At 64.3% G+C, this 57,249-nt stretch carries 50 protein-coding genes, 1 tRNA gene and 1 pseudogene (1 of these 52 only partly in view); 19 read left to right on the forward strand and 33 right to left on the reverse strand.

From position 1 onward, the window contains the following. The 4 genes and pseudogenes from DM872_RS13160 to DM872_RS13175 all read right to left on the reverse strand — a co-directional run. A pseudogene (locus DM872_RS13160) lies at positions 1–397 on the reverse strand (electron transfer flavoprotein subunit alpha/FixB family protein); the annotation flags it as partial. A 1-nt stretch (position 398) separates the two neighbouring features. After that, positions 399–1,148, reverse strand: coding sequence for an electron transfer flavoprotein subunit beta/FixA family protein (locus tag DM872_RS13165; RefSeq protein WP_179059911.1), 750 nt, complete (start codon positions 1,146–1,148; stop codon positions 399–401). A gap of 66 nt (positions 1,149–1,214) precedes the next feature. Then, positions 1,215–2,078: an MBL fold metallo-hydrolase gene (locus DM872_RS13170; protein ID WP_179059912.1), complete on the reverse strand. Its 864-nt coding sequence runs from the start codon at positions 2,076–2,078 to the stop codon at positions 1,215–1,217. 290 nt (positions 2,079–2,368) lie between these two features. Further along, positions 2,369–4,000: a response regulator gene (locus DM872_RS13175; protein ID WP_373273713.1), complete on the reverse strand. Its 1,632-nt coding sequence runs from the start codon at positions 3,998–4,000 to the stop codon at positions 2,369–2,371. Positions 4,001–4,153: 153 nt separating this feature from the next. Between DM872_RS13175 and DM872_RS13180 the strand changes: the two genes are divergently transcribed. Continuing rightward, a complete protein-coding gene (locus DM872_RS13180) occupies positions 4,154–8,893 on the forward strand; it encodes an autotransporter outer membrane beta-barrel domain-containing protein (RefSeq protein WP_179059914.1) in 4,740 nt (1,579 codons plus the stop codon). Between the two features lie 642 nt (positions 8,894–9,535). Beyond that, complete coding sequence (locus tag DM872_RS13185) at positions 9,536–9,979, forward strand: hypothetical protein (RefSeq protein WP_179059915.1); 444 nt, start codon at positions 9,536–9,538, stop codon at positions 9,977–9,979. A gap of 305 nt (positions 9,980–10,284) precedes the next feature. Here DM872_RS13185 and arcD read toward each other — a convergent pair whose 3' ends face one another. Further along, a complete protein-coding gene (gene arcD, locus DM872_RS13190) occupies positions 10,285–11,712 on the reverse strand; it encodes an arginine-ornithine antiporter (RefSeq protein ID WP_179059916.1) in 1,428 nt (475 codons plus the stop codon). A 476-nt stretch (positions 11,713–12,188) separates the two neighbouring features. On the opposite strand from arcD, the gene DM872_RS13195 reads away from it, so the two are divergent. Then, entirely contained in the window at positions 12,189–12,938 is a 750-nt protein-coding gene (locus DM872_RS13195; protein WP_179059917.1) for a hypothetical protein, read from the forward strand. A 190-nt stretch (positions 12,939–13,128) separates the two neighbouring features. On the opposite strand, the gene DM872_RS13200 is transcribed toward DM872_RS13195, so the two are convergent. Further along, positions 13,129–13,440 carry a transposase gene (locus tag DM872_RS13200; RefSeq protein ID WP_256873407.1) on the reverse strand — a complete coding sequence of 104 codons (312 nt, stop codon included), beginning with the start codon at positions 13,438–13,440 and terminating at the stop codon, positions 13,129–13,131. A gap of 55 nt (positions 13,441–13,495) precedes the next feature. Then, a tRNA-Ser gene (locus tag DM872_RS13205) sits at positions 13,496–13,585 on the reverse strand. A gap of 269 nt (positions 13,586–13,854) precedes the next feature. Between DM872_RS13205 and DM872_RS13210 the strand changes: the two genes are divergently transcribed. Both DM872_RS13210 and DM872_RS30710 read left to right on the forward strand, forming a co-directional pair. Then, a complete protein-coding gene (locus DM872_RS13210; protein ID WP_179059918.1) occupies positions 13,855–14,544 on the forward strand; it encodes a crotonase/enoyl-CoA hydratase family protein in 690 nt (229 codons plus the stop codon). Between the two features lie 94 nt (positions 14,545–14,638). Continuing rightward, the gene (locus DM872_RS30710) at positions 14,639–15,073 is read left to right on the forward strand and encodes a hypothetical protein (protein ID WP_179059919.1); all 435 of its coding nucleotides are present in this window, start codon (positions 14,639–14,641) and stop codon (positions 15,071–15,073) included. Between the two features lie 162 nt (positions 15,074–15,235). Here DM872_RS30710 and DM872_RS13220 read toward each other — a convergent pair whose 3' ends face one another. Beyond that, positions 15,236–16,093 (reverse strand): alpha/beta fold hydrolase, encoded by an 858-nt coding sequence (locus DM872_RS13220; RefSeq protein WP_179059920.1) that lies wholly within the window; start codon positions 16,091–16,093, stop codon positions 15,236–15,238. Between the two features lie 150 nt (positions 16,094–16,243). Here DM872_RS13220 and DM872_RS13225 point away from each other — a divergent pair, with 150 nt between their 5' ends. Continuing rightward, on the forward strand, positions 16,244–17,215 hold the full coding sequence (locus DM872_RS13225) for a magnesium and cobalt transport protein CorA (protein WP_179059921.1): 972 nt from the start codon (positions 16,244–16,246) through the stop codon (positions 17,213–17,215). 277 nt (positions 17,216–17,492) lie between these two features. On the opposite strand, the gene DM872_RS13230 is transcribed toward DM872_RS13225, so the two are convergent. Next, positions 17,493–18,212 carry an amidotransferase gene (locus DM872_RS13230; protein ID WP_179059922.1) on the reverse strand — a complete coding sequence of 240 codons (720 nt, stop codon included), beginning with the start codon at positions 18,210–18,212 and terminating at the stop codon, positions 17,493–17,495. A gap of 340 nt (positions 18,213–18,552) precedes the next feature. Here DM872_RS13230 and DM872_RS13235 point away from each other — a divergent pair, with 340 nt between their 5' ends. The 3 genes from DM872_RS13235 (at position 18,553) to DM872_RS13245 (ending at position 19,500) form a co-directional block, all read left to right on the forward strand. Continuing rightward, positions 18,553–18,777: a hypothetical protein gene (locus DM872_RS13235; RefSeq protein ID WP_179059923.1), complete on the forward strand. Its 225-nt coding sequence runs from the start codon at positions 18,553–18,555 to the stop codon at positions 18,775–18,777. 22 nt (positions 18,778–18,799) lie between these two features. Continuing rightward, entirely contained in the window at positions 18,800–19,060 is a 261-nt protein-coding gene (locus DM872_RS13240) for a hypothetical protein (RefSeq protein WP_179059924.1), read from the forward strand. 68 nt (positions 19,061–19,128) lie between these two features. Beyond that, positions 19,129–19,500 carry a glutaredoxin family protein gene (locus tag DM872_RS13245; RefSeq protein WP_179059925.1) on the forward strand — a complete coding sequence of 124 codons (372 nt, stop codon included), beginning with the start codon at positions 19,129–19,131 and terminating at the stop codon, positions 19,498–19,500. A 39-nt stretch (positions 19,501–19,539) separates the two neighbouring features. On the opposite strand, the gene DM872_RS13250 is transcribed toward DM872_RS13245, so the two are convergent. The 3 genes from DM872_RS13250 to DM872_RS13260 form a co-directional block, all read right to left on the reverse strand. Further along, the gene (locus tag DM872_RS13250; RefSeq protein WP_179059926.1) at positions 19,540–19,839 is read right to left on the reverse strand and encodes a hypothetical protein; all 300 of its coding nucleotides are present in this window, start codon (positions 19,837–19,839) and stop codon (positions 19,540–19,542) included. A gap of 158 nt (positions 19,840–19,997) precedes the next feature. After that, positions 19,998–22,142 (reverse strand): 3-hydroxyacyl-CoA dehydrogenase NAD-binding domain-containing protein, encoded by a 2,145-nt coding sequence (locus DM872_RS13255; protein ID WP_179059927.1) that lies wholly within the window; start codon positions 22,140–22,142, stop codon positions 19,998–20,000. A 92-nt stretch (positions 22,143–22,234) separates the two neighbouring features. Further along, the gene (locus DM872_RS13260; RefSeq protein WP_179059928.1) at positions 22,235–23,440 is read right to left on the reverse strand and encodes an acetyl-CoA C-acetyltransferase; all 1,206 of its coding nucleotides are present in this window, start codon (positions 23,438–23,440) and stop codon (positions 22,235–22,237) included. Between the two features lie 762 nt (positions 23,441–24,202). Here DM872_RS13260 and DM872_RS13265 point away from each other — a divergent pair. Next, positions 24,203–24,559, forward strand: a complete 357-nt coding sequence (locus tag DM872_RS13265; protein WP_077524043.1) for a rhodanese-like domain-containing protein — start codon at positions 24,203–24,205, stop codon at positions 24,557–24,559. A gap of 3 nt (positions 24,560–24,562) precedes the next feature. Then, positions 24,563–25,360, forward strand: coding sequence for a c-type cytochrome (locus DM872_RS13270; protein WP_179059929.1), 798 nt, complete (start codon positions 24,563–24,565; stop codon positions 25,358–25,360). 412 nt (positions 25,361–25,772) lie between these two features. Here the strand turns inward: DM872_RS13270 and DM872_RS13275 are convergent, their stop codons facing one another. From DM872_RS13275 to DM872_RS13290, 4 genes are all read right to left on the reverse strand, one after another. After that, on the reverse strand, positions 25,773–26,504 hold the full coding sequence (locus tag DM872_RS13275; protein ID WP_179059930.1) for a proteasome-type protease: 732 nt from the start codon (positions 26,502–26,504) through the stop codon (positions 25,773–25,775). 105 nt (positions 26,505–26,609) lie between these two features. After that, complete coding sequence (locus DM872_RS13280) at positions 26,610–27,404, reverse strand: transglutaminase family protein (RefSeq protein WP_179059931.1); 795 nt, start codon at positions 27,402–27,404, stop codon at positions 26,610–26,612. Next, the gene (locus DM872_RS13285; RefSeq protein WP_179059932.1) at positions 27,401–28,351 is read right to left on the reverse strand and encodes an alpha-E domain-containing protein; all 951 of its coding nucleotides are present in this window, start codon (positions 28,349–28,351) and stop codon (positions 27,401–27,403) included. Before DM872_RS13285 ends, DM872_RS13280 begins: the two co-directional genes overlap by 4 nt. A 2-nt stretch (positions 28,352–28,353) precedes the next feature. Further along, a complete protein-coding gene (locus DM872_RS13290) occupies positions 28,354–29,763 on the reverse strand; it encodes a circularly permuted type 2 ATP-grasp protein (RefSeq protein ID WP_179059933.1) in 1,410 nt (469 codons plus the stop codon). A 437-nt stretch (positions 29,764–30,200) separates the two neighbouring features. On the opposite strand from DM872_RS13290, the gene DM872_RS13295 reads away from it, so the two are divergent. The 6 genes from DM872_RS13295 (at position 30,201) to DM872_RS13320 (ending at position 36,683) form a co-directional block, all read left to right on the forward strand. Next, positions 30,201–30,752, forward strand: coding sequence for a peroxiredoxin (locus DM872_RS13295; RefSeq protein ID WP_179059934.1), 552 nt, complete (start codon positions 30,201–30,203; stop codon positions 30,750–30,752). A 286-nt stretch (positions 30,753–31,038) separates the two neighbouring features. Next, positions 31,039–32,190, forward strand: coding sequence for a putative ABC transporter substrate-binding protein YdcS (gene ydcS / locus DM872_RS13300; protein ID WP_179059935.1), 1,152 nt, complete (start codon positions 31,039–31,041; stop codon positions 32,188–32,190). A gap of 146 nt (positions 32,191–32,336) precedes the next feature. Beyond that, a complete protein-coding gene (locus DM872_RS13305; protein WP_179059936.1) occupies positions 32,337–33,347 on the forward strand; it encodes an ABC transporter ATP-binding protein in 1,011 nt (336 codons plus the stop codon). Between the two features lie 3 nt (positions 33,348–33,350). Beyond that, positions 33,351–34,289, forward strand: a complete 939-nt coding sequence (locus tag DM872_RS13310) for an ABC transporter permease (RefSeq protein ID WP_179059937.1) — start codon at positions 33,351–33,353, stop codon at positions 34,287–34,289. Beyond that, positions 34,279–35,085, forward strand: a complete 807-nt coding sequence (locus DM872_RS13315; RefSeq protein WP_179059938.1) for an ABC transporter permease — start codon at positions 34,279–34,281, stop codon at positions 35,083–35,085. Before DM872_RS13310 ends, DM872_RS13315 begins: the two co-directional genes overlap by 11 nt. A gap of 173 nt (positions 35,086–35,258) precedes the next feature. Further along, the gene (locus DM872_RS13320; RefSeq protein ID WP_179059939.1) at positions 35,259–36,683 is read left to right on the forward strand and encodes a gamma-aminobutyraldehyde dehydrogenase; all 1,425 of its coding nucleotides are present in this window, start codon (positions 35,259–35,261) and stop codon (positions 36,681–36,683) included. Positions 36,684–36,813: 130 nt separating this feature from the next. Here DM872_RS13320 and DM872_RS13325 read toward each other — a convergent pair whose 3' ends face one another. The 6 genes from DM872_RS13325 to DM872_RS13350 all read right to left on the reverse strand — a co-directional run bounded on the left by DM872_RS13325 (position 36,814) and on the right by DM872_RS13350 (position 42,027). Beyond that, positions 36,814–37,521: a type 1 glutamine amidotransferase gene (locus DM872_RS13325; RefSeq protein ID WP_179059940.1), complete on the reverse strand. Its 708-nt coding sequence runs from the start codon at positions 37,519–37,521 to the stop codon at positions 36,814–36,816. Between the two features lie 171 nt (positions 37,522–37,692). Further along, positions 37,693–38,034 (reverse strand): ribonuclease E inhibitor RraB, encoded by a 342-nt coding sequence (locus tag DM872_RS13330; RefSeq protein WP_179059941.1) that lies wholly within the window; start codon positions 38,032–38,034, stop codon positions 37,693–37,695. A 399-nt stretch (positions 38,035–38,433) separates the two neighbouring features. Then, entirely contained in the window at positions 38,434–39,195 is a 762-nt protein-coding gene (locus DM872_RS13335) for an SDR family oxidoreductase (RefSeq protein WP_179059942.1), read from the reverse strand. Between the two features lies 1 nt (position 39,196). Then, positions 39,197–40,135, reverse strand: a complete 939-nt coding sequence (locus DM872_RS13340; protein WP_179059943.1) for an alpha/beta hydrolase — start codon at positions 40,133–40,135, stop codon at positions 39,197–39,199. Next, positions 40,119–41,588, reverse strand: coding sequence for a flavin-containing monooxygenase (locus tag DM872_RS13345; RefSeq protein ID WP_179059944.1), 1,470 nt, complete (start codon positions 41,586–41,588; stop codon positions 40,119–40,121). The genes DM872_RS13340 and DM872_RS13345 overlap by 17 nt, the downstream gene beginning before the upstream one ends. Positions 41,589–41,748: 160 nt before the next feature. Then, entirely contained in the window at positions 41,749–42,027 is a 279-nt protein-coding gene (locus tag DM872_RS13350) for a hypothetical protein (protein WP_179059945.1), read from the reverse strand. A 151-nt stretch (positions 42,028–42,178) separates the two neighbouring features. Between DM872_RS13350 and DM872_RS13355 the strand changes: the two genes are divergently transcribed. After that, positions 42,179–43,204, forward strand: coding sequence for a patatin-like phospholipase family protein (locus DM872_RS13355; RefSeq protein WP_179059946.1), 1,026 nt, complete (start codon positions 42,179–42,181; stop codon positions 43,202–43,204). A 131-nt stretch (positions 43,205–43,335) separates the two neighbouring features. Here DM872_RS13355 and glsB read toward each other — a convergent pair whose 3' ends face one another. From glsB to kdpF, 7 genes are all read right to left on the reverse strand, one after another. Then, on the reverse strand, positions 43,336–44,244 hold the full coding sequence (glsB, locus tag DM872_RS13360; RefSeq protein ID WP_179059947.1) for a glutaminase B: 909 nt from the start codon (positions 44,242–44,244) through the stop codon (positions 43,336–43,338). A gap of 80 nt (positions 44,245–44,324) precedes the next feature. Next, positions 44,325–45,017, reverse strand: coding sequence for a response regulator (locus DM872_RS13365; protein ID WP_179059948.1), 693 nt, complete (start codon positions 45,015–45,017; stop codon positions 44,325–44,327). A gap of 72 nt (positions 45,018–45,089) precedes the next feature. Beyond that, positions 45,090–47,738, reverse strand: coding sequence for a sensor histidine kinase (locus tag DM872_RS13370; protein WP_179059949.1), 2,649 nt, complete (start codon positions 47,736–47,738; stop codon positions 45,090–45,092). Further along, complete coding sequence (gene kdpC / locus DM872_RS13375) at positions 47,735–48,286, reverse strand: potassium-transporting ATPase subunit KdpC (protein ID WP_179059950.1); 552 nt, start codon at positions 48,284–48,286, stop codon at positions 47,735–47,737. The genes DM872_RS13370 and kdpC overlap by 4 nt, the downstream gene beginning before the upstream one ends. 75 nt (positions 48,287–48,361) lie before the next feature. Next, complete coding sequence (gene kdpB / locus DM872_RS13380; protein WP_179059951.1) at positions 48,362–50,416, reverse strand: potassium-transporting ATPase subunit KdpB; 2,055 nt, start codon at positions 50,414–50,416, stop codon at positions 48,362–48,364. A gap of 12 nt (positions 50,417–50,428) precedes the next feature. Further along, positions 50,429–52,129 (reverse strand): potassium-transporting ATPase subunit KdpA, encoded by a 1,701-nt coding sequence (gene kdpA, locus DM872_RS13385; RefSeq protein ID WP_179059952.1) that lies wholly within the window; start codon positions 52,127–52,129, stop codon positions 50,429–50,431. Between the two features lie 8 nt (positions 52,130–52,137). Further along, positions 52,138–52,227: a K(+)-transporting ATPase subunit F gene (kdpF, locus tag DM872_RS13390; RefSeq protein ID WP_036996920.1), complete on the reverse strand. Its 90-nt coding sequence runs from the start codon at positions 52,225–52,227 to the stop codon at positions 52,138–52,140. Between the two features lie 370 nt (positions 52,228–52,597). Here kdpF and DM872_RS13395 point away from each other — a divergent pair, with 370 nt between their 5' ends. Then, entirely contained in the window at positions 52,598–53,800 is a 1,203-nt protein-coding gene (locus tag DM872_RS13395) for a GGDEF domain-containing protein (protein WP_179060130.1), read from the forward strand. A gap of 240 nt (positions 53,801–54,040) precedes the next feature. On the opposite strand, the gene DM872_RS13400 is transcribed toward DM872_RS13395, so the two are convergent. The 4 genes from DM872_RS13400 to DM872_RS13415 form a co-directional block, all read right to left on the reverse strand. After that, positions 54,041–55,126 (reverse strand): AI-2E family transporter, encoded by a 1,086-nt coding sequence (locus DM872_RS13400; protein ID WP_179059953.1) that lies wholly within the window; start codon positions 55,124–55,126, stop codon positions 54,041–54,043. A gap of 90 nt (positions 55,127–55,216) precedes the next feature. Then, positions 55,217–56,020 (reverse strand): DUF4892 domain-containing protein, encoded by an 804-nt coding sequence (locus tag DM872_RS13405; RefSeq protein WP_179059954.1) that lies wholly within the window; start codon positions 56,018–56,020, stop codon positions 55,217–55,219. A gap of 168 nt (positions 56,021–56,188) precedes the next feature. Then, complete coding sequence (locus tag DM872_RS13410; protein WP_179059955.1) at positions 56,189–57,052, reverse strand: alpha/beta fold hydrolase; 864 nt, start codon at positions 57,050–57,052, stop codon at positions 56,189–56,191. Further along, positions 57,049–57,249 carry the 3' end of an alpha/beta fold hydrolase gene (locus tag DM872_RS13415; RefSeq protein WP_179059956.1) on the reverse strand. The gene runs 603 nt beyond the window's last position, so only the last 201 of its 804 coding nucleotides appear in the window; its start codon lies beyond the right edge, outside the window; its stop codon occupies positions 57,049–57,051. Before DM872_RS13415 ends, DM872_RS13410 begins: the two co-directional genes overlap by 4 nt.

Below are 57,249 nucleotides of genomic sequence, written 5' to 3' on the forward strand. Positions count from 1 at the left end.
TGGCGTTGCCGGCGTAGATCGGACGCTTGAAGGTGTCGGCGCTTTCAACGGCGATGATCTCGGAGATCTGGTCGACGTCCAGCAGGGCAGCCACGCGCGGCAGGTAGTTCTTGCCGTTGGTGGTAGCCGGCGCCAGCACGTGGCTGAAGTCGCGGGCGATGGAGGCCACCAGGGGCGCGACGTTTTCCGGCAGCTGGTGCGCGTAGGCCGCGTGGTCGGCGACCAGCACCTTGGAGACGCCAGCGACCTTGGCGGCAGCTTCTGCAGCGGCACCGACGCCCTGGCCAGCGACCAGAACGTGGATATCACCACCGATCTCCTGAGCGGCGGTAACGGTGTTGAGGGTGGCGGCTGCCAGCGCGCTGTTGTTGTGTTCAGCGATTACCAGGATTGCCATCTCAGATCACCTTCGCTTCGTTCTTCAGTTTCTCGACCAGTTCAGCCACGGACTTGACCTTGATACCCGCCTGACGGGCGGCCGGTGCTTCAACTTTCAGGGTCTTGACGGTGGAGGCAGTGGAAACGCCCAGGGCATCCGGGGTCACCACGTCCAGCGGCTTCTTCTTGGCCTTCATGATGTTCGGCAGCGACGCGTAGCGCGGCTCGTTCAGACGCAGGTCGGTGGTGACGATCGCCGGCAGGGCCAGCGCAACGGTCTGCAGACCGCCGTCGATTTCACGGGTGACGTTGACCTTGTCGCCCGCCAGCTCGACCTTGGAGGCGAAGGTGCCCTGGGCATAGCCCGTGAGGGCGCCGAGCATCTGGCCGGTCTGGTTGTTGTCGCTGTCGATGGCCTGCTTGCCGAGGATGACCAGCTGCGGCTGCTCTTTCTCGACCACAGCCTTCAGCAGCTTGGCCACGGTCAGGGAATTCAATTCGTCATTGGACTCGACCAGGATGGCGCGATCAGCGCCCAGGGCCAGGGCGGTGCGCAGCTGCTCCTGGGCACCGCTGCTACCCACGGTCACCACCACCACGTCCGTGGCGATGCCTTGTTCTTTCAGGCGCACGGCCTCTTCCACGGCAATCTCGCAGAAGGGGTTCAGCGCCATTTTCACGTTGGCGAGGTCGACGCCGGAGTTGTCCGCCTTGACGCGGACCTTGACGTTGAAATCGACCACGCGTTTTACCGCGACCAGTACTTTCATCCAGGGCTCCTGTTGCATGGGACAGAGCGTCCCCATTTCCCTCGAAGGGGATCGGTTAAAGGGCTATCAACTATCCAGCCGATGCAGGTCGGCGTGGTGGTCGAAGGGTTGGTAGCGGGATTGCCGGTCGCGCAGGACCTTGATCATTGCGACACCGGGATCACGCGGCAGGAACAGACGCCCGCCATTGGCCACCAGGTGGTCCAGCAGGCGTTCCTTTTCGTCGATCAGGCATTCCGGATTGCGGTCGAAGGCGGTGGTCAGGTCGAGCCTGAGCCAGTGCACAGCGGGCACCAGGTCACCCGCGAACACGATCGGACCGCCAGGCATGTCGATTTCCGGCAGCAGCTGGCCTGGCGTGTAACCGTCGCTGACATGGAAGCGCCAGCCAGCGCCCAGAAAGTCGCAACGCTTTTCGTCCAGCAGTTTCAGGCGGCCGCTGGCTTCCAGTTGCCGGATGATCTGCGGCACGAACAGCGCGCGATCACGGGGATGCGGATGCCGGGCCCGCAGCCAGTGGCGCCGACCGGTCAGATAGCGCGCTACCGGGAACAGCAGCCTGGGGGCATTGCCCTCGCGGACTGCCTCTTCCACATCATGGGGCAGCACCGCGTGGAGGTGGGTCAGGACCACGGCATGGATCTGCCCTTCCCCCAGACCATGACGGGCAAGGCTGTCCAGCAGACCCTGGGCCTGCGGCTGGCAACGGCAGGTGCGCGGGGGCGGCGCCAGGAGCGCATCGGTCCCGGCCATGACCAGGATGTTCAGGCCGTCCTGCTGCACCAGCAGCGCGCGACTCGCCATCTCAACCTGGTTGTCGTAGTCGGGGCTCATCCACTCGATCCAGGCACGCCGCGGCGTACTGCCGAACACGGCGCCACCATCGAGCTTGCGGCTCCTGCCGGTTAACGTGGAAAGACTGCGGTTCACAACACTCACCTCTCTGAACAGGCCCATGGCTCGACGGAGCCATGGGCACTGACAGCCTATTCAGGATGCGAGTGTCTTTCCCCACCCCCAATGGGGTGGGAAATGGATAACCGATGGGAGGCACGTGCGAATTGGGCTGGGCTTTGTGTAGGAGCGAGCTTGCTCGCGAAAGCCCTGGCTCGGGAGCTTCGCGAGCAAGCTCGCTCCTACAAGTGCAAGTCCCGTGCGTTACGGTCGGGCCGCGCGTTGGGCTTCGCGTAGCTCAGCCACAACCTACAAAAGCCGGGCGGCTAGCTCGGAATGGCTAGCGGCAGGGAAAGGTGGACGACTTGCTCGGGCTCGGCGCTGTAACGGCCTGCCAGGAAGGTCGTCAACTGCTCCGCGAGGCGCCGGTCGATGTCATGGGGCTTTCTTCGAACCGGCGAGGCTACAGGAGGGCCGGACAGTTGCAGCGTGAGTTCGACGATCCCGGCGGGGGCCACCGTACCTTGCAGGCTGACCAGGATGGCCCCGCCGGGGCTCGGTCTGGCAGCGCGGCTCAGCAGTACGTCGATCAGGTGCAGGAAGTGCTCCTCGTCCACCCAGACGGCGGGAATCGAGTCCTGGTAATTGAGGTCGATCTGGATGCCCGGATACTCGCCGGTCGCTTTCCAGGCCTCCACCCCCTGCCGGACCAGATCGACCGCTGAGCATGGGGATGGAGAAAGGGTCAGGCCACCCCCTGCGATATCGGCGAAAAGACTGAGCCTCGCTGCGAGCCTGTGAATGGGCGAAACGTTGCCGGCTTGCGGCAGCAGGTCGAGGCCGGACTGGAGATCGCCAGCCAGGCTACGCAGCAACTCGACATCGTGCCTGTGCCGCGCTTCGGCCTGTTCCTTGGCATTGCGTAGCGCTTGCACCAAACGGTTGTGCTCGCTGAGGTCGACCATCCCGCCGAGCATGCCGAGCACGCGTCCTTGCGCATTGCGAAAGGGAAAAAGCCAAGCGTGTACCAACCGCCTCTGCCCGAAGATTTCAACCATGCCATCGCCGCTGAAGGATGTCTCGTCCTCGATCAATCCCAGGTAGCGCCGCAGGACACGAGCACCAAGCTCGGGCGTGAACCACCCTCCCTCGCCGATTCGAGTGCCTTCGACGCGCTCAGACGTCGTTTGGTAGTAATTGAGAAAGCGTTGATTGCAGAGCAGCAGCCGACCTTCACGGTCGCGTACGTACATCGCGTAGGGGGAGTCCTCGACCAAGGGCCGCAGGCGGTCCAGTTCATTGGCCCATTCGCTGGGTGCAGGCGTCAGCTCGATGCTATGGGAATCGGGACGGCAAAGGCCGTTGCGCTGGGCAATCTCGACCAGCTCCACCAGTGAGCCCGCATGCAGCTTCTCGAGAAGCCGCGTCTTGTAGGTGCTGACCGTCTTGAAACTGAGAACCAGCTCATCGGCAATCTGCTGGTTGGTATACCCCTGGGCCAGATGGTGCAGGACCGTCAGCTCCCGCGCGGAGAGCTGGCCAAGCTCGTCCGGCTGCGGTTCCCCGCCTGCCTCCAGGACCCGGGGAAAGTAGCTGCGTCCATGCAATGCGGCGCTGATGGCCAGGTTCAGCTCGGCGGGCTGGTCCTGCTTGCTGACGAACCCCGATGCCCCCAGGGCCTGGCAGCGCGGCGCAAACTGGCGGACGTTGTGGGCGCTGAATACCACGACCTTCAACTGCTCGTCATGGCCGCGAAGCCGTCGCACCAGTTCCAGCCCGCCATGTCGCGGAATCGACAACTCGAGGATGACCAGATCAGGGCGCAGTTCCCTTGCCATGGCAAGCGCCTGCGAGCCGCAGTCGGCCATGGCCAGCACTTCGTGGCCCAGTTGTTCGACCTGCGCCTTCAAGGCCCTGCACAAGAGTGGCTGGTCATCGACGATCAGAATCCGGCTCACCTTACGTTCCTTCGCTCATGCCTCGTCCAAGCCTAGATCACCGCAACTAATTGGGATTACTCCTACAAGACGTGGCATGCACTCCTACGGATTAGTTAGGTAGCTAAGAAAATACTGCTCTCCAGGCAAACCCCTTGCGTCCTGGAGATCATCATGAAAAAGCCACCCCGCCCCAGTGCCCCGCTTGTTCTCGACGATCTGCGCCACAACACGCTGGCGCATGTCATCAGCGTGGGACTCGCCACCCTGTTCAGCATCCGTATCGCGGAGGCCGAAGCCATGGATACGCTGCTCACCACCGAGCCGGAGGAGTTGAACCGGCCGTCTGCGGCGAGCCTGGACCTCGACAGCCAGCCCGAAGCCGGGCAATTGCCGCCGTCCTACCTGGAAGTGGCGATGCAGGCTGCCCAAGAAGCGCCCCAGGTGTTCATGGCCCGCGCCCTGCTGGGTGCGCCGGCGCCCATCACCCTGACCACGGCAGGCGCGGTGGGAATCGCGAGCTCAGGCAGCCATGCCGATCAGGTGATCAAGCTGGGCGCTACTGGCACCACAGGCATCGAGGCAGGTGCCGGCGACGATATCCAGTTCGCCAGCGGTCGTGTGGAGAGCAGCGCGCTGAATGCGACCCAGGCCAGGAACCAGATCGGTGTTCACGTCACTGACGGCGGCCATGTCGCGATCACCGGCAGTGATGTGGTGCTGGAGCCGAAGACCGGGGCGGGCGCCGTCATCACGGCCAGCGACATGACTGGCATGATCGTCGATGGCGGCGCTTCCATCTCGCTGACCGATAGCAACGTGCTGGTCGGCGGTGGCGCCAAGGGCAACAACAATCGTGGCGTCGTCATCACGGGTTCTGGCTCCGCGGCAGATATTTCCGGCGGCGCGGTCAGCACCTCCTCGTGGGGCGCGGTTGGCCTGAAGGTAGAGGGTGGAGCGGCAGCACACCTGAGCGATGGCGTGAGTGTCACGACCAGCGGCGCGCGCAGCACCACGACGGGTGGCAGCCATGCTGTGCAGGTGACCGGCGCCGGTAGCCAGCTCCTCGTCAACGAGGCCAGCGTCAGCACCAGCGGCGGATCGGCTTATGGCATGCGCATCGAAGATGGCGCCAGCGTCGAGATGAGCGGCACCGACGTGAATACCTCGGGCGGCAATGGCCACGGCATCCTGGTGGACGGCAGCAGCGCCACCGTCACCGGTGGGCATGTCGGCACCTCCGGCAAAGGCTCGGTTGGCGTCTGGGCGCGCAACGGCGCCACGGTCATCCTCGGCGGCGCCGAGGTGGTCACCAGTGGCGCTGGCGTGTCCACATCTGCGCCCGTGGATGGCGAAAAGGCCTTGAGCCTGAGTCATGGCCTGCTGGCCAGCGGCGCGAACACCCGGATCGAGGGCAGCGATATCGCCCTCTCGATAGGTGGCAGCAGTGCCAGCGCGGCGCGCGCCGAGGACGGCGGCCGGATAATCCTGAGCAACAGTGCGGTAGAGGTCGTCAGTGCGGCTACCAGTACCGCCACGACCGCGGCGCTGCATGCGCTGGCCGGCGGCCAGATAACCGGTTCGGACCTCGACCTGATTACGCTGGGCGCCAACGTCGGGGGAGCACGTGCGGAAGGTGCCGGCAGCAGCGTGGCACTGGACGCCAGCACGTTGACCGTCGCCGGCGGCGGCAGCATCGCCAACCCGGCGGCGGCAGCTCGCGCGATGGACGGGGGCAGTATTGTCGTGGAGAACTCGAAACTCCTGGCCCAAGGCACCTTTGGCCATGGCGTATCCGGCGAAGGTGCCGGCTCTCATGTGCGCGTCGCCAACAGCGACCTGACCACCGAAGGCGCACGTTCGATGGGCGTCTATCTGAAGGGGGGAGCGACCGGCGAAGTCGACGACAGCCGCATCCTGGTCACCGCCGCCCCTGGCGCTGTCGGCCCCTGGTCACCCGGCGTGCTGGTGGAAGGCGCGGGCTCCAGCCTGGCCCTGTCCCGCAGCGACGTGCACACCACCCAAGGCAGCAGCATCGGCGTGCGTGCTCAGGATGGCGCGGCCATCAGCATCGACAGAGGCTCGGTGACCACCGACGGCAACTACTCGACCGCGATCGCCGGCAGCCAGTCGACCATCAGCGTCAACAACGTCTCCGTCACCACCCACGGCAATGACAATGCCATGGGGATACTGGCCGATGTCGGCGCCACCGTGACCGTCAGCGACAGCGCGATCACTACCACGGGCAACGGTTCACCGGTCGCCTCCAACCTGACCTTTCCCCACGGGCTGGCGTCGCGCAATCCGGGCGCCCTTCTCAGCGCCACCCGTACCAGCGTGGTGACCCAGGGCTCCCAGGCCTACGGCGCCGCGGTCGACGATGGCGGCAGCATGCTCCTCGACGATGTTTCTGTACGCACTGAGGGCGCCTACTCGGTCGGTTTGTATGCCGGCATCGGCTCGATCAAACCGGGCCCGGTGAGCCTGGACGCCAGCAACGTGACGGTGAACACCCTGGGCGATCACGCCGCCGGCGCTCTGGTCAGCCGTCGCTACCAGGACGAAACCGCCACCCTCAACCTGAGCAATGCCAGCGTGCATACCGAGGGTCTGCAGTCCCACGGCCTGCAGGCCGAATCCGGCGCGGCCCTGTCCGCCGCCAACAGCGTGGTCACCAGCAATGGCATCGGCGCATTGGGCGCCATCGCCAACAACGGCAGTACTGTCGAGCTGGACCAGGTCGGCATCACCACCACCGGCATCGCCGGTCACGGCGCGGTGGCCAAGCACGGTGGCAGCATCAGCGGCAGCGACCTGGTTATCTCGGCCAGCGGCGATCACGCCTCCGCGCTGTACGCGCAAGGCACCGAGGCGCAGAAGGGTGAAGTCGACCTGAGCAATGCCGTGCTGAGCAACCGCGACGGCGCCGGTATCGCCGTCGCTGGCGTTGCCGACATCGCCCTCGAGAATGCCATCGTCGGGGGTAGCGGCCAGTGGCTGAACGTCGACAGCTCGGTGGCCAGCGACGGTACCTCCGTACCGGACATGGGCACGGGGCAATGGCAAGGGATAGGCCAATCGTTCGACGCTGCCGGCCATGCCACCCTCGATCTCTCGGGCTCGATAGTGACCGGCTCGGCCGCCACCGCTGCCGGCAGCCACTCCAGCGTGACCCTGCGCGAAGCCAGCATCTGGCACCTGACGGGGGACTCGAATCTGAGCACCTTGAACGCCGACACCAGCCTGATCGACTTCAGCGCGCCCGTCGGCGGCCAGTACAAGAGGCTGACCGTCAACGATTACCAGGGCGACAACGCCACCCTTGCATTGAATACCTACCTGTACGACGACGACTCACCTTCCGATCAACTGGTGATCGACGGCGGCAAGGCCAGTGGCAGCAGCAATCTGTGGATCAGGAACGCGGGCGGCCCCGGGGCACTGACCCAGGGCAATGGCATCAAGGTCGTGGACGCGATCAACCAGGGCACCACGGACGCAGACGCCTTCCGCCTGCTCCATCACGTCAAGGCCGGCCCCTACGAGTACACCCTGTATCGCTCCAGCCTGGACGACAGCAACGCGGACGCCTGGTACCTGCGCTCGACCAAGGATGCAGACCCTATTGATCCTGTTGACCCCGTCGATCCCGTTGATCCGGTCGATCCTGTGGACCCGGTTGATCCCGTTGACCCGGTCGACCCTGTGGACCCGGTCGATCCCGTTGACCCGGTCGACCCTGTGGACCCGGTCGATCCCGTTAATCCGATCGACCCTGTGGACCCGGTCGATCCCGTTGATCCGATCGACCCTGTGGACCCAGTCGATCCCGTTGACCCGGTCGACCCTGTGAGCCCGGTCGCCCCCGTGGAGCCGGAAGAACCCACTGTCCCGGAACGCCCGCTTCCTCCCCAGGTCCCCAACTATCGCGCCGAAACTTCGCTCTACAGCGCCATCCCGAACCTGGCCCTGCACTTCGGCCATGCCATGGTGGACACACTGCATGAGCGCGTTGGCGAGGAAGTCCGCCGCTCCGTGGACCCGTTGCCTGCTGAAGAAGTCGAGGAGTACGGCCCATCGCTCGGCTGGGGACGGCTGATCTATCGCCAGGGCGAAGATGAGCTGGCCAATGGCGCCGACTACGACTACCACCTGCAAGCCTTCCAGGTCGGCCTCGACCTCCTCCGCTTCGAAGATACGGACGGGAGCACCGACCAGCTCGGCCTCTCCCTCTTCGCCGGCAAGATGTCCGCAGGCGTCACCCACTCGGACGGTGAAGCGGCCGGCAACGACGACCTGCGCGGCTACGGTGTCGGTGGCTACTGGACGCACTTCGGCCCGGAAGGCTGGTATGTCGATGGCGTTCTGCAGTTCAGCCACATCGACGTCGATGCGCAGTCCGAAGACATGGCCGAACTGAAAACCAAGGGGAACGGTGTCACGGCGTCTGTGGAAGCGGGGTATCCGTTCGCGGTCAACGACGACAAGACGTTGAAGATCGAGCCGCAAGCCCAACTGATCGTCAGCAAGTTCAAGCTCGAAGACAGCCACGATGCCGCCGCCGATGTCGAGTTCGACGATGTCGACTCCCTGACGGGCCGCCTCGGTGTACGAATCGACAAGGACTGGTTCCGGGAGAACGACAAGGGCGAAGTGCAACGCACCAATGCCTGGATACGGCCGAGCATCTGGCACGAGTTCAAGGGTCAGCCGAAAACGGAATTCTCTTCGGCACAAGGCAAGGTGCCCTTCGTCTCCGACATGGGCGGGTCGTCACTGGAGATCAACCTGGGTGTCGACCACCAGATCGATGAAGACACGTCCCTGACGTTCTCCGCGGGTTACCAGAAAGGACTGGACGATGAGAGCAAAGGGCTCGAAGGGATGATCGGGGTGAAGGTGAAATTCTGAATGGCATCGACCTCGCGGTGTTTGCACATGTAGGAGCGAGCTTGCTCGCGAATCTTCGGAGTCCGGTCTTTCGCGAGCAGCTCGCTCCTACACAAAGCTACCGAAATATTCCTTGAACAAGATCGCCACACGCGTGATCGGAACCTGTGTGAGGCGGCGATCAGCGGCGTCTCTGCAGGCCCCCCGACCACCTCCTGCCTGGCACGCTGACCGCCGTCTCCACGAACCGACTTGCCGGCAGTGACGCGTACCGCCCTCCCCCCGCGCTGCATCGACGAATGGCCTCGAACGAATTCATTCCACGTCTGCTCGAATCTGATGTGAGACGGTTTATCGCGAAGCCCGGTGCAGGTACGACAGACCACGGTCTGGGCTCCCTGTAACAGCCCGCAGACCGACTCACGAGCCGCAGCATCCCGTGGATTGCTGCGGCTCCTTTTTGCGCGACTCACATGTAGGAGCGAGCTTGCTCGCGAACCTTCGGAGCCGCGTCCTTCGCGAGCAAGCTCGCTCCTACACAACCCAGCCGCGCATCCCCGAAGTCCCAGACCACTGAGCAATCAGTTGGCACTTATTTCTTTCTCCCCCATTCGAACCTGTAAGGCGCCGGGGATCGCCCGTGCCCTAACGTCAGGACTAGCCATGATCAGCCACGAACTCTATTCCGTGGAGGCGAACAGCCGCGCCAGCGCCAGTCTCGCCGACCAGGTCGCTCGCTTCCTTGCGGACGGCGGACGAATCGAAGAAGCACCACCGTTGGAACCCAAACCCAGGCCAGCACGTCGCGAAGTCGAGCCGGCGCCACATGCCTCGAAGCTCCCCACCACGGAGCCGAAACCCGTAAAGCAGAACCCGGACACGCTCGCAGCCAGGCAACGGGCCAGGCGTGCCGAACTCGCACCCGAGGTGCGCGAACTGGCCAAGACGACCAATGCGAGACAGATCGCGATACGCCTCGGCATCGGGATGACCATCCTGCGCACCATCGGGCGCGAGTACGACATCATCTTCATCCCGGCCCGGTCATCGGCCCTGGTCGCCGCCGAGCTCGCCTCAGCGGAAAGGTTGAACGACTCCGAAACCTGATACCTCGAACGGTTGAGGCCAAATTCCGGCCTCACGTGAGGTGATGTATGAACCAGACACAGAACCAGGCGCCAAACCCGAACAACCCAAACAACCCGAACCCTGACGATCCGATGGATCCTCGGAGGCAACAACCTGGTGAGCGGCCCAACTGGGAGCGCCCCGGCGACCCGGGCACCGAACGGCCCGCCCCACCGACGGAAGGCGATCCGCGCCGGATGCCTGAATAAACCGCTGCCACCCCCCACCTGAAACCCGGCTATACGCCGGGTTTTCTGGTTCATCGGTAATCAAGCAGGTTGCGCCTACAGCGACAGCACGCCGCTATACAAGCTATAGGCGGCGAAGCCCGCTGCGACGACGACGCAAACAAAAATTCCCTTTTCGATATGAGTAAAAAGCGGCTGACCTTGTTCACGTTTTGCCTTGGCAAAAAGCACCACGCCCGGCGCATAGAGCAAGGCGGATAGCAGCAGGTACTTTACCCCGCCGGCATACAACAGCCAGATTGCATAGCCGAGTGCGACACCGCTGATAAGCAGATCCCTGGTGCGTTCCGTCCCGGCCTGCTCGTAGGTTTCGCCACGCTGGGTCAGCAGCAGCGCATAGGCCGCCGACCATAGGTACGGCACCATGATCATCGACGAGGCAAGGTAGATCAGGCTGGTGTAAGTGCCTGCAGAAAACAGCGTGATCAACAGGAAAAGCTGAATCATTGCATTGGTCAGCCATAGTGCATTGACCGGCACATGGTTGGCGTTTTCCTTTCTGAGAAACGCCGGCATGGTTTTGTCCTTGGCGGTGGCGAACAGGATTTCCGCGCACAGGAGCGCCCAGGACAACAAGGCACCGAGCAATGAAATGGCCAGGCCGAGGCTGATGAACAACGCCCCCCACGGACCGACAATACGTTCGAGCACCCCCGCCAGCGATGGGTTCTGCAGGGCGGCCAATTCCGGTTGGCTCATGATCCCAAGCGACAGCAGGTTCACCAGCACCAGCAGCGCCAGCACGCCGAGGAAGCCGATAACCGTGGCGCGGCCGACGTCGGCCCGCTTCTCGGCCCTGGCTGAATAGACACTGGCGCCTTCGATACCGATGAACACGAACACCGTCACCAGCATCATGTTGCGCACCTGATCCATCACGCCGCTGAAGTCCGGGTTGCTACGCCCCCAGATATCGCGGGTGAAAATGTCCGCATCGAAGGCCACGGCGGCAATCGCAATGAAGGTGACCAAGGGCACCACCTTGGCCACGGTGGTCAGCTGATTGATGAACGCCGCTTCCTTGATCCCGCGCAGCACCAGAAAGTGCACGCACCACAGCAGCAGGGACGCACAAGCGATGGCGGTGGGCGTGTTGCCTTGGCCGAACACCGGGAAAAAAAAGCCGAGGGTACTGAACAGCAGAACGAAATAGCCGACATTGCCCAGCCAGGCACTGATCCAGTAGCCCCATGCCGAAGAAAAGCCCATGTAGTCGCCAAACCCGGCCTTGGCGTAGGCATACACCCCGGAGTTGAGCTCCGGTTTGCGGTTCGCCAGCGTCTGGAATACGAACGCCAGGGTCAGCATGCCCACCGCGGTGATCGCCCATCCAATAAGCACGGCCCCGGCATCAGCGCGCGCGGCCATGTTCTGCGGCAAGGAAAAGATCCCGCCACCGATCATCGACCCCACTACCAAGGCAATCAATGCGCTCAAACGAAGCTTCTGCGTCGGTTCTGACATTCTCGCGTCTCCTTGGCCGGCGCATGTCTTTCTACGAGGCCGTAACACCCTGTTTTAACCAAGCACAGAAAGTAAAAACCTGCTGATGAAATTCTCGGAGATCGCGGCAAGGGTTTGCCCAGGGGGCGCGCACTTTGAACCGTAGGCAGCTCTCTGGATGCCGCGTCAGTCAGGTGACTTGCGGATTCTGACCGTGCGCTGTTGGCCGGTTGGCGACGGCCTGACTTCGGCCGTCGCTATGTTGCTCTGATGTCCCCCTTTTGGAGTATGTGCCCCTTTTTTGTCCCCACTACTATCCGCCAGTTGGCCGATCAGCTTTTCACCTGTGCGGGAATCTTGATGCCCGTTGTTACAGGCTTGGCGAGCCACGATGAGTCTGCTTGCGCCGGAGGCTGGACGCTTGGGAACCCGTCGGGATGGGCTGCATGGTTTTGCACTGTAAGCCGACATAACAACAAGAATTGAGGGTATGGATCATGCAAAAGAAGTCGCTTCTGCTCCTGTTGTGCCTTATCTGCCCGCTGGTCTGGGGGGATGGGCGAAGCGCCGGGCAGTTGAGTGAAATCCGCAGTCGTAGCCAATTGATGTGTGCCAGTGCGATGGTCTATTTCAATCCGGCCGAACGAACGCCCGACCCGCGCGGCCTGAACGCTACCTTCGAGCACCTCAACATAATGGAAACCTACACGGTACAGCTGGGACAGCCCGAGGCGTTGGTGCAGCCGCTGCGTGCCATGAAGGAAGTTTTCGACACCCTCGATCAACTGCCTCGAGCCAAGCGCGCGCATTACCCCGAGCTGATCCAGCAATTGCTCGCCCATCAGCGACAGCTGCAGCAGGCGGCCTCTACTGCTTATGCGAGTGCCGGGCCCGATCCTGCCTCCGCCGACCTGTGGGCGCAAAGCCAGGCCCTGGCTACGCTGCTGCTGGATTATCAGATTCGCCACTATCCGCTGTCGCACAAGAGCGGCCTGACGCTGACGCCAGACCAGGCAAAAGCGCTCGATCAGACAATCGAGCAGCGTTTCGAGACATTACTGACACGCCATCTCGAGCATGCCGAGGTGCTGTCGAAGGCCAAGGCCAGCTATCTGTTCGTACGTCCGCAACTGCAGGAGATGGCGAGCGGTGGTAACGCTGGCAGCGGCGGTCCCGAGTTTTATCTCAATCGTGCCTCCATCGATCTGGACGAGCTGGCCGCTGCGATGCTGACACCATCGCCCTGAACAATGACTGCTCCTGGCCCAGGCCGTGTAAAAACGCGGTTGGTGATGGGTAGCTGGATGCTGGATTGTTTTATCAGCGCCCAGAGACCCCGTAGGCGCCTGGCGTGCCAATCTGAGTCATTCAGCTGGGTTGGGGGGATGCGGTTTCCGCGACGTAGTACGACGAGCTCAGCGGGTCGCCAATGGGGTTTCAGGCTTTTATCGCTGCCATCAGCGCACTATTGCCCATCAGGTTCAGCATCCGTTTGAAGTTGTAGACGAGCACATGCAGCCTCATTTCCGTGCTAACCCGGTCGAGCGTCTTGGTGAGGAAATGGGTGGCGCCCATCCAGGTCTTCAACGTGCCGAACGGATGCTCCATTGGTTGGCGACCGATGCGCATAATCTCCGGTGCCTGATCTAAGCGGGACTGCATCGCGTCGAGCACCGACTCATGTTCCCAGCGAATGGAAGTGGCCGAAGCGACAACTTCGACACTTTTCCGACACCCGCTTTTTCGCAGGCAAAGAAAAAGCCCCTGATCTCTTTCGAAATCAGGGGCTTATCTATACGGAAAGTGGCGGTGAGGGTGGGATTCGAACCCACGATACGGTTTCCCGTATACACACTTTCCAGGCGTGCTCCTTCAACCGCTCGGACACCTCACCGGAATCTCTTCGAGGCGTTGGCCCCGTCGAGGTGCGCTAATTTAGTGGAGAGCTTTCTGGAATGCAAACACTTTTTTCATAAATTTCATGCGTTTATGAAGAAAGTTTTCGCATGCCAATTTCCAATTCCGCTGTCAAGTGGCCAAGAAGGGGCTTTGGACACGTTCGGGCCGGGTCGACGCCAGGGGTGACTCGCTGGTCAGTCTCAGTCCTTTACCTCCACGGTGGCGCTGAGTAACGTCGGTCCACTTCTTAACAAGGAACCTGCCATGAGTGAGCTGATCTCCTACCAACTCGAAGACGGCATCGCCACCCTGACCCTCAGTAACGGCAAGGTGAATGCCATCTCCCCGGATGTGATCGCTGCCTTCAACACTGCGCTGGATCGCGCTGAACAGGATCGCGCCATCGTGATCATCACCGGCCAGCCGGGAATTCTTTCCGGCGGCTACGACCTCAAGGTGATGACGTCCGGTCCGCAGAACGCCGTTGCCCTGGTCGCTGCCGGGTCCACCCTGGCTCGCCGCATGCTGGCGCATCCCTACCCCGTCATCGTCGCCTGCCCGGGGCATGCCGTAGCCAAGGGTGCGTTCATCCTGCTGTCCGCGGATTACCGCATCGGCGTCGAAGGCCCATTCAACATCGGCCTGAACGAAGTGCAGATCGGCATGACCATGCATCACGTCGGCATCGAACTGGCCCGTGATCGCCTGCGCAGGTCCGCCTTCCACCGCTCGGTGATCAACGGCGAGATGTTCGATCCGCAGGGCGCAGTGGATGCCGGCTTCCTCGACAAGGTCGTGCCCGTCGAGCAACTGCAAGAGACCGCGCGTGCCGCCGCCCTGCAGCTGAAGAAGATCAACATGACCGCTCACCGCAATACCAAGCTCAAGGTCCGCAAGGCGCTTCTGGAAACCCTGGACGCCGCCATCGAGCTGGACAAGCAGCACCTGGCCTGACGCCCGATCACGAAAAAGCCCCGCATTCGCGGGGCTTTTTTTCATTGGGCCGTCACATCGCGCCACCGTTGTCGTCTCCCGGTTCGCCACCGGCATGTTGGCCGTGATCGTCGCCGACGTCATGGTCGGCGCCATCGTCTGCGCCGTGGCCCACACCGTGGGCTTCGCCAACATCATGGTCCGCTCCGTCGTCCGCGCCATGGCCAACGCCATGGGGACCGCCATCGTCGTGGCCAGCGCCGTCGTCAGCGCCACGGTCGCTGTGGGAACTGCCCTGGCCACTATTGCCGGAATGGCCGCCGCCGTCACCGCTGTGGCCGCTGCCGCCGTGACCACTGCCACTGCCGCCATGGCCTCCGCCACCGCTACCACTTCCACCGCCATGGCCGCCACCGCCGCTACCACTGCCGCCATGGCCGCCACCACCACCGCTACCTCCACCACCGCCTCCGCCGCTGCCGCCCCCGCCACCGCCACCGCCTCCCCCACCACCGCCGCCTCCCCCATCCTTGGCATAGGCAACCGATGAGCTGGACAGATCGACCGGCACAAAGGCAAACGACAGGCTCAAAACCGAGCAGATCACCACCGCCAATACGCACTTCTTCAGCACCATGACCCGCCTCCGCTTTCTGTCCTCGACTATGTTCTGAACACTAGTCGTGAACCCCAGCGGACGTAACAGGATATTTCAGGCGAGCTGACCGGCGGCGAATTGGCCGGAAAACTGCGCCAGACCGCCGATAACTTCCTCGACGACCTTCGCCGGCGAACGTAACCAGGCGCTATGGGGATTTTCCGAGGCTGGTCTTGGCGAGTTCAGCATATGGACCTCGGGCTGCTCCTGGATCAATGCCGCCAACCCACGGGTCGAGGCTTCCGGCGCAAAGGGGTCGCCATGAATGCCAATGAACAGAGACGGTGTTGGGTTGCTGTGTGGATGGACCAGATCCAGGCCGAGGTGATCGAAGCTGCCCGTCCACGCTACCCGGCCCCAATCGCGCATCAGGCTGCGCGCTTCGTGGCCGCCAAAGCCGATGGTCTTTCCAGGCAGGTAGCCGAACAGGGCTGTCAGCAGGTTGAAGCACAGCGCCACCGACGGGGTGAGCAGGCGCCGTCGGCCTTCCCAGTTACGGAAGTGGATATTCCCGCAGGCCACGCCCACCACAGCCACATCAGAATGCGGATTCGCTGCGGCGAACAATGTGGCGATGTGTCCACCCAGGCTGTGGCCCAGAAGCACCAGTCGACCCTCTGGAAAATGCGCCCTGGCGGTGGCCAGCAGGCTCGGCACAAATTCATCGATCAGGTCGCGGTAGCCATAGTCGAGCCGCCGGTTCGGACGCGGGCCGCTTCCCCCTTGACCCGGCCAATCGACCACCAGTACCTGGTTACCGGCAGCGACCAGGCCCAGGGCAAAGTTTTCGTACTTGCGCGCGGCGACGCCCATGGCCGGCAGCAGGATCAACACGGGGCCGAGGACGGAGGATCGATAGACGCGATAGGGGCACTCGAATCGCCCTGCGGAAAAGCGGAAAGCCTCGGTCACTTTGTTCTCCTTGTTCTGGTCGAGAGGCGTGAACAATCTAGAGCAAACGCTCTAGTCACGCCATTGCAGAACCTCGGCCTTCGGCAAGACTCAGAAGATCAGGCGCGATAATCTCCGCCACACATAAACGGATGAAGGAACAGCTGAACCATGGGTCGAGTCGTTGCCGCCGCTGTATATGCCAAGGGCCGGAAAGTCACCGACATAACCCTCGATGAAGGCCTGCAATGGGCCAGTAAGCCGGGGCATTTCGTCTGGATTGGCCTGCATGACCCCGGTGCCGAGGAACTGAGCAACCTGCAACGGCAGTTCGACCTGCATGAACTGGCGCTGGAAGATGCCCTCACGCGCCACACCCGGCCCAAATTGGAAACCTTCGGCGACGCCCTGTTCCTGGTGGTGTATTCGCCCATCGAGGTGGAAGGCGAGTTGCAGTTCATCGAAACGCAGCTGTTCGCCGGCAACGGCTACATCATCAGCGCCCGCTACGGCGAGTCCGCCCCCTACTCCCGCGTTCGCCAGCGCTGCGAGGCGCGCCCGCTGCTGCTCGAGCACGGCGAGGACTTCGTGCTCTACGCCCTGCTCAGCTTCGTGATGGAGAACTACCGGCCGCTGATGGACAGCTTCCACTCGGAACTGGAAGAGATCGAGCAGGCCGTGCTGGAACGCCCGCTGGGCCACGCCGACGTCGAACGCATCCATTGCCTGCGTCGCGACTTGCTGCGCCTACGCCGCTACATCGGCCCCATGGGGGAGATCTGCGAAGAGCTGCAGCGCCTGGACTTCCCCTTCATCGACAAGCAGATGCGTCCGTACTTCCGCGACATCGCCATCCACGTCAATCGGCTGCTGGAGGACCTCACCGGCCTGCGCGAGATGGCTGACCATGCCATCGAGATCGGCCTGCTGCTGGAGTCCTCACGGCAGAGCGTGGTGCAACGCAAGTTCGCCGCCTGGGCGGCCATTCTCGCGTTCCCCACGGCGATTGCCGGCATCTACGGGATGAACTTCGAGTACATGCCGGAGCTGACCTGGCATTACGGTTACTTCGGTGTGCTGGGCGTGGTGGCAACCGGCTGTACCGCGCTGTACGCCAGCTTCAAGTACTACGGATGGCTGTGAACGCCGCCCCACGCAATGCCTGACTCCAGCCCATGAAAGAGCCCGCCATTGGCGTAATGCTGTTCACATAAGAACGCCGCTAATCCCTCACCGGGTGAGCGGCGTTCTTGGTTTCTGCAGCGGGGAAACGCTGTAGGAGCCAGCTTGCTGGCGAATGGGCGATATCCCGGAAAGCTTCGCGAGCAAGCTCGCTCCTACAACAACAGCGACACCTCGTTGGCGGGGCTAACTGAACAGCATTACGCCATTGGCGGGCTTTTTCTGTCGCGGTGCGACGTCAGGCTGCGCGGTCGCGAGCGATGAATCGCATCATCCACTCGGCGACAGCGGCGCCCTGATGATCACGATCCAGACCGCTCACGCCCTGGCTGTAGACCTCATCGCCCAGGAAGTCCTTGCGCAGGTCCAGGATGGCACGGGAGTAGTCAGCGACGAACTCGGGGTGCCCCTGGAAGCACAGCACCTGATCGCCCACGGAGTAAGCGGCGTTCGGGCAGAAATCACTGGAAGCCAGCAGTGTGGCGTTCTCGGGCAGTTGGGTGACCTGATCCTGGTGGCTGATCAGCAGGGTCAGATCGTCCAGCGTCGGGGTCATCCATTCCGGCTTCTGCTTCAGCTGGTAGCTGTGGGTGCCGACACCCCAGCCCTGGGTCGCGCGTTCGGTACGTCCGCCCAGCAACAGTGCCAGCAGCTGATGGCCGAAGCAGACACCCAGCAGCTTGTCACCGGCCTCGTAGCGCGCCAGCAGGAATTCCTTGAGCTTCAGGATCCAGGGATCGGTCCCGAAGGAGTCAGCCTTGCTACCGGTGACCAGGTACGCGTCGAACGTCTCGCTTTCAGGCGGGTAATGCCCTTGCACCACGTTGTAGACACTGAATTCCGCGGCAATTGGTTGCTTGGCGAACAGCTGCTCGAACATCAGGCCGTAGCCCTTGTATTGGTCGATCAGTTCGGGGCGGAGAATGTCAGTTTCGAGAATGCAGATGCGAAGTGGCATTAGCTCATGGTTCCTGAAATTGCAGAGAGACTCTATGTGGGGGAAATGTGCGTTTTATTTAACACAGAGACGGTGTGATTGAAATACCGTTTGATCCGTCCGCCCATAGCCACAGCCTAACGGCGCAATAGGCAGCCACAGGTGCCCCGTAATCCCTGCCGATTCATCCAGGCCACGCCGCTCTAGCTCGCGGCGCTCGACGCCTCGTCAAGTAAAATTGACGCCTCCCCTAGGGAACTATTGCTCCCGTCGATACTTACCATGCTTGAAGGTCGTTTTTTCATCGAAAGGATTTTCGCGACGCTACGCAGCACCCAGTCCCCGGTCGCGGAGTCCAGTCATGAGCAACCTCACCGTTAAATACGCACGCAACGGCGCCCTCGCCAGCCTCGGCCTGTATTTCATCGTGGTGATGGTGGTTCTCGCTGTCAGCTTCGGTTACGAGCGCGGCCGCATCGGGGTGAGCCCCACGGACGCCTCGATGAGCTTCTACCAGCAACTCAGCCAGAGCATTCCCGTGCTGCTGGCGAGCCAGAAGAAGCCCAGTGGCAAGACCCAAGGCTGACACACGGAACAGGCCGACGACGATGAAGCAGCACAAGAACCGACTCTATTTCCTTGCCGCCCTGGCGTTCATGACCAATGGCTTTTCGCTGATCGGCTGCGCTCACGGCTCGGTGGGTGCAGTCGCCAAGAACATCGAGGCCAACCACAACATCGCCCGCGCCATTGCCAACGAACGCGCCCTGGGGGTGCAGTCCGGCAACCCGCCGACCGAGCGCGAATGGCAGTTGCCGGCCGCCTTCGACGTGAACTCGCTAAAGTGCTACAGCAGCCTTCTGGCGTGAATGTCGGCTGAACCCGGCCAGTTCAGTTAGACTGCCGCCCCCGTTTTTTCACTCAAGGGTGCGCCACAGTGTTCATCAAGGCATTACGAGTCGGCCTGGGCCAACTGATCATCTTCCTCGACCTCATCACCCGTCCGCGCAAGCAGCGCCGCAGTCCGGAAGCTCAGACCCGGGTCGCGGAAGAGGCCTCCAGCCTCGCGCTGTACCAGTTCAACGCGTGCCCTTTCTGCGTAAAGACCCGTCGCGCCATGCACCGGCTGAACGTGCCGATTGCCCTGCGTGACGCGAAGAACGACGAAACCCATCGCGCGGCCCTGCTGGCCGGCGGCGGCAAGATCAAGGTGCCGTGCCTGCGCATCGAAGAGAACGGCGAAAGCCGCTGGATGTACGAGTCCAACGACATCATCCGCTATCTCGACAGCCGTTTCGCCAACGTGTGATTTCCGCGTTTCCCCGGTCTGGCACGGCCCGCTTCACTGCTATGGGGTCTGGCCTGGCTGGGGACGATTCGGGTCGCCCGACGTCCCCGGATAGGTCGTCCGTTTCCGATCCGGATTTCGGCGGATGATGGGCCGATTGTCCGGCGGGCTCGAAGGTTTCACCGACGGCGACGGCACGCCGGAATTGTTCAGCGCCGGCTGAGCGCCCTTGCGCTCCGCCTCCATGTTCCGGCCGATCTGCTCACGCTCCTGCTCCATCGTCAGATCTTCGTCATCGGCCGATACCCAACCTGGCGACAACACCGCCAGCATCAGCCAGGCAAACATTGCACGGGCCATTGGAACCTCCGCTAAGCCGAGGACCTGTCGACGGTCGACTGCCGGAGCAAGGCTGGCGTTCCGCCTCAGGGGCGAACGGCAGAGGACAACCCATTCATCGACGCGGGCGAAAAAAGAAACCGGCCATCAAGGCCGGTTCCTGATCCACACCGAGAGTCTCAGAACAGCTCCCCGCTGGCCGCCTTGTCCAGCAACAGCGTCGGCGGCTCGAAGCGCTCGCCGTACTGTTCGGCCAGGTAGCGGGCGCGGGCGACGAAGTCGCGCAAGCCGTACTGGTTGATGAACTGCAGCACGCCGCCGGTCCAGGCAGCGAAGCCGATGCCGAAGATGGAGCCGATGTTGGCATCCGCCGTCGACAGCAGTACGCCCTCCTCCACGCAGCGCACGGTCTCGATGGCCTGGATGAACAGGATGCGGTCGCGCACATCCTCCTGCGGAATCTGCTTGTCGGCCTTCTCGAAGCGCGCCTTCAGCTCCGGCCAGAGCTGTTTCCTACCCCCGGCCGGGTAATCGTAGAAACCGCCACCGGCGGCTTTACCAGGACGCTTGTACTCGTTGACCATCAGGTCGATCACGGCGAAGGCCGGATGCTTCGGCAGCCCCTTGCCCTCCGCCTTGAGGTCTTCAGCGGTCTGGTTGCGGATGTGGGTCATCAGGCTCATGGAGACTTCATCGGAAATCGCCAGGGGGCCGACCGGCATACCGGTCTTGCGCGTCTCGTTCTCGATCATCGCGGCGGAAACGCCTTCGCCCAGCATGGCGATCCCTTCATTGGTGAAGGTGCCGAACACGCGGGAGGTAAAGAAGCCGCGGCTATCGTTGACCACGATCGGCGTCTTCCTGATCTGCAGCACATAGTCGAAGCCACGGGCCAGGGTTTCGTCCGAGGTCTTCTCACCACGGATGATCTCCACCAGCGGCATGCGATCCACCGGACTGAAGAAGTGCAGGCCGATGAACTTCTCGGGCTTGGACACCGCCTGGGCCAGGCCGGTGATGGGCAGGGTCGAGGTATTGGAGGCGATCACCGCATCCGGCAGCGCAGCGGCGCTGGCAGCGGCGCTGACCTTGGCCTTCAGCTCGCGATTCTCGAAGACGGCCTCGATGATCAGGTCGCAACCCTCGAGATCGGAATCGCTGGCGGTGGCCTTGATCCGCGCAAGGATGGCATCACGCTTCTCGACAGCCATATGGCCGCGGCTGACGAGCTGATCCAGCAGGCCCTGCGTATAGGCCTTGCCCTTTTCCGCAGCCTCCAGCGATACGTCCTTCAGCACCACCTCGATACCGGCGATAGCGGAAACGTAGGCAATCCCCGCGCCCATCATGCCTGCACCGAGTACGCCGACTTTCTTCGTCACGTAAGGGGCCGGGCCCTTGGGCCGCGAGCTGCCAGCGTTGATCTCGTTCAGCTGGAACCAGAAGGTGCCGATCATGTTCTTCGCCACCTGGCCGGTGGTCAGCTCGGTGAAATAGCGTGCCTCGATCAGTTGGGCGGTATCGAAGTCGACCTGGGCGCCTTCGACGGCGGCGCACATGATTTTCTCCGGCGCCGGGAAGCAGCCCTTGGTCTTGTCACGCAGCACGGACGGGGCGATGGCCAGCATCTGCGCCACATTCGGGCTGGACGGCGTGCCGCCGGGAATCTTGTAGCCGGCGGTATCCCAGGGTTGCGCAGCCTTGGGGTTGGCGACGATCCAGGCGCGGGCCTTGGCCAGCATGTCCTCCGGGGTCTGCGCAACGTCGTGGATCAGGCCGGCCTTGAGCGCCTGCTCTGGACGCACCTTGCGCCCTTCGGCGAGGTACGGCAGCGCCTTCTCGATACCCAGCAGGCGCACCATGCGCACGACGCCGCCGCCGCCCGGCAACAGGCCGAGGGTCACTTCCGGCAGGCCGAGCTGCACGCCGTTGTCATTCAGGGCGATGCGGTGATGGCAGGCCAGGCAGATTTCCCAGCCGCCGCCCAGCGCGGCGCCGTTGATGGCAGCCACCACCGGCTTGCCGAGGGTTTCCAGGCGGCGCAGCTGGCCTTTGAGGCCCAGTACCATCTGGTAGAAGGCATTGGCGTCGGCCTTGGTGACCTTGATCAGTTCGTTGAGGTCGCCGCCGGCGAAGAAGGTCTTCTTGGCCGAGGTGATGATCACCCCGGCAATGCTGTCCTTCTCTGCCTCCAGGCGCTCGACGGCCTTGGCCATGGCCTCGCGGTACACCGCGTTCATGGTGTTGGCGCTCTGGCCGGGCATGTCCATGGTCAGGACGACGATATTGTCCTGGCCTTTTTCGTAACGGATGGCGTCTGTCATTTCTTATGTCCCATTCGTAGCCGTAGGAGCGAGCTTGCTCGCGAACACCCTCACCGGGGCGCCTTTCGCGATCAGAGCCCCCTACAGACGGATCAGATTCGTTCGATGATGGTGGCGATGCCCATGCCGCCGCCGACACAGAGCGTCGCGAGGCCGTAGCGCAGGTTGCGCGCTTCCAGCTCATCCAGCAGGGTGCCGAGGATGGCGCAGCCGGTGGCGCCCAGCGGGTGGCCCATGGCGATTGAGCCGCCGTTGACGTTGACCTTCTCTTCCGGCACGCCCATGTCCTTCATGAACTTCATCACCACCGAGGCGAAGGCTTCGTTGACTTCGAACAGGTCGATGTCGGCCACGCTCAGGCCAGCCTTGGCCAGGGCCTTGCGGGTGGCAGGCGCAGGGCCGGTGAGCATGATGGTCGGGTCGGTGCTGGTGACCGCCGTGGCAACGATGCGCGCGCGGGGTTTCAGGCCCAGTTCCTTGCCCTTGGCGGCGGAGCCGATGAGCATGGCGGCGGCGCCGTCGACGATGCCGGAGCTGTTGCCCGGCGTATGAACGTGGTCGATGCGCTCGACCTGGCTGTACTTGCGCAGGGCGGTGGCGTCGAAGCCCATCTGCCCCATCATTTCGAAGCTCGGCTTGAGGGCGCCCAGGCCTTCCAGGGTGGAGTCGCCCCGGATGAATTCGTCATGGTCGAGCAGGACGATGCCATTCTGGTCGGTGACCGGCACCAGGGATTTCTTGAACGCGCCATCGGCACGCGCACGCGCCGCCTTCTGCTGGGAGCGCAGGGCAAAGGCGTCAACATCCTTGCGGCTGAAGCCTTCGAGGGTGGCGATCAGGTCGGCACCGATTCCCTGTGGTACGAAGCTGGTGTGCAGGTTGGTTTCCGGGTCCATGGCCCAAGCACCGCCGTCGGAGCCCATGGGTACGCGCGACATGGATTCCACGCCGCCGGCCACCACCAGGTCCTCGAAGCCGGAACGGACCTTCATCGCTGCCAGGTTCACCGCCTCCAGGCCGGAGGCGCAGAAACGGTTGATCTGCTGGCCGGACACGGTCTCGTCCCAGTCGGCGACCAGGGCTGCGGTCTTGGCGATGTCGGCGCCCTGGTCGCCCACTGGGGTCACGCAGCCGAGCACGATATCGTCGACCTGGCTGGTATCCAGGTCATTGCGCTCGGCCAGGGCACGGAGCAGCCCGGCGATCAGGTTGACCGGTTTGACGCTGTGCAGAGCGCCGTCCTTCTTGCCCTTGCCGCGGGGCGTACGCACCGCGTCGTAAATGAATGCTTCGGTCATGGCGTCCTCTTGAGGCAGCTAGGCGGCACATCGGGTGCCCGTTGTTCTTGTCTGTCGACCACCGGTGCTCCGGCAGGCTATGGCTACCTTATCGCTATAGGCCATGGGCTCAATGACGGAAAAGCTCAGCCCTATTGACCGCTGCGCTCAGACGAACGGTCGGCTGATGGCCAGTTGCTGGCGAAGGTGAAAGGGATGTGTCTGGCTTCGGGGCTGGTCGATAGCCATCAGCCACCCTCAATAGCCGCGCATTACTAGCAGCACCGTGGTAGTTACCAACCGGTATAAGCGGAATGTGATGCCGGCCCTAGAGTTTGAAATGCAAGCAGCCGCTGCCGGGTTTTGCCGGAGTGGCGATTCGTCCAAAAGCCACGGAGGAAGGTGAGGTTCCGGGCCGGCCGTAGGGAGCCCAGACCGACGCACCTCCAACAACAAAAAAGGCAGTTGGCCATGTTCAAACAGCCGAAAATGCGGCAAGCGAGCCTTATCGTCTTTGCCACCACCGTCATTCTCATCCTTCCCAACCTGACCCGGCTGGTCAGCTGATCGTCAATATTCACCATCAACTGGTCGTCCTGTGCTGCGTAGCCGCCCCTGCGGTCAACGCAGCGCGGGTAGCCACTCCTTGATCGCCGCCAACTGCTGAAACAGACGTCGGACAAGACGCTGTTCATAGTGAAAAACCGCAGTCCCGTTGGCGCGCGCCCCCTCCTATCAATTGTGCTAGGTTCGCTGAACATGCCTTACCCAGGAGCCGCCATCATGCGTACCCTGCTTGCTGTTCTCGCGTTAGCCCTGAGCCTGCCGGCCGCCGCCGGAGATACCGACCAGGCCGCCGCCGTCGAAGCCATGCACCAGCCCAATGCCGTACTGATCGATGTACGAACCCCGGAGGAAGTGGCCGGAGGCGCCATCCCCGGCGCGCACAATATCGGCTATGAGGAAATCGCCCAGAAAATTGCCCAGGTCGCCCCGGACAAGGACACGCCCATAGTGCTCTACTGCCGCAGCGGCCGCCGATCCGGCATCGCCCAGGACAGCCTGAAGGACCTGGGCTACAGCCGGGTGATCAATGGTGGCGGCTACCTGGACCTGAAAACCGCCCTGCACAAGGACTGATCGATGCGCCCTGCGCTTCTCGCCCTGCTCTTCTGCCTTACCCCGCTCCACGCCGCCGAGCTGACCCTGGACCTGCCCGGCGGCACCCGAACCTGGGACACCGCCGCCCTGCTGGCCCATCCCCAGGCGCAGGAAGTGACCATTGCGGACGACGTCTCCTACAAGAAGACCATGCGCTATCGCGCCGTGCCGGTCGCGGCATTGCTGGAAGGCATAAAGCCCGACGAGCACCTGCAGGCCGTGGCGCTGGACGGCTTCGCCGCCGAACTCGCCGCCGCCCCACTCTTGAACAACAAAGGCGCCCGCGCCTGGCTGGCCATCGAAGATCCGGCCAAGCCATGGCCGCCACTGGCGGCCGGCGAACCCAGCGCCGGGCCCTTCTATCTGGTCTGGACCGACCCCAAGGCGGCCCGCATCAGCCCGGAGCAATGGCCCTTCCAGGTAGCGCGCATCCGCTATCTGCCTTCCGTGGCCGAACGCTTCCCGGCCCTGCTCCCGGCCGATGACGCCAGCGCCGAGGTGCAGGCCGGTTTCGCCCAGTTCCAGAAGAACTGCCTGGCGTGCCATCGCCTCAATGGCGCGGGCGATGCGCAGTTCGGGCCGGACCTGAACATTCCCCACAACCCCACCGAATACTTCGCTGGCGATTTCCTCCCTCATTACATCCGCGATCCGCAGAGCCTGCGTCGCTGGCCTCAGGGCAAGATGCCGGGGTTCTCGAAGGAAGCGATTACGGATGAAGAGCTGGGGCAGTTGATTGGGTACCTGAAGCACATGGCGGGGAGGAAGGTGGCGCAGTAGGTTGGCTCTGGCACAGCCCTGTAGGGGCGAATTCATTCGCCAAGGAGGCCGAAGGGCTCCCTGCAAACTCCCTGCATCACTCACCCACCCTCACCCCAACCCCGCCCTGCGCCCCGGCCTGTTCGCTTCGCGCTCAGGCGTTCATCGGCACCGGAAGCAGTGCTTCCGAAAGCGTGCCTCTTCACCCCAGAGGGAAAGGGGGCTGTCCCTGCCACGGATGTACCTTGGTGCCTACCCTGTGGGGGCGATTTCAATCGCCAAGGAGGCCGAAGGTCTCCCTGACACTCCCTGCATTACGCACCGCCCTCACCCCAACCCTCTCCCAGAGGGAGAGGGGGCTGGCCGTGCCACGGATGTACCTTGGTGCCTACCCTGTGGGAGCGACTTCAGTCGCGAAAAATAGCGCACCCCCTCACACGTTGTACTCCACCGGTGGCGGCGGCAATTCGCTGATCAGGTCCTGCAACCCTTCCGCCCATTGCCGGCGAATGTCGACGAAGTATTTGTCTTCCTCGGTCACCCGATACCCGGCCGGGAGGATCAGGCTGTCGCGGTGGTAGACCAGCAAGTCCAGTGGCATGCCGACGGACAGGTTGCTTCGGATGGTGGAGTCGAACGACACCAGGGCGCAGCGCAGGCCCTCTTCCAGGCTGGTGTCGAACTCCAGGTTGCGGTCGAGGATTGGTTTGCCGTACTTGCTCTCCCCCAGTTGCAGGAAGGGCGTGTCCGCGGTGGCCTGGATGAAGTTACCTTGGGGATAGATGCTGTAGAGCTCCGGTGGGTTGCCGGCGATCTGCCCGCCCACCAGGAAGGAACAGGTCAGGTCGGTATTGCCCGCCAGAGGCGCGCCATCGCGGGCAATGACTTCGCGAATGGTTTCGGCCACCAGCGCGGTGGCGTCGTAGAGGGAAGGCACCGTATTCAGGTTCGGTCCCGCACCACCCAGGCGTTGCTTGAGCAGGTTGACCACCGATTGCGACGTGGCCAGGTTCCCGGCACTTTGCAGGACGATCAGCCGCTCGCCGGTAACGCCGAAGGTGTAGAGCTTGCGGAAGGTGGCGATGTGATCGATGCCCGCGTTGGTGCGCGAGTCCGATACGAATACCAGGCCGTCGGCCAGGTGCATGGCGACGCAATAGGTCATGCCGGTTCTCCTTGTTGAGGCTCTCCGCGTCGGGTGTCCGGCCGCCGGCCCTGGCGGGCTGGCAGTAAGGAGCGGCCGGCGCCGCGGAAAACCGGGAAACTCGCGTTACTGCACCTGTACCAGCAGCGGCGGCGCATCCACCTTGGCGTGCATCTGCTCGCCGCCACCACCGCGACGCATGCCGCGTACCGGACAGGCATCCAGGTAGTCCAGGCCCACCGCCAGTTTCAGGTGACGCTCGGGACGGGCCAGGTTGTTGGTCACGTCGAAGCTGTACCAGGCATCGCCCAGCCAGGCTTCGGCCCAGGCGTGGCTGGACAGGTTCTTGTCATTGCCCTGGTACAGGTAGCCGGACACGAACCGCGCCGGGATGCCCAGGCTGCGGGCACAGGCCAGGAACGCGTGGGTATGGTCCTGGCAGACCCCGGCGCGACCGGCGAAAGCTTCGGCGGCGGTGCTGTCGACGCGGGTCACGCCTTTCTTGAACGGCATCTGCGCATGCAGCGCTTCCATCAAGTCGATCAGCCCACCACGATCGCGGCGATTCCCGCATTCGAGCGCGGCGAACTCCCGCAGCGCGTCGTCAGCGGTGGTCAGCCGGGTGAAACGCAGGAAGGGCAAGGCCGACTGCTTGTCGTGTTCGGCCTCGCGCTTCTCATCGATCTCCACCTGGCCACGGGCACTGATGACGATGGAGTCGTGGGGTTCGTCCAGGGTCAGTACATGAAAGATGTTGCCGAAGGGATCGACCTGCGCGCGCACCGGACGCGGCAGGGTCAATTGCCAGCTGAGCACGTGCTGGCGTTCGTTCTCCTGGGGTGTCAGGCGCAGGTACTGGATGCTCGCGCGGACCTGGTCGTCGTAGCGGTAGGTGGTGTCGTGGCGGATGGACAGTTTCATACAGCCTCCAGATACGAGCTGTGGATGGCCCGGGCCAGTTGGCGGACCAGCAGGATGAAGTCGGTAAGCCACGTGTGCAGGCCCTCGTCGAGGATTTCGTCGATGGCGGTGTAACGCAGCCGCGCGTCCAGTTCCGCAGCCAGGCGCTGGGCCGGGCGACCGTTGTCTCCTGGCAGGTGGGCAAGGATGTCGTTCAGCTCTTCCATGCACGCCCGCAGCGAACGGGGTACGTCGGCGCGGAGCAGGAGCAACTCGGAAACCTGGCGGGCATCGGGGGAGCCCCGATACACCTCGGTGTAGGCCTCGAAGGACGACAGCGCACGGAGCAAGGCGCTCCACTGGTAATAACCACGAGCGGAGCTGTCGCTGACCTCCTCCGATTCTTCGCCGAACATTTCGTAGCGCGAGTCCAGCAGACGAAGGGTGTTGTCAGCCCGCTCGATGAAGGTGCCCAGGCGTATGAAGCTGTAGGCCTCGCCCCGCATGATGGTGCCGTAGCTCGCGCCGCGGAACAGGTGCGAGCGCTCCTTCACCCACTCGCAGAAACGGCTGATTCCGTAACGGCCGAGCCCCTCGCTGGAGATGTTCAGCATCTCCAGCCAGGTGGCGTTGATGTTCTCCCAGATGTCGGCGGTAATCCGCCCGCGCACGGCATGGGCGTTGATCCGCGCGGCACGCAGGCAGCTGAAGATGCTCGCCTGGTTCTCGGCGTCGAGGGCGAAGAAGTGCAGCATGCGTCCGGCGTTCAACTCACCGTGACGCTCCTGGTACAGCTCCAGGGTGCCGGTGCTTAGCAGCGACATGGCCAGCTCGTCCAGACCATCGCCACGGCCGTCCTGGGGCATCAGCGACAGCGAATAGCTGACCTCCAGCATGCGCGCCAGGTTCTCCGCGCGCTCCAGGTAACGCGACATCCAGTAAAGCTCGGAGGCAGTTCTGCTCAGCATGATCAGTCCTCCACTATCCAGGTGTCCTTGGTACCGCCGCCCTGGGACGAATTCACCACCAGGGAGCCTTCACGCAGCGCCACGCGGGTCAGCCCGCCGGGTACCAGCCGGGTTTCCCGCCCGGAAAGAACGAAGGGACGCAGGTCAATATGGCGCGGGGCGATGCCCTGCTCGACGAAGGTCGGGCAGGTGGACAGGCACAGCGTGGGCTGCGCGATGTAGGCCTCGGGGCGGGCCTTGAGGCGCTCGCGGAAGGCTTCGATCTCCTGGGTGCTGGCGGCCGGCCCCACCAGCATGCCGTAGCCGCCGGAGCCCTGGGTCTCCTTGACCACCAGTTCGGGCAGGTGGGCCAGCACATGGGACAGCTCTTCAGGCTTGCGGCACTGCCAGGTGGGCACGTTCTTCAGGATGGGTTCCTCGTCCAGATAGAAACGGATCATGTCGCCGACATAGGGGTAGATGGACTTGTCGTCCGCCACGCCGGTGCCGATGGCGTTGGCCAGCACCACATTGCCGGAGCGATAGGCGGCCAGCAGACCGGGCACGCCGAGCATGGATTCGGGGTTGAAGGCCAGGGGATCGAGGAAGGCATCGTCCAGCCGCCGATAGATCACATCGACCGGTTGCGGGCCGGCGGTGGTACGCATGAACACCCGGTCGTCGCGGACGAACAGATCGGCCCCTTCCACCAACTCCACGCCCATTTCGCGAGCGAGGAAGGCATGTTCGAAGTAGGCGCTGTTGAAGCGTCCCGGCGTCAGCACCACCACGTTGGGGTTGTCCAGCGGGCTGGAACTTTTCAGGGTGTCCAGCAACAGGTTCGGGTAGTGATCGATGGGGGCGACGCGCTGGGCGGCGAAGAGCTCGGGGAACAGCCGCATCATCATCTTGCGGTCTTCGAGCATGTAGCTGACGCCGCTCGGGGTGCGCAGGTTGTCTTCCAGCACGTAGTAGGTGCCATCGCCATCGCGCACCAGGTCCACGCCCGCGATGTGGGCGTAGATATCGCGGTGCAGGTCCAGGCCCTGCATAGCGATCTGGTAGCCCTCGTTGGCCAGCACCTGCTCGGCTGGGATGATCCCGGCCTTGATGATCCGTTGGTTATGGTAGAGGTCGGCAAGGAACATATTCAGCGCCTTCACGCGCTGGATGCAGCCCTTTTCCACCACCCGCCATTCGCTCATGGGAATGGCGCGGGGAATGGTGTCGAAGGGAATCAGGCGCTCGGTGCCCTGCTCATCGCCATAAAGAGTGAAGGTGATACCGGCACGGTGGAACAGCAGGTCAGCCTCGCGACGTCGCTGGGCCAGCAGCTCTTCGGGCGTGTCCGCCAGCCAGCGGGCGAATTCCCGGTAATGCGGACGGCATTCGCCACTCGCGTCATACATCTCGTCATAAAAAATGCGGGACATGCCTAACTCCTTGTCACCACGGGCAGAAACGCAGTCGCAAGCCCCGTGCCATCGCCACAACTGCTTGCCTTTCAATAACTTGCAGCACACTCGCAGTCGTAGCGCCCCAGACTGGTGCAGCTCGAATAACCGAACTGCCCCTGTCGCCCTATTTGGCGGCGGTCAGGATTGGACGGAATGCGACAGCGAGGTGTTCCCCACTTGTTGCGGCAGAACCGCCATCCCTGGAACGAACAGTCTAGCCCGGCCATGCAAGGCCCTAGGGCCCGATTGTTCTATGGATATGTTGCGATTTGGAATTGCCCCATTACCCGCCGATCTATGGTCATAGCCAGCCTTCTATAGGGGCCATTGCCTGGCCGCATTTTCCAAGGTCGCAGGAGCCTTCCATACTTGCTCCATTCCAGTGCCTCCCTCATGCCCCGGAGCAACCTGCCATGCTCACCATCGGAGACAAACTGCCGGCATTCAACCTGCTGGCGGTTGACCACGACTCGGAACACGCCGCCACCCCGGAGAACGCGTTCAAGCGCGTCAGCCAGGACAGTCTCCTGGGCAAGTGGAAGGTGCTGTTCTTCTGGCCCAAGGACTTCACCTTCGTCTGTCCCACCGAGATCAAGGCGTTCGCGGACCTGCTGGAGCAATTCAACGACCGCGATACCCAATTGATCGGGGCCTCCACCGATAGCGAGTTCGTCCACCTCGCCTGGCGCCGCGATCACAAGGACCTGAAGGGCTTGAGCTTTCCCTGGCTGGCGGACATCCGGCACGAACTGGCCAATGCCCTGGGCATCATCGACCGCCGCGAAGGCGTGGCCCTGCGCGCGACCTTCATCATCGACCCGGACAATGTCATCCGCCATGTCTCGGTGAACGACCTGCTGGTAGGCCGCAACCCACAGGAAACCCTGCGCTTGCTGGATGCGCTGCTGACTGAAGAGCTGTGCCCATGCAACTGGCACAAGGGAGAGGCAACGCTGCATTACTGAGCGGACCACAGGAGGCCGGTGTTTTGTGGGGGCGAATTCATTCGCTATGGGCAACGCCGTTGCCCCCCGAGGCCGAACCTGCGGTCCGGTCAGCGAATGAATTCGCCCCCACAGGAAAGCCACAGCAAAGCGCCTCCCGCCCCTTCCTTGTCAGCCCCAAAGCCCCGAACTACGCTGCTCAATGCGACCAGTGGCCGTATTTTTCGGCGCGCTTTTCGTCGCATTCGCCGACGGCATGCAGTTCCGCCGAACAGGCTCCGCACGTCATGTACAACAGGAGTCGACAATGCCTTCGTTCAAACCCGTTTCCCTTTCATTCGCCGTCAGTTGCGCCTGCCTCATCGCCTCCGCCCAGGCCGCCGAACCGCTGAAGCAGCTCGGCAAGGGTGAAGGCCAGCTCGACATCATCGCCTGGCCCGGATACATCGAACGCGGCGAGTCGGACAAGAACTACGACTGGGTCACCCAGTTCGAGAAAGACAGCGGTTGCAAGGTCAATGTGAAAACCGCCGCCACCTCCGACGAGATGGTCAGCCTGATGGCCAAGGGCGGCTACGACCTGGTCACCGCCTCCGGCGACGCCTCCCTGCGCCTGGTGTTCGGCAAGCGCGTGCAGCCGATCAACACTGCGCTGATTCCCAACTGGAAGACCCTCGACCAGCGCCTTCAGGACGCGCCCTGGCACACGGTAGAAGGCGTGCACTACGGCACGCCGTACCAGTGGGGCCCGAACCTCCTGATGTACAACACCAAGTTGTTCAAGCAGGCGCCGGACAGCTGGGCCGTGGTCTTCGAGCCCCAGGACCTGGCCGATGGCAAGTCCAACAAGGGTCGCGTGCAGGCCTACGACGGTCCCATCTACATCGCCGACGCCGCGCTCTACCTGAAGTCCGCCAAGCCGGAACTGGGCATCCAGGACCCGTACCAGCTGACCGAAGCGCAGTACACCGCCGTGCTCGATCTGTTGCGCAAGCAGCACAGCCTGGTGCACCGCTACTGGCACGACGCGACCGTGCAGATGAGCGACTTCAAGAACGAAGGCGTGGCCGCCTCCAGCACCTGGGGCTACATGGCCAATACCCTGAAAGGCGAGAAGCAGCCCGTGGAAACGGTGTTCCCGAAAGAAGGGGTCACCGGCTGGGCCGACACCACCATGCTGCACGTCGACGCCAAGCACCCGAACTGCGCCTACAAGTGGATGGATTGGTCGTTGCAACCCAAGGTCCAGGGTGACCTGGCCGCCTGGTTCGGCTCACTGCCCGTGGTCGCCAAGGGCTGCACCAGCAGCGAACTCCTCGGCGCCAGCGGCTGCGCCACCAACGGTTATGACCAGTTCGACCAGATCGCCTTCTGGAAAACCCCGGAAGCCCAGGGTGGGAAGTTCGTGCCGTATAGCCGGTGGACGCAGGACTACATCGCGATCATGGGTGGAAGGTGATTCGCACTGGATTCTCCCGAGAGTCACCCCTCTCCCTGAAGGGAGAGGGGGCTTGTCCGAACTCACTTGAAACACCGAGAGGCTGACGCCCCCTCACCCCAACCCTCTCCCAGAGGGAGAGGGAGTCGCCACTACGGAGCCCGAGTATGACCACAGCCGTCCAGTTCACCGATGTCTGCCGCCACTACGGTGATGTGAAGGCGGTTGACCGGGTGTCCATCGAGATCCGCGACGGCGAGTTCTTCTCAATGCTCGGCCCTTCGGGTTCAGGCAAGACCACCTGCCTGCGCCTGATCGCCGGCTTCGAGCAGCCCACCTCGGGTTCCATCCGCATCCACGGTGAAGAGGCCGCCGGCCTGCCGCCCTACGAGCGCGATGTGAACACCGTGTTCCAGGACTACGCCCTGTTCCCCCACATGAACGTGCGCGACAACGTCGCCTACGGCCTCAAGGTGAAGGGCGTGGCGAAGGCCGAGCGCCTGGGCCGCGCCGAGGAAGCCCTCGGCATGGTCGCCCTGCCCGGCTACGGCGATCGCAAGCCGGCGCAGCTGTCCGGCGGCCAGCGTCAGCGCGTGGCCCTGGCCCGTGCGCTGATCAACCGTCCGCGCGTGCTGCTGCTCGACGAACCTCTGGGCGCGCTGGACCTCAAGCTGCGCGAGCAGATGCAGGTGGAGCTGAAGAAACTGCAGCGCCAGCTCGGCATCACCTTCATCTTCGTCACCCACGACCAAGGTGAAGCGCTGTCCATGTCCGACCGCGTGGCCGTGTTCAACAAGGGCCGTATCGAGCAGGTGGACAGCCCACAGAATCTCTATCGCAAACCAAGTACCCGCTTCGTCGCCGAGTTCGTCGGCACCGCCAACGTGCTCCACGGCGACCTCGCCCAGCGCCTCACCGGCACCGCCGGGGCATTCTCCCTGAGACCGGAGCATGTGCGCTTCGGCAACGCCAGCAATGGCGAGCTGCAAGTCAGCGGCACCGTGCATGACGTGCAGTACCTGGGTGCCAGCAGCCGCTACGAACTCAATCTGGACGGCGGTGGGCGACTGGCGGTGAGCCTGCCCAACGGCGAAGAAACGGATGTCGCACGCCCCCAACCCGGCCAACAGGTACAGGCCTGTTGGCCCCGCAGCGCGATGGTCGCGCTCAGCGAGTAGGCCATGAGCGCCGTCATCGAAAGCCATCAGAGCGGTCCGCTGCGTGGGCTCTCCAACCTGCTCTACCGCCGCTCGACGCTCTACCTGCTGCTGCTCCTGACCCCGCCCCTGCTCTGGTTCGGCGTGATCTACATCGGCTCGCTGTTCGCCCTGCTCTGGCAGAGCTTCTACACCTTCGACGACTTCACCATGGCGGTGACGCCGGACCTGACGCTGGCCAACTACGCCGCCCTGTTCAACCCGGCGAACTACGACATCATCCTGCGCACCTTGACCATGGCCATCGCCGTGAGTCTGGCCAGCGCGGTCCTGGCCTTCCCCATCGCCTACTACATGGCGCGCTTCGCCTCGCCGAAGGAGAAAGCCTTCTTCTATATCGCCGTGATGCTGCCGATGTGGGCCAGCTACATCGTCAAGGCGTATGCCTGGACGGTGATCCTGGCCAAGGGCGGCATCTTCTACTGGCTGATCCAGCAGCTGCATCTGGAGACCTTGCTGGGCAGCCTGCTCACCGTACCCGGCGTCGGTGGCAATACCCTGTCCACGTCGCACCTGGGGCGTTTCCTGGTATTCACCTACATCTGGCTGCCGTTCATGATCCTGCCGATCCAGGCCTCCCTGGAGCGCCTGCCCCCGTCGCTGCTGCAGGCTTCGGCGGACCTCGGCGCCAGGCCCCGGCAAACCTTCGCCCAGGTGATCCTGCCGCTCGCTTTTCCGGGTGTGGTAGCCGGCTCGATCTTCACCTTCAGCCTGACCCTGGGCGACTTCATCATCCCGCAACTGGTGGGCCCCAGCGGCCTGTTCATCGGCACCATGGTCTACGTGCAACAGGGCTCGGTGGGCAACATCCCGCTGGCGGCGGCCTTCACCCTGGTACCCATCGTGCTGATCGCCATCTACCTGTCCATCGCCAAGCGGCTGGGGGCCTTCGATGCACTCTGAGAAAGCGTCCTGGGGCCTGCGCCTGGCGGCCTGGGGCGGGCTGGTGTTCCTGCACTTCCCGATCCTGGTGATCCTGCTTTACGCGTTCAACACCGAGGAGTCGTCCTACAGCTTTCCGCTGCAGGGCTTCACCCTCGAATGGTTCAGCGTGGTGGCCAGCCGTGAGGATGTGCTGCAAGCCATCATCCTGTCCGTGAAAGTCGCCTGCCTGGCCACCGCCCTGGCCATGGTGCTTGGCACCCTCGCCGCTGCCGCGCTCTATCGCCGCGACTTCTTCGGCAAGGAGAGCATCACCCTGATGCTGATCCTGCCCATCGCCCTGCCCGGCATCATCACCGGCATCGCCCTGCTTTCCGCATTCAAGACCCTTGGCATCGAGCCGGGTATCTTCACCATCGTCGTCGGCCACGCCACCTTCTGCGTGGTGATCGTCTACAACAACGTGATCGCGCGGTTCCGTCGTACCTCGCACAGCCTGATCGAGGCGTCGATGGACCTGGGCGCCGACGGCTGGCAGACCTTCCGCTACATCATCCTGCCGAACATCGCCACCGCGCTGCTGGCCGGCGGCATGCTGGCCTTCGCCCTGTCTTTCGACGAAATCATCGTCACCACCTTCACCGCCGGCCACGAACAGACCCTGCCCCTCTGGCTGCTCAGCCAGCTCAGCCGCCCGCGCGACGTTCCGGTGACCAACGTGGTAGCGCTGCTGGTGATGCTCGCCACCATGCTGCCCATTCTCGGCGCCTACTACCTGACGCGCGGGACCGAGACGGTGGCTGGGGGTGGGAAGTAAGAGTTCCAGGCCTGCACCTTCTCCCTCGCTTTGCTCCCCTCTCCCGCTTGCGGGAGAGGGGCCGGGGGTGAGGGTGACGAGGCTGATCCAGACCATGCGGCTGCAAGCGACTCCGCAACCACCTCCCTAGCCCTCTCCCTCAAGGGAGAGGGGACGACTACGAGGACTCCACCATGCAAACCAAACTGCTGATCAACGGCCAGTTCTCCGCCGGCGAAGGCGAGGCCCTGGACGTCCTCAATCCCGCCACCGGCGCCGTGTTGGTAAAAATCCCCGAGGCCAGCGAAGCCCAGGTCGACGCCGCCGTCCGAGCAGCCGATGCGGCCTTCGAAGGTTGGGCGCGCACCTCGCCGCGCGACCGCGCCACCCTTTTGCTGAAGCTGGCGGACAAGATCGAGGGCCATGCCGAAGAGCTGGCAAAGCTGGAGTCGGACAACTGCGGCAAGCCCTACGCCGCTGCACTGAACGACGAGATTCCAGCCGTGGCCGATGTGTTCCGCTTCTTCGCCGGTGCCAGCCGCTGCCTGACCGGTTCGGCAGCGGGCGAATACCTGCCCGGCTTCACCTCCATGATCCGCCGCGACCCGATAGGGGTGATCGCCTCCATCGCGCCCTGGAACTACCCGCTGATGATGGCTGCCTGGAAGCTGGGCCCCGCACTGGCAGCCGGCAACACCGTGGTACTCAAGCCCTCGGAGCAGACCCCCCTCACCGCCCTGCGCCTGTCGGAATTCATCGCCGAACTGCTGCCACCGGGCGTGGTGAACATCGTCCTCGGCCGCGGCCCCAGCGTGGGCAGTCCACTGGTGTCGCACCCGTTGGTGCGCATGGTGTCGCTGACCGGCTCGGTGGGCACTGGCAAGGCCATCATCAAGAGCGCCGCCGACAGCGTGAAGCGCACCCACATGGAACTGGGCGGCAAGGCGCCGGTGATCATCTTCGATGACGCCGACCTGGCCGATGTGGTCGAGGGCATCCGTACCTTCGGTTTCTACAACGCGGGCCAGGACTGCACCGCGGCCTGCCGCATCTATGCCGGCAAGAAGATCTACGACAACTTCGTGGCTGACCTCGCCAGCGCGGTATCCAGCCTGAAAACCGGCCTGCAAACCGACCCGGCGACCGAACTCGGCCCGCTGATCACCCAGAGCCAGCGCGAACGCGTGGCCGGCTTCGTCGAACGCGCCAGCGCCCTGCCCCACATCCAGATCGCCACGGGCGGCAAGCCGGTGGCCGGTAGCGGCTTCTTCTACGAGCCCACGGTGGTGGCCCACGCAAAACAGGACGACGAGATCGTTCGGCGCGAGGTGTTCGGCCCGGTGGTGACGGTCACGCCCTTCAGCGACGTGGACGAGGCGGTGCGCTGGGCCAACGATTCCGATTACGGCCTGGCGTCATCGATCTGGACCCGCGACGTGGGCCGCGCCGCTGCGGTGGCATCGCGGTTGCAGTACGGCTGCACCTGGATCAACACCCACTTCATGCTCACCAACGAAATGCCCCACGGCGGCTTCAAGCAGTCCGGCTATGGCAAGGACCTGTCCATGTACGGCCTGGAGGACTACACCGTGGTGCGGCATGTGATGATCAAGCATTAGCGCAGGAGCGTTGTGGGGGCGAATTCATTCGCTAAGGGCAGCGCAGCTGCCCCCTAGGAATCTCGATGGCCGAACCTTCGGTCCGGTTAGCGAATGAATTCGCCCCCACAGAAAAGCCCGCGACTGGGCGTTAGCCAAACGCCAGATTCAACCAGCGGCGATAGAACCCTTCCGCCACCTGGTTCAGCGCCGCGACCTTGCTTGGCAGGGCTTCGAGCATGCGCGCCCGGGCTTGCTGGCTGGCCTGGGTTTCGTCGAGCAGGTGCGCCCAGTCGGTCAGCCAGCCCTTCACCAGGTCCTCGGTCATCTCCGGATGGCCCTGCAGGGCCAGGACCTTGTCGCCCCAGGAGAAGCCCTGGTTGGGGCACCAGGGGCTGTCCATCAACCATTGGGCGCCTTCCGGCAGGTCGAAGGTGTCGCTGTGCCACTGGTAGATCGAGAACTCCTGCGGCAGGTGGGCCATCCAGGGGCTGTCAGTGGCCAGGGCACGCTTTTCCAGCGGCTGCCAGCCGATCTCGGTGTAGGGCATGCGATGCACCGACGCGTCCAGTGCGCGGGCCAGCAACTGGCCGCCCAGGCAGTGGCCGATCATGGGCACATCGCGAGCGATGAAGTGCCGCAAGGCAGCGATCTCCGCCCCGATCCAGGGCAGCGGGTCGTTGACGCTCATGGGACCGCCCATGATGGCGACCGCCTTGGGTCGGTCGAGGTCGTGGCCTTCCAGTTCGCCCAGGTCCGTGCGCAATACGGTGAAGTCGCGTTGCTCACGGTCCAGGACAGTGGCCAGATGGCCGGGTGGGCAAAAATCCGCGTGGGTAAGAATCAGGATGTCGGTCATGGGGTCCCCTCCGTTGACGGAGTCTGAGGCAAAGGCCATGCCGGGGTCGAGTAAAGGAAGTCTATGTTTTTGCTGGGAATACCCGAGCCAGAGGGGGGAAGCAAAAGCAGCCGGGAAATTGTCCGGAATGCCCGGTTCGCGGCAGGCGGGCCGCCACGAACCGGGAGAGCTTCAAGGTCGGTTGACGTTGACTTCCTGAGTCACGCCCCAGCCATCGAGCACACCTCCGAGTGGGACCACCAGGGCCTCCAGGTCGTGCTCGAAATCACCGATTCCCGCGTGGGTCGCGTACATCACTTTGCTCACCTGCAAGTGCCAGGCGCCATCGGCGCGCACCGATACCTGAGCATTCAATGACTCACCACGGAAATTCCTCGCTGCCGTTCGCGCCCGGTCCTCATCGGGGAAAATGGCATAGAACTCGATTGGGTGAACACGAGCGAAATCGAATCCACCCTCTTTCATGCGGCGCAACAGACTGGTGCTGACATCATCGTGGAAGGCTGTGCTCATGAAACGACCTCCTCTTAGCGATGGATGAGTGTTCCGCTCTTACCGCTTATCTTCGAGAAGCCGCTGGAATGGGCTCCGCGACACCATGCGGTGCCGCCCCCGGGCTGGCCCTGCAGACACAGCGCCAAACCCTGACCGGGTCCCGCGCGGACCCAGCCACTGATTCACTCGTGGAGTGATCTTTCAGCTTTCATTTTGCAGGGTAGCGCCACCGCAGCGGGTCTGCCGGAAAGCTGGACAAATTGTCACAAAAGTGGCGACAGGCGGCGCTCACGCCTGATTCGCCAACAAATTGGCCATTTTTCAGCCAAGCGCCCCAGGGGTGGCGCTTGTAGGAGCGAGCTCTGCTCGCGAAATGTGGCGCTGGGGCTGTTCGCGAGCAAGTTCGCTCCTACGGGTTCATGCGCCGCTCAGCAGTTTCATGATCCCCCGGTTCACCCAGGCCGGTGAAACCTGCCCGGCACCGTACATCAGGCGGAACAGCCAGCTCACCGGCCGATGCACCGTCGCGCCATGCGCTTGCTGCCAGGCGGCCTGGGCGATGTCCTCGGCGTTCAGCTTCACCCCGAGACGACGCAGCACCGGCGGCTCGAAGCGCTGGCTGCTGACCATGGGCGTTCGCACGAACGGCGGCATCAGGTCGCCGACCCGGATGCCGTGGCGACGCCATTCGAGCTCCAGCGCTTCGGTGAAGCCGCGCACCGCGAACTTGGAGGCCGAGTAACTGGCCATGTGCGGCGTGCCGTACACGCCGGAGGCCGAGCCCATGCTGATCACCTGCGCGCCACGGGTTGCCTTGAGGTAGGGAAAGGCCGCATGGGTCACCTGCACCAGCCCCAGCACGTTGATGTTGAGGATGCGCGCATGCTCGGCCATGTCGATTTCCTCGAAGTTGCCGAAGCGCAATACGCCTGCGCAGTTGAACAGCAGGCGCAGCTGGCCGTCGTGACGCCCGCAGAAGTCCGCCAGGGCTGCCTCCACGGCGGCCAGGTCAGTCACGTCCAGCGTCCGGTTCCAGACGCCACCCAGTGCTGCCGCCTGGGTGGACAGTGCGTCGGCGTCGCGGTCGATCAACCCGACCTGCCAGCCGCGCTCGTGAAACAGGCGGGCGGTCGCCGCGCCGATACCCGAGGCGGCGCCAGTAATCAGGATGTTGTCCATCTCAGGCCTCCTCCTCCACATGCCGGCAGATGAAGTCGGCGGCGCTGGCCAGTGCCTGGTCGGCGGTACGCAGCACGCCGGTATGGGCCTGGAACACATGCCAGAGACCCGGATAGCGCTCCAGTCGCACCCAGCCACCGGCCGCACGGACCCGCTCGGCCAGGCGCAGGCTGTCGTCGCGCAGGACTTCGTCCTCGGCCACCTGCACCAGCATCGGCGACAGTCCGGAAAGATCGGCGAACAGCGGCGACAGGGCCGGATCACGTCGATCCAGCCCGGGCGGACAATAGAGGTCCATCGCCTGCTCCACCCAGGCCGGGTGGATCAGCGGGTCGCCCGCCGGCGGATTGTGCTGGGCCGTGCCGCTGAGGTCGGTGACCGGTGAGAAGCAGATCAACCCCGCCGGCCGGGGCAGGCCCTGACGACGAATCTCCAGTGCGGTGAGCAGGGTCAGGTTGCCGCCCGCCGAATCGCCGCCGATGACGATGCGAGAAGCGGGGTAGCCGGCATCCAGCAACTCACGGTAGGCGGTCACGGCGTCTTCCCTGGCGGCCGGGAAAGGGTGTTCCGGCGCCAGGCGGTAATCCTGGGCGCACACCGCCACTCCCGCGCGCCTGGCGAGGCTCGCGGTGATGGCCCGGTGCGTAGCCGGCGAGCCGGTGATGAACGCACCACCATGCAGGTAGAGCAGCACCACATGGCTGCCCCCCTGGGGCCGATGCCATTCGCAGGGTCGGCCGCCCAACTGCCCGGCCTCGCGCAACACGCCCCTTGGCGCCAGGGTGCTGGCAGTGAGCAACCGCAGTACCAGCCGCTGCATCTGGACGGGCAGCGGCGGCCGCATCAGGCCACGGAACAGCAGGCGCAGAGCGCCGCGCAGGGTCGCGCGCAGCAGCGGCTGGCCAGGTTCGGGGGCAGTGAATTCAACGGGTGCATTCATAGAGATCCAACTCCAGGCGACGGGTCTTTTGGCGGTAGCTGAAGGTGAAACCCGGCCAGTTGTTGGTGTTGCGGCCGTCAGCGGTCTTGTACCAACTGTTGCAGCCCTGCTCCCAGACGGTATGGCGCACGTCCTGTTGCAGGCGCTGGTTGAAATGGCGTTGCACCTCGGGCTTGAGGTCGAGGTAGCGCAGGTCGACCAGTGCCCGTATGCCGTCCAGCACGTAGGGGAACTGGCTTTCCAGCATGTAGATGATGGAGTTGTGGCCCAGGTTGGTATTGGGTCCGTAGAGGATGAAGAGGTTCGGGAAACCGCTGACGCTGACCCCGAGATAGGCCTCGGCACCCTGGCGCCACGCCTCGTTCAGGTCACGCCCGCCGAGCCCGCGAATGCTCATCGGCGCTAGGAAGTCGGTGGCGGTGAAGCCGGTGCCGAGGATGATGGCGTCCACCTCATGGCGCCGGCCATCGCTGCTCACCACGGCATCCGCCGTCACTTCGCGGATACCGCAGTCGACCACCTCCACGTTCGCCCGCGCCAGGGCCGGGTAGAAGTCGTTGGAAATCAGGATGCGCTTGCAGCCCAGCGGATAGTCCGGCACCAGCCGCTGGCGTAACGCCGGGTCGGCGATTCCCCGTGCCAGATGCTGGCGGAAGCGGAACTGCATCAGCTTCATCAACGGCGGGAACACCGAGAACGCCAGCACCCGCGATTCGTGCTGGATGTACTTGAGCATGCGGTCGAACTTCTGCAGCCCTGGCAGGCGTCGCATCAGCGCCACTTCCCAGGAGCGGTAGGCACGATCCGGCTTGGGAATGACGTAGGCCGCCGAGCGCTGGAACAGCGACAGCCGCGCCACCTTCGGAGCGATCTGCGGGACGAACTGGATGGCGCTGGCTCCCGTGCCGATCACCGCCACACGCTTACCTTCCAGCGCGTAGTCATGGTTCCAGCCGGCCGAATGGAACAGTTCTCCCTTGAAGCCATCCAGCCCGCTAATGCGCGGCCAGGCCGGGCGATTCAGCTGGCCACAGGCACTGACCAGCGCCCTGGCACGAAAGCTTTCGCCCTGCCGGGTCCGTACTTGCCAGGTGCCGCTGGGCTCATCGAACTCGGCGCCCTCCACTTCGCACTCGAAGCGGATGTGCCGGCGCAGGCCGTACTTGTCAGCGCAATGCTGTTGATAGGCGAAAATCTCCGCCTGAGGGGCGAACTTGCGCGACCAGTCGGTCTTGGGCTCAAAGGAAAAGGAATACAGGTGCGAAGGGACATCGCAGGCTGCGCCGGGGTAACTGTTGTCACGCCAGGTGCCGCCGACCTCGCTGCCCTTCTCCAGGATCAGGAAGTCGTCGATGCCGGCCTTCTGCAACTGGATGGCCAGGCCCAGGCCACCGAAACCGGCGCCGATGATCAGCACATGCAAGGGTGCCGACCGCTGGGAATTGTTGTGCATTGTTATCTCCCGTTCCGTGCCGGGAGATGCTAGTCCGCCTTTGCCCGGACGGGAATGACACTGCGAGCCGTGGAAGTGGGAAATTGGGACAGATGTACCATTGCCGACCGCGATCATTCGCTCGGCAATGGCTTTTCGGAAGGAAGAATTCCAGACCGGCTCAGCGACCGGCGCGCGACTCGCGGATGTAGAAGCGGGCCTTCTCGGCCTTGTTGGTGCAGCCCTCGAACGCCTCGAATTGCTGTTGGGTCTTGGCTGCGGTCAGCAGGCTCAGCGCCTTGGAGTAGCTCACGGTGCCGGAGAACCCTTCGGCTTTGGCCAGGTCCAGTTCCTGCCAGGCCGCATCGAGCTCCGATGCACAGCTGCTGCGGTGGACCGTATTGCCGGCGCAACCGACGAGCAACAGGGCAATCAAAGGTACGCTGATCCAAGCTTTCATGAACGAAACTCCAATGGTGAAGATCGACAAAGTCTAGTGTTTCGCCAGGCCGTTAGGTACCCGAAAGATTCAACTCCGTGGACGGCTAGGCAGGTAGCGACGGCCCTGCCACCCGCGTATTGTCGAAGCACTATTGTCGGGGGAATTGCGAATGAGCAAGCGCGTGGCATTGGTGCTGGGTTCGGGAGGTGCGCGCGGCTATGCGCACATCGGCGTGATCGAGGAAATCGAGGCACGCGGCTACGAGATCGCCTGCATCGCCGGCTGCTCCATGGGCGCCGTGGTCGGTGGCATATACGCCGCCGGCAAGCTGCACCACTACCGTGACTGGACCGAAAGCCTGGATTACCTGGATGTGCTGCGCCTGCTCGACGTGAGCTTTCGCCTGGGCGCCATTCGCGGCGAAAAGGTCTTCGGGCGCATTCGCGAGATCGTCGGCGAGATCAACATCGAAGACTTGTCGATTCCCTACACGGCAGTCGCCACCGACCTCACCAACCAGCAGGAAATCTGGTTCCAGGAAGGCTGCCTGCACCAGGCCATGCGCGCCTCGGCCGCCATCCCCAGCCTGTTCACCCCGGTGGTCCAGGGCAGCCGCATGCTGGTGGACGGCGGCCTGCTCAATCCGCTGCCGATCGTGCCGGTGGTGTCCAGCCACTGCGACCTGATCATCGCCGTCAACCTCAACGCCACCACCCAGCGCGAGTACCAACTGCCGGTGATCGAGCGACCCGACGCCATCAAGGGCCGCATCGACCTGCTGATGGAATCCCTCAGCTCGCGCCTGCCCTTCCGCAAGCGCGGCGGCGATCAGGAGCTGATGCTACTCGATCCGGAAAGCCTGCCCGGCGGCAATCCCTGGCTGGAAGATGCCGCGCCGCAAATGCAGCAACCGGCGGCCGCACCGGAAGTCGCAGGCGCCCCCAAGTCCGCCAGCGGCTCCCATGTGATCGCCAGCGTCGGTCCGGCGTCGCTGCTGGATCTGGTGAACCAGAGTTTCGAGGTGATGCAGACCTCGCTCGCGCAATACAAGATCGCCGGCTACCCGCCGGACATCCTGATCAACGTGCCCAAGCGCGTGTGCCGCTTCTTCGAGTTCTACAAGGCGCCGGAGCTGATCCAGCTGGGCCGGCAGATCGCCCGTGAAACACTGGAGCGGTACGAGCAGGGGAATTGAGGGGCGGCATAGACCTTGTGGGGGCGAATTCATTCGCTGAGGGCAGCGCAGCTGCCCCAAGAGGTTCAGAACGCCGAACCTTCGGTCCGGTTAGCGAATGAATTCGCCCCCACAGATTCTGTAGTCCGCCCTCAGAAAATCGACCAACCAATCCGCTCGGACAATTTTTCCAGCGCCGCCATGCCCACCAGGGAGTTGCCGGCTTCGTTCAGCTCCGGCGACCAGACGCAGACGGTGAAGCGCCCCGGCACCACCGCGACTATCCCGCCCCCTACCCCGCTCTTGCCCGGCAGGCCGACGCGGTAGGCGAAGTTGCCGGCTTCGTCGTAGAGGCCGCTGGTGGCCATGATGGCGTTCAACTGCTTGGTCTGGCGCGGGGTAAGCACCTCCTCGCCGCTGTGCGGACTGACGCCGTTGTTGGCGAGAAAGCTGAAAGCCAGGGCCAGGTCCGCGCAGCTCATGCGGATGGCGCAATGGTGGAAGTAGCTGTGCAGCACAGCTTCCACGTCGTTGTGGAAGTTGCCGAAGGATTGCATCAGATAAGCCATGGCGGCATTGCGTGCGCGATGCTGGTACTCGGAACGCGCCACCACTTCGTCCGACACCACGCGTGGGTTGCCGGACAGGCGCCGGACGAAATCGCGCATCGACAGCGACGGCGCGGCGAAGCGCGATTCGTTGATATCGCAGATCACCAGGGCGCCGGCGTTGATGAAGGGGTTGCGCGGAACGCCACGCTCGAACTCCAGCTGCACCAGGGAGTTGAACGGCTGACCAGAAGGCTCGTGCCCCAGTCGCTCCCAGATGCCCTCGCCGGAATGCTGGATCGCCTGCACCAGGCTGAAGACCTTGGAGATGCTCTGGATGGAGAAAGGCGTCAGGCCGTCGCCTGCGTAGAACAGCTCGCCATCGTTGCTGTAGACGGCGATGCCGAGCTGGTCCGCGCTGACACAGGAGAGCGCGGGGATGTAACTGGCGACCTTGCCCTGGCCGATCAGGGGGCGGACTTCGTCGAGGATTTCGTTCAACAGCTGCTGCATGCCGGTCCTTCCATTGTGGGAGCGTCAGCGCGCTCATGCAGCTCTGGACGCGTGCCGTGACCAGGACGGCACACGGGTGCTCAGGCTTCGCGCAAGCGATAGCCGACGCCGGCCTCGGTGACGATGAATCGCGGATTGGCCGGGTCGTCACCGAGCTTCTGCCGCAGATGCCCCACCACCACCCGCAGGTAATGGGTGTCCTCCACGTGGGTCGGGCCCCAGATGTCCTTGAGCAATTGCTGCTGGGTGACCACCCGGCCGAGGTGACGCGCCAGTTGCGCGAGCACCGCGTACTCCTTGCGGGTCAGCCCCACTTCCTCGCCGTCGAGGGTCACCCGGCGATAGGCGAAGTCGAGTCGCAACGGACCGCTGGCAACGCTGGCCTCCGGCTGTTCGCCCGGCCCGGCCTGGCGCAACAGCACGCGCACGCGGGCGAGGAACTCCTGGATACCAAAGGGCTTGGTCACGTAGTCATTGGCGCCACGGTCCAGGGCCAGCACCTTTTCGCCCTCGCTGGCGCGCACCGAAAGCACCAGTACCGGAACCTGGGACCATTCGCGCAGTTCACGCAGCACATCCTGGCCGTCCATGTCCGGCAGGCCGAGGTCGAGCACCACCATGTCGGGCCTGGCCAATGCCGCCTGCTCCAGCCCTTCGCGGCCATTGGCGCCCTCCAGCACCCGATAGCCCTGGGCGGTCAGGCTGATGCGCAGGAACTTGCGGATCTGTGCTTCGTCGTCGATGACCAGGATGGTCGGCTGGTTGGTACTCATTCGAGATTCATCGTTTCCATTGCCAATGCGGACTGCTTTTCTGTTGTGGGTACGACACACTCCGCGCCGTACTCATTCTTCCTCCAACTGCGGCTGCGGATGCAGCGGCAGGTGGAGGGTCAGGGTCGCGCCGCGGCCGTCCAGGCCATCGCCCACGGTCACACGGCCGCCGTGGGCGCCGACCATGCCCAGGCAGATCGCCAATCCCAGGCCGGTGCCCTGCCCGCCCCGATCACCTCGGGCAGCGGTATAGAACATATCGAAGATCCTGTCGCGCTCATCCGGTGGGATACCTGGCCCCTGGTCACTGACGGAGAAGCGCAGCTCGGCGTCGTCGGCCTCGACCGCGACTCGCAGTTGCCCCTGGCTGGGCGAGAAACGCGCAGCGTTCTCCAGCACGTTGACCAGCGCCTGCTCGATCAGAGCGGCGTGTACATAGAGCAGTGGCAACTGCTCCGGCACCCGGGTTTCCACCTGCAAGGGTGCCAGCACCGGGCGCAGGCGCTGCAGGGCGCTGGCGACGATGTCCACCGGCGCCACCCAGTCGCGGGCGAGCTTGAGACCGCCATGGCCGAGTCGAGTCATGTCCAGCAGGTTCTGGATGTAGCGATCGAGGCGCTCGGCTTCGTCGCGGGTGCCCTCCAGCAACTCCCGGCGATCCTCCAGGGGAATGGCTTCACCCAGGGCCAGCAGGCTGTCGATGGAGCCGCGCATGGCCGTGAGCGGCGTGCGCAGGTCGTGGGAAACCGATGCCAGCAAGGCGCTACGCAATTGTTCGGTTTCGCCGTGCAAGCGTGCGGCCTCAAGCTCTTCCGCCAACTGTGCACGCGCCATGGCCTGGGCCAGGGGCTGGCCAAGGGCGGCGATCAGCCGACGCCGGCCCGCCGGCAGTGGAGCTTCGTCGCGCGGACTGATGCCCAGCAGCACCAGCGGTCCTTCCTCGCCCGACAGAGGCAACCACCACCAGCGCCCACCGGGCAGGGTGTCGGTGCCGAGGCCTGCCGGTTGGTGGTGCTGCCAGGACCATTCGGCTGCAGCACGCTCCTGGTCGGCCAGCAGGCGCTGCACGCCGGCCTCCACTTTCCAGACACCATCCCGCCCCCGGGACAGCAGGCAGACCTCCACATCCGACCAGTCACCGAACTGCTGCAGGGCGACATTCAGCACCGCCTGGCGGTCGGTGGCGGCGGTGAGCTTGCGCGAAAGGTCGAGCAGCACGGTGGTCTCCGACTGCGTGTCGCGCAGGGCATCGAACTGGCGGCGCTGGCGCGAGGCCAGGTTGCCGGTGAGGCCGGCCATCAACAGGAAGAAGAGCAACGTCAGCACGTCTTCCTGGCGGGCGATGGTCAGCGAAAACGTCGGCGGGATGAACAGGAAGTCGTAGGCCAGGAACGACAACCCGGCGCAAAGCAGCGCCGGCCCCAGGCTGCTGCGCACCGCCACCAGCAATACCGCAGCGAGGAACACCAGGGAGATATTCGGTAGCTCCAGGCTATGGGACACCACCCAGGCCAATCCGCTGGCGGCCAGGGCGGCGAGTACCGCCAGACCGTAATCCAGCATGCGCGAAGGATGGCTGGCGCGTGGACTGGGCGGACGGCGGTCGGCCTCGGTGTCCAGCACGCTGACTTCCAGCCCCTCGGCAAGATTCAGCAGGCGCTCCGCGAGGCCGCGGCCGAGCAGGCGACGACGTAGGCGTCGACGGCTGCGCCCGACCAGCAACAGGCTGGCGCGGCGCTCGTCGGCATGCTGCACCAGCGCCTTGGCAACGGACTCGGCGCGCAGGGTCACCACTTCGCCACCCAGGCGTTCGGCCAGTTGCTGCGCACCCTGCAGGCGCGCGCGCACCTCTTCGGAGCGGGCGCCGCCGGTATCCACGTGCACCACCGACCAGGGCAGGTGACGCCGCTCGGCGACGCGGCTGGCATGACGCACCAGGCGCTCGGCCTGGTGGTCGCCATCGATGCCCACCAGCAACCGGCCGCGCACGGCGGGCGCTTCCAGGCCGCGCTGGCGGTAGCGCCGGTTGAGGTCGGCATCCACCCGCGCGGCGGCGGTCTGCATGGCCAGTTCGCGCAGCGCGGTGAGATTGGTCTGGGAGAAGAAGGCGTCGATGGCGGCACGGGCCTGCTCGGGCACGTAGACCTTGCCTTCGCGCAGACGCTCCAGCAGTTCGCGCGGCGGCAGGTCGACCAGGAGGATTTCGTCAGCCTCCTGCAGGACCCAGTCGGGCAAGGTCTCGCGGACCTGCACGCCAGTGATGTCATGCACCTGGTCGTTGAGGGCTTCCAGGTGCTGGACGTTGACCGTGGTGTAAACGTCTATGCCCGCGTCGAGCAGTTCCTGCACGTCCTGCCAGCGCTTGGCGTGACGGCTGCCAGGGGCGTTGGTATGGGCCAGTTCGTCCACCAGCACCAGTCGCGGCGGGTGAGCGAGGATGCCGTCGAGGTCCATCTCGGTGAGCGCCATGCCGCGGTAGTCGAAGTGCCGCAGCGGTTGTTGCGGCAGCCCGGCGAGCATGGCCTCGGTTTCCGCGCGGCCGTGGGTTTCCACCACGCCCGCGCGCAGGTCGACGCCCTGGCGCAGTTGCGCCTGGGCGGCCTGGAGCATGGCGTAGGTCTTGCCCACGCCGGGGGCGGCGCCGAGGAAAACCTTCAGGCGGCCACGCCCGTCGCGGGGGATGTCGGCCAGAAGCGCGTCGGCGCGCTGCGCATCACTCATCGGGTCATCTCATTCAACGCGGTGTTCAGGGCGAGCACGTTGACCACCTCGGGGCCCAACAGGGGCTGTTCGGTGTTCTGCTCCACCAGGCGCTCCAGGGTCTCGGCCGGCAGGCCACGTTCGGCTGCGATGCGCGGAATCTGGAAGCGCGCGGCATTCGGCGGAAGGTGCGGGTCCAGGCCGCTACCCGAGGTGGTCACCAGCGCCATGGGCACCTTGCCGTGACCCTCGGTGGCCAGGCGATGCGCGTCTTTATTGATGCGCTCGGCCAGGGCCGGATTGCTCGGTGCCAGGTTGCTGGCACCGCTGGCCACAGTGGCGAAGCCGGCGGCCGAGGGGCGCGACTGGAACCACTGCGGACCGTCAAAGTTCTGCGCCAGCAGGCTGCTACCGCGCACCTCGCCCTTGGCGTCCCGCACCAGGCTGCCGTTGGCCTGCTCGGGGAAGGCCAGTTGGGCGATGCCGGTGACGGTCAGCGGATAGGCGACGCCAGTGATCAGGGTCATCAGGGCCAGAAGGCTCAGGGCTGGGCGGAGTTGGCTAAGCATATTCAGTTCCTCTCGGGAAATCTAAGTTCGTGTGGCGCGATCGCCCCCTCCCCCGCGGGCGGGAGAGGGTTTCACTCACACCAGTCCCACTGCGTTGAGCAGGACGTCGATCACCTTGATGCCGATGAAGGGCGCGACAATGCCGCCCAGGCCGTAGATCAGCAGGTTGCGGCGCAGCAGGCTGGCGGCATCGCTGGCCTGCACCCGGACCCCACGCAGGGCCAGGGGAATGAGGCCGATGATGATCAGTGCGTTGAACACGATGGCCGAAAGGATCGCGCTCTGCGGGCTGGCCAGTTGCATCACGTTGAGCACGCCGAGCTGCGGGTAGATGCCGGCGAACAGTGCCGGAAGGATGGCGAAGTACTTGGCCACGTCGTTGGCCACCGAGAAGGTGGTCAGGGCACCACGGGTGACCAGCAGTTCCTTACCCACCTGCACCACGTCGAGCAGCTTGGTCGGGTCGGAATCCAGGTCCACCAGGTTGGCGGCCTCGCGGGCGGCCTGGGTGCCGTCGTTCATGGCCAGGCCAACGTCGGCCTGGGCCAGCGCCGGGGCGTCGTTGGCGCCGTCACCGCACATGGCGACCATCTTGCCCTCGCCCTGCTCCTGGCGAATCCGCGCCAGCTTCTTCTCCGGCGTGGCTTCGGCGATCACGTCGTCCACGCCGGCCTCGGCGGCGATGGCGGCGGCGGTCAGCGGGTTGTCGCCGGTTACCATCACGGTGCGGATACCCATCTGCCGCAGTTCGGCGAAGCGATCGCGGATGCCGGGCTTGACCACGTCCTTCAGGTGGATGGCGCCCAGCAGCTTGCCATCGGAGGCCACCAGCAACGGGGTGCCACCGCTCTGGGCGATCTTCTCGATCTCGCGGGCCAGCGGTACCGGAACCTCTGCACGGGTGATGTTGACCCAGTCGAGCACCGCGTCCACCGCACCCTTGCGGTAGCTGCGACCGGCCCAATCGGCACCGGAGAGCCGGGTTTCCGCAGTAAACGGGATGGCGGTGATCTCGTCGCGGGCGGGCTCCTTCATGGAGTGCAGTGCGCGCAGGTATTCGACGATGGACTTGCCCTCAGGCGTCTCGTCGGCCAGGGAAGCCAGCAGCGCGGCGTCGGAGAGCTCCTTGCCGGCCACGCCGGGCGCTTTGATCATCGCGCTGCAGCGGCGGTTGCCGAAGGTGATGGTGCCGGTCTTGTCCAGCAGCAGCACATGCACGTCACCGGCAGCCTCCACCGCACGACCGGACTTGGCGATCACATTCAGGCGTACCAGGCGGTCCATGCCGGCGATGCCGATGGCGGACAGCAGACCACCGATGGTGGTGGGGATCAGCGTCACCAGCAACGCCACCAGGTACACCAGCGGCAGGTCGCCACCGGCGAAGCGGGCGAAAGGCTGCAGGGTGGCCACCACCAGCAGGAAGATCAGGGTCAGACCGATCAGCAGGATGTCCAGCGCCACTTCGTTCGGGGTCTTCTGGCGCGTGGCGCCTTCCACCAGGGCGATCATCCGGTCCAGGGTGGATTCGCCCGGGTTGGCGGTGATCTTCACCAGCAGCCAGTCGGACACGATGCGGGTGTTGCCGGTGACGGCGGAACGGTCGCCACCGGATTCACGGATCACCGGCGCCGACTCACCCGTGATGGCCGCTTCGTTGACGGCGGCAATCCCTTCGATCACCTCACCGTCACCCGGAATCAGCTCACCCGCCTCGACCCGCACCACGTCGCCACGGCGCAGGGCGGCGGCGGGAACGGTTTCGAACTGCCCATTGGCCTTGCGGCGACGTGCCGTCAGGCCCTGGCTGCCGGCGCGCAGGCTGTCCGCGCGGGCCTTGCCACGGCCTTCGGCCAGGGCTTCGGCGAAGTTGGCGAAGAGCACGGTGAACCACAGCCAGAGGGCGATCTGCACGGCAAGTCCAGTGCTCACCGCCGGGTTGGGGATGAAGCAGAGGACGGTGGTCAGTACGGCCGTCAGTTCGACCACCAGTATCACCGGCGAACGCACCAGCTGGCGCGGATCGAGCTTGACGAAAGCCTGACGCAACGCCGGCTTCCACAGCGCGGCGAAGGAGGTCTTGGGATGCTGCTTGGCGCTGCTTTTAAGCGCCTGAATGGGGGCATTCATCATGGTTCTCCGTTAGAAGCCCTGGATCAGCGCAAGGTGTTCAGCGATCGGCCCGAGAGCCAGTGCTGGAAGGAAGGTCAGGCCACCCACCAACAGGATGGTCAGGGTCAGCAGGGTGACGAACAGCGGACCATGGGTGGGGAAGCTGTTGGCGCCGACGGGTGCGCGCTTCTTCATCGCCAGGCTGCCGGCGATGGCCAGTACCAGGAGGATGTAGCCGAAGCGGCCGAGGATCATCGCCAGCCCGATCAGTACGTTGTGGAACGGCGTGTTGGCGCCGAAGCCAGCAAAGGCCGAACCGTTGTTGGCGGTGCCCGAGGTGTAGGCGTAGAGGGCCTGGCTGAAGCCGTGGGCGCCAGGGTTGGTGATGGACGCCGCCGGGCCGTCGAGGCTGATGGCCAGGCCGCAGAACACCAGCACACCTACCGGCATCACCAGCAGGGTCGCCACCAGCAGGCGCACTTCGCGGGCTTCCAGCTTCTTGCCGAGGTATTCGGGCGTGCGGCCAATCATCAGGCCGGCGAGGAACACCGCGATCAGCACGAACAGCAGCATCCCGTAGAGCCCCGCACCGACGCCGCCGAAGACGATCTCGCCGAGCATCATGTTGAACATGGGGATCATCCCGCCCAGGGCACTGAAGCTGTCGTGCATGGCGTTCACCGAGCCGTTGGACGCGGCCGTGGTGGTCACCGCCCAGAGCGCCGAGGCGGTGATGCCGAAGCGGCTTTCCTTGCCTTCCAGGGAGCCGGTCTGCTCGATGGGCAATGCGGCCAGGGCCGGGTTCGGCTGGTACTCGCTGTAGAGGGTCACGCCGAGGCCGATGACGAACAGCACCAGCATGCAAGCCAGCAGTGCGCGGCTCTGGCGCAGGTCCTTGACGTAGTGGCCGAAGGTGAACACCAGGGCTGCCGGGATCAGGATGATCGAAGCCATCTCCAGCAGGTTGCTCCAGGCGGTGGGGTTCTCGAACGGGTGCGCCGAGTTGACACCGAAGAAGCCGCCGCCGTTGGTGCCGAGCTGCTTGATGGCGATCTGGCTCGCCGCTGGGCCGAGCGGGATGCTCTGGTCAGCGCCTTGCAGGGTCACCGCGTGGGCGTAGTCGAGGAAGGTCTGCGGAACGCCCTGCCAGACCAGGAACAGCGCCAGCACCAGGCACAGTGGCAGCAAGCCGTAGAGGGTGCCGCGGGTCAGGTCGACCCAGAAGTTGCCCAGCCGGTCGGTGCTACGGCGGCTGATGCCACGGGCGAACACCACCAGCACGCAGAGGCCCACGGCGGCGCTGACGAAGTTCTGCACGCCCAGGCCGACCATCTGGCTGAAGTAGCTCAGTGCCGCTTCTCCGCTATAGGCCTGCCAGTTGGTGTTGGTGACGAAGCTCACCGCCGTATTGAACGCCAGGCTCCATTCCAGGCCGGGCAGCTTCTGCGGATTCAGCGGCAGCGCGCCTTGCAGCATGAGGATGGCGAACAGCAGACCGAAACCCGCCAGGTTGAAGGCCAGCAGGGCCACGCAGTAGCCCTTCCAGTCCTGTTCACGTTCGGCATTGACGCCGGCGATGCGGTAGCAGAGACGCTCCACGGGCGCGAACACCGGGGTCAGGAAGGTGCGTTGTCCTTCCATCACCCGGTAATAGAAGCGCCCGAGGAAGGGGGCCGGCGCCAGCACCAGTGCGAAAAAGGCCAGGATGAGACCGATGTCCTGAAGTTGCATGTGGCCTCCTAGCCGCGCTCGGCGCGCAGCAGCGCCACCAGCAGATAGATGAAAAGTCCCATGGCCAGGACCAGGGACACCCCGTCGAGAATGCTCATTGCTTGTGCTCCTAGATGCGGTCTGTGCCGCCGTGGAGCCATTGTCGGAACGGAGGGCGTAAAGGAACGAGACTCGGAGGCGCCGAGGGGCATCAAGAATGCGTAAAGTTGAACACCGCGCGCGGGATGGCTGCGTACCTCATCCTGTAGGGGCGAATTCATTCGCCAAGAGTTTTAGCCCACGCGGACCTGTGGTGGTGGGCTGAAGCCCACCCTACGGGATCAGCTTGCGTGCCTGCGTCAGCCAGCCGATACAACCGGTTTCGCCAACTTGCACAGCAGTGAACCCATGATCACTTGACGGGCGCTGCGAATGTCGCCTCGAGCGCTTACAATCATGGCCTTCAGCCGCCACGCAACCCATTCGGATATGCCGCTCGATCCGCCCACGATGCTGACTCTTTCCATCGCCCTTGCGGCGGCGGCTGCCCTTTACCTGGCAGTCGAATGGCGCAGCATTCGTGAACCCTCGCTACTGTTCTGGAGCGCTGGCTTCGCCACCATCACCGTCGGCTCGACACTGGCCCTGCTGCGTGGCAACGGCCTGCTGTTCATCGGGATCTGGTTCGCCAACGGCCTGCTGGTGATCGCCCACTGGCTGTTCTTGCTGGGGGTCGCGCGCTTCACCGGGACACGGCTGTCGCGGGCCTGGTACCTGATCTTCGTCGCCTGGGCGGCCCTGTTGCTGCTGCCGGATGGACCGTTGTGGTCGAAGATCATGTTCCTGGCCAACTCGCTGCTGGTCGCCCTGCTGGCGCTCAGGGCCAGCGCCCTACTGCGTCCTCACGGCAAGTCGCTCAGCGTAGGCGCGGTGCAGCTGCGCTACGTCCTGCTGGCCCACGGTCTCTTCTACCTGGCCAAGTCCCTGACGGCGGTCGTTCCCGGCACGCTGGTGGATCTCGCGGCCTTCCGTGGCGAGATCATTCAGATTTCGCTGGTCGAAGGCGCAATGGCGATCATGCTCATCGCCCTGTCGATGACCGGAACCGAACGCCATCGACGGGAAAAACGCATAGCCCGGCTGGCCGCACGTGACCCGCTGACCGCCCTCTACAACCGCCGCGCCCTCGAAGCCCGCGCACCGCGCCTGCTGGAAGAGGTCTGCGGCACCCGGCCGGGGGCCTTGATGCTGATCGATATCGACAACTTCAAACTGGTCAACGATCTGCATGGCCATGGTGCAGGCGACCGTTTGCTGGTGGCGCTCAGCGAAATGATCCGCTCACTGCTGCCAGAGCGCGCGCTGGCGGCCCGGCTGGGTGGTGACGAGTTCGTCGTGCTGCTGAGCCACGCCTCACGTGAACACATCCTGGACCTGGGCACCCAACTGCGGGCGCAGTTCCATGCAATGGCATCCCGCACCTTCGACACGCCCGAGGCGGTCACCCTGAGCATCGGCGCCAGCCTCTTCGATCAGCCCCCGGCCAGCCTGGCGGCGCTGATCGAGCAAGGCGACGCCGCACTCTACGAATCCAAACGCGGCGGACGCGACAGCATTCGACTGGTGGATCGCTCCTCGACGGGCGTAGGAGCTGGCTTGCCAGCGAATGGCCACTCTTCGCTAGCAAGCTAGCTCCTACAGGGCTCCCGGACGGCTGGGCGGCACGACTCAGGCCCGTAGGAGCTGGCTTGCCAGCGAATGGCCCCTTTTTCGCTAGCAAGCTAGCTCCTACAAGGCTCCCGGACGGCTGGGCGGCGCGACTCAGGCCCGTAGGAGCTGGCTTGCCAGCGAATGGCCCCTTTTCGCTAGCAAGCTAGCTCCTACAGGGATGGGCGATTCTGGCAATACAAGGTTGCCCCGACGTCCCATGCCTCAGGATGGCCGGTTTTCCTTTTCCAGGTTGTCGGTGGAAACAACCACCTGCGGTTGTGATTCGCCGATCCAGTCGGAGATCAGGCTGTAGGCGACCGCCAGCAGTGTTGGGCCGAGGAACAGGCCCATGAAGCCGAATGCGAGGATGCCGCCGAATACGCCCAGCAGCACCACCACCAGCGGCAGGTTGCCGCCACGGCTGATGAGATAGGGCTTCAGCACGTTGTCCACGCCGCTGATGATGAACATGCCCCAGATGCCGAGGAACACCGCGTAACCATACTCACCATGCCAGGCCAGCCAGGCGGTGGCCGGCACCCACACCAGCGGTGGGCCCATGGGGATCAGACTGAGGGCGAAGGTGACGATGGCCAGCACCAGTGCACCGGGGACACCGGCGATCCAGAAGCCGATCAGCGCCAGCACAGCCTGGGCAGCGGCAGTGCCGATCACGCCGTTGACCACGCGTTGCACGGTACCGGCCACCAGCGCCAGGTAGTGTTCCGCACGATCACCGATGAGCCGTTCCAGGCCACGCTCGACGAACAGCGCCATGCGTGGGCCATCGCGGTAGAAGAAGAACACCAGCACCAGGCTCAGCACCAGTTCGACCATGCCGCCGCCGATCTGTGCACTGCGTGCAAGAATCCAGTTGCCGGCCTGTCCCATGTAGGGCCTGAGGCTGGCGAAGAATGCGGCGCCCTGGGCGTCGATGGAGTGCCAGGCGCGCACCAGGCGCTCCCCTATCAGTGGCACCTGGTGCAGCCATTCCGGAGGCGGCGGCAAGCCTTCCATCTGAACGTTTTTCACCAGTTCGGTGGCGTCGCGCACATGCTCGGCCAGGTTGCCCAGCAGCCACACCAGCGGCAGCGCCACCAATATCATCCAGCCGGCGGTGAGCAGCGCCGCAGCGGCGGATTCGCGTCCATTCAGCAAGTTGCTCAGCAAGCGCATCAGCGGCCAGCTGGCAAAGGCCAGCACGGCGGCCCAGAACAGCGCGGAGACAAAGGGCGCAAGCACCCAGAGGCTGGCACCGAGCAGGGCAAGCAGAAGGATCTGCACCAATAGGCGATCGTTGTTCAACATCCCTGAATCACTCCGGCGAAACAAAAAGAAAAGGCCGTGCCTGCCGTTACGCTTCTAACAGCCAGCAGGAACAAGCATAGAGACTGATACTCAGCGCAGAAGATTCAGATGCAGCCCGGGCTCCTTGCCCTCACCCAGCTCCAGGCGCGCGGCGCGCACGCCCTGCCCCACCAGCGCCTCGCGCCAGGCTTCGGCCCCCGCGCCGGCCAGGCTGATCCGCAGCGTGCTATCCAGGTTCAGGCAGCGCGAAAGCAGGGTCGCCCAGGCATCCGAGGGTTGCTCCGGCAGGCGGGCCAGGTGGAGCTCGCCGCTGCTCTTCAGCTCACGCATCAGGGTATCGGGGGTTGGCAGCAACTCGCCCAAGGGGGCGTTCGCGTCCAGTTGCTCGGCATGCAGATAGGCTCGACGGTTACCCCGGGTAATGCTGTAGAGGGCGAGCAGGCTGTCCTGGCGCGGTGCGGCCAGGCGCAACAGAAGGTAGGCCTGCTGCTCGTCGGGGCCGTACAGCTTGGAGTTGCCGAAGATGGCGTTGGCCCACAGGCTGCTGGAACCGCAATCGCGGCCCTGGCACCAGTAGAGCAGCTCGGCACCGTCTTCCAACAGGTCGCGGCGGGCGCGGTCGAAAGCGTCGAAGGAACTGTGATCGGTGGGCAAGCGGTAGGTCACGGAAGTCTGGCGACCCTCCGCATCGATCTTGCGCTCCATGCGCAACTGGTTGCTGATGCGGCGGATGGAGCTTTGCGGATAGACCCGTTCCTGGTCCGGGTTCTCGCGGAAATCGGTGATCTCGGCATGGGGGAAACGCGGCAATGCCGCCAGGTCATGGCTGTCAGGCAGGTCGGCTGCCTGCGCGGATGCTGCCAGCAGAAGGCCGGCAAGAAGGGTGAGGCGCATGCGCATCCTTATCGATATGTCCCGGAGTGAGCAGTCTGGACCAGCTTTCCGACCTTTTCCTGCTGCTCGCCACGGATCATGCCGCGCCTTGCTGTGGTTCCAGGCCGGTTGACCATCCCACTGCTCCCTGCTCAAAAGCGGCCAGCCTTCCCGCTTGGCCCGTGCAAGTCAAGGAATGGCGAAGAAGGGATTGAAACAGTCTGCTACGGCCTGGGCGCCGGCCTCGTCATCCAGGTGCAGGTGATGCTTGCCGGGAAGGCGATGCACCGCAAAGGGCAACTGATCCAGAAGGCTGGCGAACTTCGGTTCCACATGCAGCAGGCCTTCCTCGGCGAGCACCAGCATGGCCGGACACTTCACCGCCTGGGCGAAGGCCAGTGCGTGGGCTCGGGTCAGGCGCAGTGGAGACGGCAGGGTGAGGCGGTTGTCGGTGCGCCAGGTGTAGCCACCGGGTACCGGCATCAAACCCCGCTCAGCAAGCAGTTCGGCAGCCTCGCGGCTGACTCCGCCCGTGCCGCGCATGCGTGCCTCAACAGCACGATCGATGGCGGCGTAGACCGGCTTGCGTTTGCCCACCAGCGCCAGTTGCGCGCGCAGCGCCTCTCCCAGCTTGACCGGAGCCTGCTCGGCTTCGCCCGTGTACGGCATCAGGCCATCGATCAGGGCCAGGCGCTCGACCCGCTCGGGCATGGCCCCGGCCAACATCACCGAGACGATGGCGCCCATGGAGTGCCCGAGCAGCGAGAAGCGCTCCCACCCCAGTTGCTCGGCCACCAGCAACACATCGGCGGCGTAATCCCACAACAGATAGCTCGCCCCTGGCGCACGATGGGCCGACAGTCCGTGACCGGCGAAATCCAGCGCGACGATGCGCAGCCCCTGCAGCCGCGGCGCCAGCCGGGCGTAGGTGTTGGCATTGTCCAGCCAGCCATGCAGCGCGATCACTGGCTGGCCATCCTCCGGACCGTAGAGGTGCGCGGACAGTTCGATATGGGGCAGGTTGAGGCGGATTTCTTCGACCTGGGCAGTCATGCACTGGCCTCCTGGCGACGACCGTCCCAGCGGCCGAAAACGGATTTGAGCAGTTCAGCGGTTTCCTGTGGGCGCTCCAGCGGGAACATGTGCCCGCCGGGCAGCGACAGGTATTCGCCCTGCGGCACACGCTTCACCAGTCGTGCATGGTGCGGCATCACCACCTTGCTGTGCCGCCCACGGACCAACGCCACGGG

It is taken from the genome of Pseudomonas taiwanensis (assembly GCF_013393345.1).
GTDB lineage: Bacteria > Pseudomonadota > Gammaproteobacteria > Pseudomonadales > Pseudomonadaceae > Metapseudomonas > Metapseudomonas resinovorans_C.

Excerpts from the sequence above, each read along its gene's own strand:
- DM872_RS13340 (WP_179059943.1), bottom strand. The coding sequence starts at position 40,135 with ATGAATGCACCCGTTGAATTCACTGCCCCCGAACCTGGCCAGCCGCTG.
- DM872_RS13260 (WP_179059928.1), bottom strand. The coding sequence starts at position 23,440 with ATGACCGAAGCATTCATTTACGACGCGGTGCGTACGCCCCGCGGCAAG.
- DM872_RS13295 (WP_179059934.1), top strand. The coding sequence starts at position 30,201 with ATGCTCACCATCGGAGACAAACTGCCGGCATTCAACCTGCTGGCGGTT.
- DM872_RS13355 (WP_179059946.1), top strand. The coding sequence starts at position 42,179 with ATGAGCAAGCGCGTGGCATTGGTGCTGGGTTCGGGAGGTGCGCGCGGC.
- DM872_RS13250 (WP_179059926.1), bottom strand. The coding sequence starts at position 19,839 with ATGGCCCGTGCAATGTTTGCCTGGCTGATGCTGGCGGTGTTGTCGCCA.
- glsB (WP_179059947.1), bottom strand. The coding sequence starts at position 44,244 with ATGCAGCAGCTGTTGAACGAAATCCTCGACGAAGTCCGCCCCCTGATC.
- DM872_RS13185 (WP_179059915.1), top strand. The coding sequence starts at position 9,536 with ATGATCAGCCACGAACTCTATTCCGTGGAGGCGAACAGCCGCGCCAGC.
- DM872_RS13275 (WP_179059930.1), bottom strand. The coding sequence starts at position 26,504 with ATGACCTATTGCGTCGCCATGCACCTGGCCGACGGCCTGGTATTCGTA.
- DM872_RS13350 (WP_179059945.1), bottom strand. The coding sequence starts at position 42,027 with ATGAAAGCTTGGATCAGCGTACCTTTGATTGCCCTGTTGCTCGTCGGT.
- kdpF (WP_036996920.1), bottom strand. The coding sequence starts at position 52,227 with ATGAGCATTCTCGACGGGGTGTCCCTGGTCCTGGCCATGGGACTTTTC.
- DM872_RS13345 (WP_179059944.1), bottom strand. The coding sequence starts at position 41,588 with ATGCACAACAATTCCCAGCGGTCGGCACCCTTGCATGTGCTGATCATC.
- arcD (WP_179059916.1), bottom strand. The coding sequence starts at position 11,712 with ATGTCAGAACCGACGCAGAAGCTTCGTTTGAGCGCATTGATTGCCTTG.
- DM872_RS13210 (WP_179059918.1), top strand. The coding sequence starts at position 13,855 with ATGAGTGAGCTGATCTCCTACCAACTCGAAGACGGCATCGCCACCCTG.
- DM872_RS13320 (WP_179059939.1), top strand. The coding sequence starts at position 35,259 with ATGCAAACCAAACTGCTGATCAACGGCCAGTTCTCCGCCGGCGAAGGC.
- kdpA (WP_179059952.1), bottom strand. The coding sequence starts at position 52,129 with ATGCAACTTCAGGACATCGGTCTCATCCTGGCCTTTTTCGCACTGGTG.
- DM872_RS13330 (WP_179059941.1), bottom strand. The coding sequence starts at position 38,034 with ATGAGCACAGCCTTCCACGATGATGTCAGCACCAGTCTGTTGCGCCGC.
- DM872_RS13230 (WP_179059922.1), bottom strand. The coding sequence starts at position 18,212 with ATGCCACTTCGCATCTGCATTCTCGAAACTGACATTCTCCGCCCCGAA.
- DM872_RS13265 (WP_077524043.1), top strand. The coding sequence starts at position 24,203 with ATGCGTACCCTGCTTGCTGTTCTCGCGTTAGCCCTGAGCCTGCCGGCC.
- kdpB (WP_179059951.1), bottom strand. The coding sequence starts at position 50,416 with ATGAATGCCCCCATTCAGGCGCTTAAAAGCAGCGCCAAGCAGCATCCC.
- DM872_RS30710 (WP_179059919.1), top strand. The coding sequence starts at position 14,639 with ATGTTGGCCGTGATCGTCGCCGACGTCATGGTCGGCGCCATCGTCTGC.
- DM872_RS13235 (WP_179059923.1), top strand. The coding sequence starts at position 18,553 with ATGAGCAACCTCACCGTTAAATACGCACGCAACGGCGCCCTCGCCAGC.
- DM872_RS13325 (WP_179059940.1), bottom strand. The coding sequence starts at position 37,521 with ATGACCGACATCCTGATTCTTACCCACGCGGATTTTTGCCCACCCGGC.
- ydcS (WP_179059935.1), top strand. The coding sequence starts at position 31,039 with ATGCCTTCGTTCAAACCCGTTTCCCTTTCATTCGCCGTCAGTTGCGCC.
- DM872_RS13400 (WP_179059953.1), bottom strand. The coding sequence starts at position 55,126 with ATGTTGAACAACGATCGCCTATTGGTGCAGATCCTTCTGCTTGCCCTG.
- DM872_RS13270 (WP_179059929.1), top strand. The coding sequence starts at position 24,563 with ATGCGCCCTGCGCTTCTCGCCCTGCTCTTCTGCCTTACCCCGCTCCAC.
- DM872_RS13315 (WP_179059938.1), top strand. The coding sequence starts at position 34,279 with ATGCACTCTGAGAAAGCGTCCTGGGGCCTGCGCCTGGCGGCCTGGGGC.
- DM872_RS13365 (WP_179059948.1), bottom strand. The coding sequence starts at position 45,017 with ATGAGTACCAACCAGCCGACCATCCTGGTCATCGACGACGAAGCACAG.
- DM872_RS13405 (WP_179059954.1), bottom strand. The coding sequence starts at position 56,020 with ATGCGCCTCACCCTTCTTGCCGGCCTTCTGCTGGCAGCATCCGCGCAG.
- DM872_RS13305 (WP_179059936.1), top strand. The coding sequence starts at position 32,337 with ATGACCACAGCCGTCCAGTTCACCGATGTCTGCCGCCACTACGGTGAT.
- DM872_RS13335 (WP_179059942.1), bottom strand. The coding sequence starts at position 39,195 with ATGGACAACATCCTGATTACTGGCGCCGCCTCGGGTATCGGCGCGGCG.
- DM872_RS13195 (WP_179059917.1), top strand. The coding sequence starts at position 12,189 with ATGCAAAAGAAGTCGCTTCTGCTCCTGTTGTGCCTTATCTGCCCGCTG.
- DM872_RS13180 (WP_179059914.1), top strand. The coding sequence starts at position 4,154 with ATGAAAAAGCCACCCCGCCCCAGTGCCCCGCTTGTTCTCGACGATCTG.
- DM872_RS13225 (WP_179059921.1), top strand. The coding sequence starts at position 16,244 with ATGGGTCGAGTCGTTGCCGCCGCTGTATATGCCAAGGGCCGGAAAGTC.
- DM872_RS13310 (WP_179059937.1), top strand. The coding sequence starts at position 33,351 with ATGAGCGCCGTCATCGAAAGCCATCAGAGCGGTCCGCTGCGTGGGCTC.
- kdpC (WP_179059950.1), bottom strand. The coding sequence starts at position 48,286 with ATGCTTAGCCAACTCCGCCCAGCCCTGAGCCTTCTGGCCCTGATGACC.
- DM872_RS13370 (WP_179059949.1), bottom strand. The coding sequence starts at position 47,738 with ATGAGTGATGCGCAGCGCGCCGACGCGCTTCTGGCCGACATCCCCCGC.
- DM872_RS13285 (WP_179059932.1), bottom strand. The coding sequence starts at position 28,351 with ATGCTGAGCAGAACTGCCTCCGAGCTTTACTGGATGTCGCGTTACCTG.
- DM872_RS13240 (WP_179059924.1), top strand. The coding sequence starts at position 18,800 with ATGAAGCAGCACAAGAACCGACTCTATTTCCTTGCCGCCCTGGCGTTC.
- DM872_RS13255 (WP_179059927.1), bottom strand. The coding sequence starts at position 22,142 with ATGACAGACGCCATCCGTTACGAAAAAGGCCAGGACAATATCGTCGTC.
- DM872_RS13410 (WP_179059955.1), bottom strand. The coding sequence starts at position 57,052 with ATGACTGCCCAGGTCGAAGAAATCCGCCTCAACCTGCCCCATATCGAA.
- DM872_RS13280 (WP_179059931.1), bottom strand. The coding sequence starts at position 27,404 with ATGAAACTGTCCATCCGCCACGACACCACCTACCGCTACGACGACCAG.
- DM872_RS13395 (WP_179060130.1), top strand. The coding sequence starts at position 52,598 with ATGCCGCTCGATCCGCCCACGATGCTGACTCTTTCCATCGCCCTTGCG.
- DM872_RS13165 (WP_179059911.1), bottom strand. The coding sequence starts at position 1,148 with ATGAAAGTACTGGTCGCGGTAAAACGCGTGGTCGATTTCAACGTCAAG.
- DM872_RS13290 (WP_179059933.1), bottom strand. The coding sequence starts at position 29,763 with ATGTCCCGCATTTTTTATGACGAGATGTATGACGCGAGTGGCGAATGC.